General features: G+C 71.9%; 54 protein-coding genes (2 of these 54 running past the window's edge). 21 read left to right on the plus strand and 33 right to left on the minus strand.

The genetic code is table 11. From position 1 onward, the window contains the following. Positions 1-567, minus strand: the 5' portion of a protein-coding gene (locus ACFY8O_RS03925; RefSeq protein ID WP_145803780.1) for a SigE family RNA polymerase sigma factor. The gene continues 180 nt to the left of window position 1, outside the view; only the first 567 of its 747 coding nucleotides appear in the window; the start codon lies at positions 565-567; its stop codon lies off the left edge, out of view. 182 nt (positions 568-749) lie between these two features. Here ACFY8O_RS03925 and afsQ1 point away from each other — a divergent pair, with 182 nt between their 5' ends. From afsQ1 to ACFY8O_RS03950, 5 genes are all read left to right on the plus strand, one after another. Next, entirely contained in the window at positions 750-1,427 is a 678-nt protein-coding gene (gene afsQ1 / locus ACFY8O_RS03930; protein ID WP_015578482.1) for a two-component system response regulator AfsQ1, read from the plus strand. Beyond that, positions 1,424-2,956 (plus strand): ATP-binding protein, encoded by a 1,533-nt coding sequence (locus ACFY8O_RS03935; RefSeq protein WP_145803781.1) that lies wholly within the window; start codon positions 1,424-1,426, stop codon positions 2,954-2,956. The genes afsQ1 and ACFY8O_RS03935 overlap by 4 nt, the downstream gene beginning before the upstream one ends. Then, complete coding sequence (locus ACFY8O_RS03940) at positions 2,956-3,606, plus strand: hypothetical protein (protein ID WP_387899564.1); 651 nt, start codon at positions 2,956-2,958, stop codon at positions 3,604-3,606. The genes ACFY8O_RS03935 and ACFY8O_RS03940 overlap by 1 nt, the downstream gene beginning before the upstream one ends. 92 nt (positions 3,607-3,698) lie before the next feature. Then, on the plus strand, positions 3,699-4,274 hold the full coding sequence (locus tag ACFY8O_RS03945) for a VanZ family protein (RefSeq protein ID WP_387898541.1): 576 nt from the start codon (positions 3,699-3,701) through the stop codon (positions 4,272-4,274). Positions 4,275-4,366: 92 nt separating this feature from the next. Next, entirely contained in the window at positions 4,367-4,570 is a 204-nt protein-coding gene (locus ACFY8O_RS03950; RefSeq protein ID WP_145803784.1) for a PspC domain-containing protein, read from the plus strand. Between the two features lie 78 nt (positions 4,571-4,648). Here the strand turns inward: ACFY8O_RS03950 and ACFY8O_RS03955 are convergent, their stop codons facing one another. Continuing rightward, a complete protein-coding gene (locus ACFY8O_RS03955; protein ID WP_145803786.1) occupies positions 4,649-4,945 on the minus strand; it encodes a hypothetical protein in 297 nt (98 codons plus the stop codon). 134 nt (positions 4,946-5,079) lie between these two features. Beyond that, positions 5,080-6,234: an adenosine deaminase gene (locus tag ACFY8O_RS03960; RefSeq protein WP_387898545.1), complete on the minus strand. Its 1,155-nt coding sequence runs from the start codon at positions 6,232-6,234 to the stop codon at positions 5,080-5,082. Positions 6,235-6,337: 103 nt separating this feature from the next. On the opposite strand from ACFY8O_RS03960, the gene ACFY8O_RS03965 reads away from it, so the two are divergent. Next, positions 6,338-7,090 (plus strand): alpha/beta hydrolase, encoded by a 753-nt coding sequence (locus tag ACFY8O_RS03965; protein ID WP_387898548.1) that lies wholly within the window; start codon positions 6,338-6,340, stop codon positions 7,088-7,090. 91 nt (positions 7,091-7,181) lie between these two features. On the opposite strand, the gene ACFY8O_RS03970 is transcribed toward ACFY8O_RS03965, so the two are convergent. Further along, complete coding sequence (locus tag ACFY8O_RS03970) at positions 7,182-8,135, minus strand: LysR family transcriptional regulator (RefSeq protein ID WP_145803790.1); 954 nt, start codon at positions 8,133-8,135, stop codon at positions 7,182-7,184. Positions 8,136-8,197: 62 nt separating this feature from the next. On the opposite strand from ACFY8O_RS03970, the gene ACFY8O_RS03975 reads away from it, so the two are divergent. The 4 genes from ACFY8O_RS03975 (at position 8,198) to ACFY8O_RS03990 (ending at position 11,693) form a co-directional block, all read left to right on the plus strand. Next, entirely contained in the window at positions 8,198-9,505 is a 1,308-nt protein-coding gene (locus ACFY8O_RS03975) for an MFS transporter (protein WP_387898551.1), read from the plus strand. An 88-nt stretch (positions 9,506-9,593) separates the two neighbouring features. Next, positions 9,594-10,310: a L,D-transpeptidase gene (locus ACFY8O_RS03980; RefSeq protein WP_387898554.1), complete on the plus strand. Its 717-nt coding sequence runs from the start codon at positions 9,594-9,596 to the stop codon at positions 10,308-10,310. 70 nt (positions 10,311-10,380) lie between these two features. After that, the gene (locus ACFY8O_RS03985; protein WP_387898557.1) at positions 10,381-11,394 is read left to right on the plus strand and encodes a sigma-70 family RNA polymerase sigma factor; all 1,014 of its coding nucleotides are present in this window, start codon (positions 10,381-10,383) and stop codon (positions 11,392-11,394) included. Next, positions 11,391-11,693 carry a hypothetical protein gene (locus tag ACFY8O_RS03990; protein WP_387898559.1) on the plus strand — a complete coding sequence of 101 codons (303 nt, stop codon included), beginning with the start codon at positions 11,391-11,393 and terminating at the stop codon, positions 11,691-11,693. The genes ACFY8O_RS03985 and ACFY8O_RS03990 overlap by 4 nt, the downstream gene beginning before the upstream one ends. Before the next feature lie 7 nt (positions 11,694-11,700). Here the strand turns inward: ACFY8O_RS03990 and ACFY8O_RS03995 are convergent, their stop codons facing one another. The 10 genes from ACFY8O_RS03995 to ACFY8O_RS04040 all read right to left on the minus strand — a co-directional run bounded on the left by ACFY8O_RS03995 (position 11,701) and on the right by ACFY8O_RS04040 (position 23,339). Next, complete coding sequence (locus ACFY8O_RS03995; RefSeq protein WP_387898561.1) at positions 11,701-12,045, minus strand: STAS domain-containing protein; 345 nt, start codon at positions 12,043-12,045, stop codon at positions 11,701-11,703. 21 nt (positions 12,046-12,066) lie between these two features. After that, positions 12,067-12,657, minus strand: coding sequence for a Uma2 family endonuclease (locus tag ACFY8O_RS04000; protein ID WP_145803802.1), 591 nt, complete (start codon positions 12,655-12,657; stop codon positions 12,067-12,069). A gap of 98 nt (positions 12,658-12,755) precedes the next feature. Then, positions 12,756-14,033: a thymidine phosphorylase gene (locus ACFY8O_RS04005; RefSeq protein WP_145803804.1), complete on the minus strand. Its 1,278-nt coding sequence runs from the start codon at positions 14,031-14,033 to the stop codon at positions 12,756-12,758. 122 nt (positions 14,034-14,155) lie between these two features. Beyond that, positions 14,156-14,554 carry a cytidine deaminase gene (locus ACFY8O_RS04010; protein WP_145803806.1) on the minus strand — a complete coding sequence of 133 codons (399 nt, stop codon included), beginning with the start codon at positions 14,552-14,554 and terminating at the stop codon, positions 14,156-14,158. Then, positions 14,551-15,816, minus strand: coding sequence for an ABC transporter permease (locus ACFY8O_RS04015; RefSeq protein ID WP_145803808.1), 1,266 nt, complete (start codon positions 15,814-15,816; stop codon positions 14,551-14,553). Before ACFY8O_RS04015 ends, ACFY8O_RS04010 begins: the two co-directional genes overlap by 4 nt. Continuing rightward, positions 15,813-16,931, minus strand: coding sequence for an ABC transporter permease (locus ACFY8O_RS04020; protein ID WP_145803810.1), 1,119 nt, complete (start codon positions 16,929-16,931; stop codon positions 15,813-15,815). The genes ACFY8O_RS04015 and ACFY8O_RS04020 overlap by 4 nt, the downstream gene beginning before the upstream one ends. After that, positions 16,931-18,514 carry an ABC transporter ATP-binding protein gene (locus tag ACFY8O_RS04025; RefSeq protein WP_387899566.1) on the minus strand — a complete coding sequence of 528 codons (1,584 nt, stop codon included), beginning with the start codon at positions 18,512-18,514 and terminating at the stop codon, positions 16,931-16,933. The genes ACFY8O_RS04020 and ACFY8O_RS04025 overlap by 1 nt, the downstream gene beginning before the upstream one ends. A gap of 240 nt (positions 18,515-18,754) precedes the next feature. After that, entirely contained in the window at positions 18,755-19,807 is a 1,053-nt protein-coding gene (locus ACFY8O_RS04030; RefSeq protein ID WP_145803812.1) for a BMP family lipoprotein, read from the minus strand. A 311-nt stretch (positions 19,808-20,118) separates the two neighbouring features. After that, positions 20,119-21,333, minus strand: coding sequence for an amidohydrolase (locus ACFY8O_RS04035; protein ID WP_387898569.1), 1,215 nt, complete (start codon positions 21,331-21,333; stop codon positions 20,119-20,121). 389 nt (positions 21,334-21,722) lie between these two features. Continuing rightward, complete coding sequence (locus ACFY8O_RS04040) at positions 21,723-23,339, minus strand: ADP-ribosyltransferase domain-containing protein (protein ID WP_387898572.1); 1,617 nt, start codon at positions 23,337-23,339, stop codon at positions 21,723-21,725. 264 nt (positions 23,340-23,603) lie between these two features. On the opposite strand from ACFY8O_RS04040, the gene ACFY8O_RS04045 reads away from it, so the two are divergent. Further along, complete coding sequence (locus tag ACFY8O_RS04045; protein WP_387898575.1) at positions 23,604-24,284, plus strand: macro domain-containing protein; 681 nt, start codon at positions 23,604-23,606, stop codon at positions 24,282-24,284. Between the two features lie 37 nt (positions 24,285-24,321). Here the strand turns inward: ACFY8O_RS04045 and ACFY8O_RS04050 are convergent, their stop codons facing one another. Continuing rightward, positions 24,322-24,945 carry a hypothetical protein gene (locus ACFY8O_RS04050; RefSeq protein ID WP_387898578.1) on the minus strand — a complete coding sequence of 208 codons (624 nt, stop codon included), beginning with the start codon at positions 24,943-24,945 and terminating at the stop codon, positions 24,322-24,324. A 278-nt stretch (positions 24,946-25,223) separates the two neighbouring features. Here ACFY8O_RS04050 and ACFY8O_RS04055 point away from each other — a divergent pair, with 278 nt between their 5' ends. Then, positions 25,224-26,156 carry a LysR family transcriptional regulator gene (locus ACFY8O_RS04055; RefSeq protein ID WP_387898581.1) on the plus strand — a complete coding sequence of 311 codons (933 nt, stop codon included), beginning with the start codon at positions 25,224-25,226 and terminating at the stop codon, positions 26,154-26,156. Positions 26,157-26,256: 100 nt separating this feature from the next. On the opposite strand, the gene ACFY8O_RS04060 is transcribed toward ACFY8O_RS04055, so the two are convergent. From ACFY8O_RS04060 to ACFY8O_RS04075, 4 genes are read right to left on the minus strand one after another with little or no spacing between them, the layout of a single operon-like run. Continuing rightward, positions 26,257-27,297, minus strand: coding sequence for a hypothetical protein (locus tag ACFY8O_RS04060; RefSeq protein ID WP_387898584.1), 1,041 nt, complete (start codon positions 27,295-27,297; stop codon positions 26,257-26,259). Between the two features lie 11 nt (positions 27,298-27,308). Next, entirely contained in the window at positions 27,309-28,244 is a 936-nt protein-coding gene (locus ACFY8O_RS04065; protein WP_145803824.1) for an N-acetylneuraminate synthase family protein, read from the minus strand. 12 nt (positions 28,245-28,256) lie between these two features. Further along, complete coding sequence (locus tag ACFY8O_RS04070) at positions 28,257-29,486, minus strand: cytidylyltransferase domain-containing protein (protein ID WP_145803826.1); 1,230 nt, start codon at positions 29,484-29,486, stop codon at positions 28,257-28,259. 20 nt (positions 29,487-29,506) lie between these two features. Continuing rightward, the gene (locus ACFY8O_RS04075) at positions 29,507-30,892 is read right to left on the minus strand and encodes a DUF6716 putative glycosyltransferase (RefSeq protein ID WP_387898589.1); all 1,386 of its coding nucleotides are present in this window, start codon (positions 30,890-30,892) and stop codon (positions 29,507-29,509) included. Positions 30,893-31,100: 208 nt separating this feature from the next. On the opposite strand from ACFY8O_RS04075, the gene ACFY8O_RS04080 reads away from it, so the two are divergent. After that, on the plus strand, positions 31,101-32,084 hold the full coding sequence (locus ACFY8O_RS04080) for a glycosyltransferase family 2 protein (protein WP_387899569.1): 984 nt from the start codon (positions 31,101-31,103) through the stop codon (positions 32,082-32,084). After that, a complete protein-coding gene (locus tag ACFY8O_RS04085) occupies positions 32,081-33,421 on the plus strand; it encodes a polysialyltransferase family glycosyltransferase (RefSeq protein ID WP_387898591.1) in 1,341 nt (446 codons plus the stop codon). Before ACFY8O_RS04080 ends, ACFY8O_RS04085 begins: the two co-directional genes overlap by 4 nt. A gap of 82 nt (positions 33,422-33,503) precedes the next feature. Here the strand turns inward: ACFY8O_RS04085 and ACFY8O_RS04090 are convergent, their stop codons facing one another. From ACFY8O_RS04090 to ACFY8O_RS04115, 6 genes are all read right to left on the minus strand, one after another. Continuing rightward, on the minus strand, positions 33,504-34,604 hold the full coding sequence (locus tag ACFY8O_RS04090) for an acyltransferase (RefSeq protein ID WP_145803834.1): 1,101 nt from the start codon (positions 34,602-34,604) through the stop codon (positions 33,504-33,506). A gap of 50 nt (positions 34,605-34,654) precedes the next feature. Then, positions 34,655-37,078 carry a polysaccharide pyruvyl transferase family protein gene (locus tag ACFY8O_RS04095; RefSeq protein ID WP_387898595.1) on the minus strand — a complete coding sequence of 808 codons (2,424 nt, stop codon included), beginning with the start codon at positions 37,076-37,078 and terminating at the stop codon, positions 34,655-34,657. Further along, the gene (locus tag ACFY8O_RS04100) at positions 37,075-38,361 is read right to left on the minus strand and encodes a hypothetical protein (RefSeq protein ID WP_387898598.1); all 1,287 of its coding nucleotides are present in this window, start codon (positions 38,359-38,361) and stop codon (positions 37,075-37,077) included. Before ACFY8O_RS04100 ends, ACFY8O_RS04095 begins: the two co-directional genes overlap by 4 nt. 56 nt (positions 38,362-38,417) lie before the next feature. Continuing rightward, complete coding sequence (locus tag ACFY8O_RS04105) at positions 38,418-39,767, minus strand: polysialyltransferase family glycosyltransferase (protein ID WP_387898601.1); 1,350 nt, start codon at positions 39,765-39,767, stop codon at positions 38,418-38,420. A 3-nt stretch (positions 39,768-39,770) separates the two neighbouring features. Continuing rightward, on the minus strand, positions 39,771-40,736 hold the full coding sequence (locus ACFY8O_RS04110) for a glycosyltransferase family 2 protein (RefSeq protein WP_387898603.1): 966 nt from the start codon (positions 40,734-40,736) through the stop codon (positions 39,771-39,773). A gap of 274 nt (positions 40,737-41,010) precedes the next feature. After that, positions 41,011-41,655, minus strand: coding sequence for a TetR/AcrR family transcriptional regulator C-terminal domain-containing protein (locus ACFY8O_RS04115; protein WP_387898605.1), 645 nt, complete (start codon positions 41,653-41,655; stop codon positions 41,011-41,013). Between the two features lie 38 nt (positions 41,656-41,693). Between ACFY8O_RS04115 and ACFY8O_RS04120 the strand changes: the two genes are divergently transcribed. After that, positions 41,694-43,118 carry an FAD-dependent monooxygenase gene (locus tag ACFY8O_RS04120; protein ID WP_387898608.1) on the plus strand — a complete coding sequence of 475 codons (1,425 nt, stop codon included), beginning with the start codon at positions 41,694-41,696 and terminating at the stop codon, positions 43,116-43,118. Between the two features lie 18 nt (positions 43,119-43,136). Beyond that, entirely contained in the window at positions 43,137-43,595 is a 459-nt protein-coding gene (locus ACFY8O_RS04125; RefSeq protein ID WP_387898611.1) for a MarR family winged helix-turn-helix transcriptional regulator, read from the plus strand. Between the two features lie 31 nt (positions 43,596-43,626). Here ACFY8O_RS04125 and leuE read toward each other — a convergent pair whose 3' ends face one another. Next, positions 43,627-44,286 carry a leucine efflux protein LeuE gene (gene leuE / locus ACFY8O_RS04130; RefSeq protein WP_387898613.1) on the minus strand — a complete coding sequence of 220 codons (660 nt, stop codon included), beginning with the start codon at positions 44,284-44,286 and terminating at the stop codon, positions 43,627-43,629. A gap of 91 nt (positions 44,287-44,377) precedes the next feature. Then, a complete protein-coding gene (locus tag ACFY8O_RS04135; RefSeq protein WP_387898615.1) occupies positions 44,378-45,958 on the minus strand; it encodes an acyl-CoA mutase large subunit family protein in 1,581 nt (526 codons plus the stop codon). Between the two features lie 280 nt (positions 45,959-46,238). On the opposite strand from ACFY8O_RS04135, the gene ACFY8O_RS04140 reads away from it, so the two are divergent. Next, positions 46,239-47,114, plus strand: coding sequence for a L,D-transpeptidase family protein (locus ACFY8O_RS04140; protein WP_387898618.1), 876 nt, complete (start codon positions 46,239-46,241; stop codon positions 47,112-47,114). A gap of 173 nt (positions 47,115-47,287) precedes the next feature. Here ACFY8O_RS04140 and ACFY8O_RS04145 read toward each other — a convergent pair whose 3' ends face one another. The 6 genes from ACFY8O_RS04145 to ACFY8O_RS04170 all read right to left on the minus strand — a co-directional run bounded on the left by ACFY8O_RS04145 (position 47,288) and on the right by ACFY8O_RS04170 (position 53,349). Continuing rightward, positions 47,288-48,373: a hypothetical protein gene (locus ACFY8O_RS04145; protein WP_387898621.1), complete on the minus strand. Its 1,086-nt coding sequence runs from the start codon at positions 48,371-48,373 to the stop codon at positions 47,288-47,290. After that, positions 48,373-49,056, minus strand: a complete 684-nt coding sequence (locus ACFY8O_RS04150) for an RNA polymerase sigma factor (protein WP_387898624.1) — start codon at positions 49,054-49,056, stop codon at positions 48,373-48,375. Before ACFY8O_RS04150 ends, ACFY8O_RS04145 begins: the two co-directional genes overlap by 1 nt. Positions 49,057-49,480: 424 nt before the next feature. Then, the gene (locus ACFY8O_RS04155) at positions 49,481-50,077 is read right to left on the minus strand and encodes a hypothetical protein (protein WP_387898627.1); all 597 of its coding nucleotides are present in this window, start codon (positions 50,075-50,077) and stop codon (positions 49,481-49,483) included. Positions 50,078-50,194: 117 nt separating this feature from the next. After that, positions 50,195-50,701, minus strand: a complete 507-nt coding sequence (locus ACFY8O_RS04160) for a hypothetical protein (protein WP_387898630.1) — start codon at positions 50,699-50,701, stop codon at positions 50,195-50,197. A gap of 73 nt (positions 50,702-50,774) precedes the next feature. Then, positions 50,775-51,647, minus strand: coding sequence for a DUF4328 domain-containing protein (locus ACFY8O_RS04165; RefSeq protein ID WP_387898633.1), 873 nt, complete (start codon positions 51,645-51,647; stop codon positions 50,775-50,777). Between the two features lie 115 nt (positions 51,648-51,762). Beyond that, entirely contained in the window at positions 51,763-53,349 is a 1,587-nt protein-coding gene (locus tag ACFY8O_RS04170) for a family 20 glycosylhydrolase (RefSeq protein ID WP_387898635.1), read from the minus strand. A 385-nt stretch (positions 53,350-53,734) separates the two neighbouring features. Between ACFY8O_RS04170 and ACFY8O_RS04175 the strand changes: the two genes are divergently transcribed. The 4 genes from ACFY8O_RS04175 to sdhA form a co-directional block, all read left to right on the plus strand. Continuing rightward, positions 53,735-54,283 carry a 2-oxo-4-hydroxy-4-carboxy-5-ureidoimidazoline decarboxylase gene (locus ACFY8O_RS04175; protein WP_145804817.1) on the plus strand — a complete coding sequence of 183 codons (549 nt, stop codon included), beginning with the start codon at positions 53,735-53,737 and terminating at the stop codon, positions 54,281-54,283. Positions 54,284-54,450: 167 nt separating this feature from the next. Then, complete coding sequence (sdhC, locus tag ACFY8O_RS04180) at positions 54,451-54,831, plus strand: succinate dehydrogenase, cytochrome b556 subunit (protein ID WP_014154475.1); 381 nt, start codon at positions 54,451-54,453, stop codon at positions 54,829-54,831. Between the two features lie 5 nt (positions 54,832-54,836). Continuing rightward, positions 54,837-55,319 carry a succinate dehydrogenase hydrophobic membrane anchor subunit gene (locus tag ACFY8O_RS04185; protein ID WP_145803868.1) on the plus strand — a complete coding sequence of 161 codons (483 nt, stop codon included), beginning with the start codon at positions 54,837-54,839 and terminating at the stop codon, positions 55,317-55,319. 30 nt (positions 55,320-55,349) lie between these two features. Next, positions 55,350-56,497: the 5' portion of a succinate dehydrogenase flavoprotein subunit gene (gene sdhA / locus ACFY8O_RS04190; RefSeq protein WP_145803869.1), read on the plus strand. Its footprint extends 607 nt past the window's final position; 1,148 of the gene's 1,755 nt are visible here — the first part of the coding sequence; it begins with the start codon at positions 55,350-55,352; its stop codon lies beyond the right edge, outside the window.

Raw genomic sequence — 56,497 nt, forward strand, 5'->3', positions numbered from 1 at the left:
GCGCTGGAGTTCCGGCAGCCGCGCGAGCGCCTGCCAGAGCACCGCCCGCAGCTCCGTGCCCCGCATCGCGTCCGTGTCGCCCACCGTCTCCGGCAGCTCCTCGGTCGGGTATTCGTTCAGCTTGCGCCTGCGCCATGCGCTGATGTGCAGGTTGGTCATGGTCCGGCGGAGATATCCGCCGACCGCGGCCTTGTCACTGATCCTGTCCCACGCCCGGTACGTCGAGAAGAGGGCGCTCTGCAGCAGGTCCTCGGCCTCGAACCGGTCGCCGGTCAGGTGGTAGGCGGTCGCGTACAGGGAGGCACGGCGCTCCTGGACATAGGCGGTGAACGCCGCTTCGGCGTCCTCCGTCCGTGCCGGGACCGTCCGCTCCCCCGAGCCCTCCCCGTACGCGTTCCCCCCGTTTTCCCCCGTGTTCGCGTCAACCATCGTCAGGTACGACGCGTGCTGACGCCCGGCGCCACGAACGCACCCCCGTACTCCGGCGCCGGACTTCTCCGGGCTCCGTCCGATGTCGTGAAGGCGCGAGACTACTGCGCTTGAGGTGGTGCTGTGCAGTGCGTTCATCTGGCGCCCCCCATCGGTGGAGTCCGTTCGTTCCGTGTGCCAATGAGCTTGCCGGGGCAGTTTCATGGCGCTGTCCCCCGACTGTCACAGGGCTGTCACAGGGCATGTCGGCCCGTACCGCCGGTGGATCAGGTGGGGGGGATTGTCGAAACGTGACACCACCATGGGCCAGAATGACCCCCGTGCCTTTCCTGTTGCTGATCGAGGACGATGACGCCATCCGCACGGCCCTCGAACTCTCGCTGTCACGCCAGGGCCACCGTGTGGCCACCGCGGCGACGGGAGAGGACGGCCTGGAGCTGCTCCGGGAGCAGCGGCCGGACCTGGTCGTACTGGACGTGATGCTGCCCGGGATCGACGGTTTCGAGGTGTGCCGGCGTATCCGGCGTACCGACCAGCTGCCGATCATTCTGCTGACCGCGCGCAGCGACGACATCGACGTCGTGGTGGGACTGGAGTCCGGCGCGGACGACTACGTGGTGAAGCCCGTGCAGGGCCGCGTGCTCGACGCGCGCATCCGTGCGGTGCTGCGCCGGGGTGAGAGGGAGTCCACCGACTCCGCGACCTTCGGGAGCGTCGTCATCGACCGCTCCGCGATGACCGTCACCAAGAACGGGGAGGATCTGCAGCTCACACCCACCGAGCTGCGCCTCCTGCTCGAACTGAGCCGCAGGCCCGGACAGGCCCTGTCCCGGCAGCAGTTGCTGCGGCTCGTGTGGGAGCACGACTACCTCGGTGACTCGCGGCTGGTGGACGCCTGCGTGCAGCGGCTGCGGGCGAAGGTGGAGGACGTGCCGTCCTCCCCGACCCTGATCCGTACCGTGCGGGGTGTCGGCTACCGGCTGGATTCGCCTCAGTGACCGTGTCCGCGAAGCGTTCCGTACTCGCGGGTCTTCGCTGGACCAGTCTGCGGCTGCGGCTGCTGATCGTGTTCGCGCTGGTGGCGCTGACGGCCGCGGTGTCCGCGTCGGGCATCGCGTACTGGCTGAACCGTGAGGCGGTCCTGACGCGTACGCAGGACGCGGCGCTCGGCGACTTCCGCCGCCAGATGCAGAACCGGGCGGCCTCGCTGCCGCTCCAGCCCACTGCGGTGGAACTGCGGGACACCGCCGAGCAGATGGCGAGCAGCGGTCCCGGCTATCACGTGCTGCTGGTCGGCACCTCCGACGGCAGGCCGGTGACCGGGTCCTCCGACATCGACTACTTCACCAAGGTCGATGTGCCCGCGTCGTTGCAGGAACAGGTCGACAAGAAGCAGCCGCTGACGTCGAGCAACACCCATGAGTACCACCTGTTCTGGCAGCGGACGACGATCGGCGGCACGCCCTACCTGGTGGCCGGGACGAAGATCATCGGTGGCGGCCCCTCCGGTTACATGCTGAAGTCGCTCGACCAGGAGCGCGAGGACCTCAGCTCGCTGGCCTGGTCGCTGGGGATCGCCACCGCGCTGGCCCTCGTCGGCTCGGCGCTGCTCGCCCAGGCGGCGGCGACGACCGTGCTGCGGCCGGTGCAGCGGCTCGGCGACGCGGCCCGCAAGCTCGGTGAGGGGAAGCTGGACACGCGCCTCGTGGTCTCGGGCACCGACGAGCTGGCCGAGCTCTCCCACACGTTCAACAAGGCCGCGAGCTCCCTGGAGAAGAAGGTCGCGGACATGAGCGCGCGGGAGGAGTCGAGCCGCAGGTTCGTCGCCGACATGTCGCACGAGCTGCGGACCCCGCTGACGGCGATCACCGCGGTCGCCGAGGTGCTGGAGGACGAGGCCGACAGTCTGGACCCGATGATCGCGCCCGCGGTGCACCTGGTGGTGAGCGAGACGCGGCGGCTGAACGACCTGGTCGAGAACCTCATGGAGGTCACCCGCTTCGACGCGGGTACGGCACGACTGGTCCTGGACACCGTGGACGTCGCCGACCAGGTCACCGCCTGCATCGACGCCCGCGCCTGGCTGGACGCGGTGGACCTCGACGCGGAGCGCGGCATCATGGTGCGGCTCGACCCGCGGCGGCTCGACGTCATCCTGGCGAACCTGATCGGCAACGCCCTCAAGCACGGGGGCTCGCCGGTGCGGGTGTCCGTGCGGACCGACGAGGACGAGCTGGTCATCGAGGTGCGTGACCACGGTCCGGGCATCCCCGAGGAGGTCCTGCCGCACGTCTTCGACCGGTTCTACAAGGCGAGTGCCTCCCGGCCGCGTTCCGAGGGCAGCGGCCTCGGCCTGTCCATCGCGGTGGAGAACGCGCACATCCACGGCGGTGACATCACGGCCTCGAACCTGCCGGACGGCGAAGGCGCCGTGTTCGTGCTGCGGCTTCCCCGCGACGCGGACAGCCTGACCGGCACCCCGGGCCACGAGGGCCCGGACCCGGACGAGAAGGGCGACGCGAAGTGATGCGCAGTGAGCGGGCGCACGGCGCGCCGAGCAGGGGCCCGGCGCGCCGCGGCCACCGCCGGGCGGCCGTCGTGCTGGCGGCCGTCGTGGCGGGGGCGGCGCTGGCCGGCGGCTGCGGGATCAGGAGCACATCCGTGCCGGTCGACGCGGGGGCCGCGCCGTCCCGGATGCCGTGCAGGACGGCGTCGGCGGGGACGACCGCGCCACCGCCGGAGAGCGTCTCCGTCCGGATCTATCTGGTCTGCGCCTCGCAGCTGGTGACCGTGAACCGCACCGTCGGGCTGGACCCGTCCCGTTCCGGCCGCGTCGTGGTCGCGCAGGCGCTGCTGGGCGAGCTCCAGCAGGAGCCGTCCGCCGGGGAACGGCGCGCCGGTTTCTCGACCGTCGTTCCGGCGGGCCTGCGGGTGTCGGGCCCCCGGCAGGGGGACCCCGAGGACACGCTGCGCCTCGGCGAGCAGCCGGAGGACCTGCCGGCGGAGGCGCTGGCGCAGGTGGTGTGCTCGTACGCGGAGAGTGACGCCCTCGGTGCGGGTGGAGCGGTGCTGCTCGGCGGACCGGGCGACTACGCGCCGCGGGGCTATCTGTGCACGACGGAGACGAAGAACCGGCCGGGTGACGTGCCCACGCTGGGTGCGGTCGAGCTGTCCTGACGCCCGTGGCCCGCCGCTCCCGGGCCCGTGCCGCCCGTCACACGGCCTTCGGGGAACCGGACGGAACCGATCCTGCCGGTCGTGGCGTCTTGGTGGACGTGCGCCACAGTTCGGACGGCCCGGCCGTCATCCGCTTCCGCGCGGCGGGGCTCGCCCTCCTCCTCGCGCATCTGCTGTTCGTCGGCTGGCTGACCCTGCGCCCGCTGGACGTGCCCTGGACGACTGCGGCAAACCTCCGGCCGTTCGCCGGGATCAGGGCGGATCTGGCCCTGGCTCCGGCCGAGGCCGCCCGCCGTATCGGCGAGGGGCTCCTGCTGCTGGCTCCGCTGGGCATACTGCTGCCGATGGCGGGCGGCCGGCTGAGGGTCTCCCCGTGGGCATCGCTGGCCCGTACGGTCGCGGCGGGCGCGCTGATCTCCATGGCCATCGAGCTCGCGCAGACGGGCGTACCGGGCCAGGTCGTCGACGTCGACTCGCTGCTGCTGAACACCGCCGGGGTCGCGCTGGCGCATCTGCTGGTGGTCCCGCTGTCCAGGGCCCGGCTGCGCCGGGGCAACCGGGCCGGGGCCGGTGACCTGTCCCGCATCGGGAACGGGCTCCGTACGTTCCGGAGCGAAGCCCCTCAGGGGTCGCCCCCGACGATTACCAGGGTCGGCGTCGCCCCGTAGAGCGATGCTTTGTCCCCCTTCGCGGAGCGACTATGGAGGTACCGGGAGCGCGACGGAACCGCTCCCCGAAACGGTTCGCGAAGGAGCCCACCATGGCCGCACTTGTCCGCCCCGTCGAGGGACGCATGATCGGTGGAGTGTGCGCGGCGCTGGCACGGCGCTTCGGCACCTCGGCAACGACGATGCGTGTCATCTTCCTGGTGTCGTGCCTGCTGCCCGGCCCGCAGTTCCTGCTCTACCTGGCGCTGTGGGTCCTGCTGCCCTCGGAGAAGTCCCCGGCCGCGACGGCCTGGTGACCGCGGCACCCCCCGGGAACAGCTGTGGGGCGCACACCCTCGCCGGGTGTGCGCCCCACAGGCGTGTGCGGGTGTGATTCAGCCGCCGATCGGCAGGACACCGGTCAGCCCGCCGGCGGGGAGGCCGCCGAGCAGGTTCGTGCCGGGGGCCGAGAGGTCGCTGCTGCCGCGCTGCTGCTGGTCGAGCAGGTTGCCGGCGGCCTGCTGCACGGCGGGCAGCGCGTCCGTCACGGAGTCGAGGGCGACACCGGCGGGCAGTGCGGCAGCCGCGGCGTCGACGGGCACGGCGACGGCGGAGGCGCTGCCCGCGCCGGCGGCGGCGAAAGCGGCACCGAGAGCGGCGACACCGAGGGTCCTGACAGCAGACTGCTTCATGTGACATTCATCCTTGGGGAAGGGGATGTGAGCGGCTCTGCAACGTAGTCAGCGAAGCACTCCCGCCGCAAACATGCCGGAACACGGAAAACGGCCGGGATTCGAGATTCCCGGCCGCTCCCGTGCGCAATTCCTCAGCCCGCCGCGAAGGAAGAACCGCTGGTCGCGGCGGTCTGACGGAAGAGCCACTCGGATTTCAGTTCCGCATATCCGGGCTTCACGACGTCATTGATCATCGCCAGACGTTCATCGAAAGGAATGAATGCTGATTTCATCGCATTGACGGTGAACCACTGCATGTCGTCGAGTGTGTATCCGAATGTCTCGGTCAGCCGCTCGAATTCCCGGCTCATGCTCGTACCGCTCATCAGCCGGTTGTCCGTGTTCACGGTGACCCGGAAGTGCAGCTTTCGCAGGAGCCCGATGGGGTGCTCGGCGTACGAGGCCGCGGCGCCCGTCTGGAGGTTGGACGTCGGGCAGAGCTCCAGCGGGATGCGCTTGTCGCGCACGTAGGAGGCGAGGCGGCCGAGGGTCACGCTGCCGTCGTCGGCGATCTCGATGTCGTCGATGATGCGCACACCGTGGCCGAGCCGGTCCGCGCCGCACCACTGGAGGGCCTGCCAGATCGACGGGAGGCCGAAGGCCTCGCCCGCGTGGATGGTGAAGTGGTTGTTCTCGCGCTTGAGGTACTCGAACGCGTCGAGGTGCCGGGTGGGCGGGAAGCCCGCCTCGGCGCCCGCGATGTCGAAGCCCACCACACCCAGGTCGCGGTAGCGGTTGGCGAGTTCGGCGATCTCCAGGGCGCGGGCGGCGTGCCGCATCGCGGTGAGCAGGGCGCCGACCCGGATGCGGTGGCCGTTGGCCCGCGCCCGGTGCTCGCCCTCGCGGAAACCGTCGTTGACCGCCTCCACCACCTCTTCGAGGGACAGGCCGGCGGTGAGGTGCTGCTCGGGCGCGTACCGCACCTCGGCGTAGACGACGCCGTCCTCGGCGAGGTCCTCGGCGCACTCGGCGGCCACCCGGAACAGCGCGTCGCGGGTCTGCATGACGGCGCAGGTGTGCGCGAAGGTCTCCAGGTAGCGCTCCAGGGAGCCGGAGTCGGCCGCCTCGCGGAACCAGACGCCCAGCTTGTCGGGTTCGGTCTCGGGCAGGGCCTCGTAACCCTGCGCGAGGGCCAGCTCGACGATGGTGCCGGGGCGCAGGCCGCCGTCGAGATGGTCGTGGAGCAGCACCTTGGGTGCGCGGCGGATCTGGTCGGGACCGGGGACATCCGGGCTCTGGCTCGTCATCTGGGCACTGTAGCGCCTACGCGCGTAGAACACCGAGCGCCGATGCGTAACAGTGACCGCGAAGCCAGATGGAATACACCTGCCCTTCTGACACTGTTCTGTCATGGCACAGCGCGTACTTCCCCTGCCTGCCGCCAGGCTGGGACGGGCCGTCCTCACGGCCGGAGCAGCAACCGAGGTCAGCGGCGTGGTCCTGCTGCTCCCCGACGGCGAGACCGACTCCCGGCGCCGTCCTTCCACCCTTTCGTACGCGGCGCAGCTGCCGTTCGCCCGGACCCTGGCCCGCACGGGCCGGGCCGACGGGCTCGCGGTGCACGTGGTGCGCTACCGCACCCGGGGCTGGAACGACGGCGCCGATCCGGCGGCCGACGCCCTGTGGGCCGCCGACGAGGTCGTCCGCCGCTACGGCGACATCCCCGTCTGCCTCGCCGGGCACGGCATGGGCGGCAGGGCGGCCCTGCGCGGCGCGGGACACCCCGCCGTCAACTCCGTGCTGGCGATGGCCCCCTGGCTGCCGGAGGGTGCGGAACCCGAGCCGGTGAAGCAGCTGGCCGGACGCCGGGTGCTGATCGTGCACGGCACGAACGACGCGCGCACCGATCCGGAGCTCTCCTACCGGCTGGCGGAGCGGGCGAAGAAGTCCAACCGCGACACCTGCCGCTTCGAGGTGCACTCGGACGGGCACGCCCTGCGTCAGCACCGCGCCGAAGTCGTCGCGCTGGCAGCGGACTTCATAGGGGGCTCACTGTTCGCGCGGTCGTACGCCCGCCCGGTCGCGGACGCGTTCGCCGCTCCCCCGCCGCTGGGGCTGCGGATGCCGCTGGCGGCGGGCTTCGGGCGCTCGCTGCGGCACTGAGGGGCGCCCGCGGAACCCGCACCAAGGGGCCGCGGGAGGCACCGGGGCGCCCGTCCCGGCGCTGGGACGGGCGTCGGGACGGACGCCGGGATCAGTCCGGCAGCAGGCTCCCCCGGCGGGAAAGCAGGAAGCGCTTGAAGGCGGCCACCGGCGGCGTGTCGGGGTGGCCGTCCAGCCAGGCCACCCCGATCTCCCGGGCCGCGCGCGGAGCCGTGACCGTCAGCTCGACCACACCGGGCCGGGCGACGGCGGGCGGCGGCAGCAGGGCCACCCCGAGCCCGGCGGCGACCAGGCCGCGCAGGGTCTCCGCCTCCTCGCCCTCGAAGGCCACGCGCGGGGTGAACCCGGCCTCGGCACACAGGTCGTCGGTGATCCGCCGCAGCCCGTAACCGGGTTCGAGGGTGACGAAGGTTTCGTCGGCGGCCTCGGCCAGGCGGACGCGCCGACGGCCGGCGAGGCGGTGGTCGTCGGGGACGACCAGGCGCAGCCGCTGCTCGTCCAGCCGCCGGGCGACGAGGTCGGGGGCGTCGGGCACGGGCGAGGTGAGGCAGAGGTCGAGGTCGCCGGCCCGCAGGCGCTCGAGCATGGCCTCGCCGTAGTTCTGCACGAGCTGGAAGCGGACGCGGGGGTGGTCCACCCGGAAGGCGCGGATCAGGGCGGGCACGGTCTCGGAGCCCATGGTGTGCAGGAAGCCGAAGGCCACCTTGCCCGCCGTGGGGTCGGCGTCCGCCCGCACCGAGTCGGCGGCCTTCTCCACCTCCGCCAGGGCGCGTTCGGCGGAGCCGAGGAAGGTGCGGCCCGCGGGGGTGAGCGAGACGGTGCGGCCCCGGCGGGCGAACAGGGCGACCCCCAGGTCCTGTTCCAGCCTCACCATGGCCCGCGACAGCGTCGACTGGGGGACGCCGAGCTCCTGCGCGGCGCGGGTGACGTGCTCGTGGCGGGCCACCGCCTCGAAGTACGCGAGGCGGGGGGCGAGCACGGCCCGGATGTCTTCTTCGTAACTGCTCGGTGACAGCCGGGGCTGTGAGCTGTATTGATGCACCATGGGAACGATTATCGGCGTTTCATGCATTGGACGCATGAAACCGTGCGGTCTACGTTCGACCCATGCCTCCTGCCAGTACCGGGGCGTCCACCATCGTGCTGGACGCCGCCGTTCCGTCATCCGCCGCCGTCGCCACCCCGCCCCTCCGGGACCGCCTCACCCCCGGTGGTCCCGGCTACCGCCGGATGAGTTTCGCCCTCTTCGCCGCGGGGATCGCGACCTTCGCCCTCCTCTACTCCACCCAGGCCCTGCTGCCCGCCGTCTCCGCCTCCTTCGGCGCCACGGCCGGGCAGGCGAGCTGGACGGTTTCCGCGGCCACCGGTGCGCTGGCGCTGTGCGTCCTGCCGCTGAGCGCCCTCTCGGAGCGCTTCGGCCGGCGCCAGATGATGACGGCCTCCCTGGCGGTCGCCGTGGTGATCGGGCTGCTCGTCCCCTTCGCCCCGTCGCTCGGCTGGCTGATCGCGCTGCGCGCCGTCCAGGGCGCGGCCCTGGCCGGACTGCCCGCCTCGGCGATGGCGTACCTGGCGGAGGAGGTGCGGCCCAAGGCACTGGTGGCCGCCATCGGCCTGTTCGTGGCGGGCAACAGCATCGGGGGCATGAGCGGTCGCATCCTGGCGGGCTGGATCGCCCAGCTGTGGGGCTGGCGTGTGGCACTGGGCGCGATCGGGCTGCTCGCGGTGACCTGCGCGGTGGTCTTCCGCCTCATGATCCCCAAGGCCCGGTTCTTCACCCCTGCCACGCTCAACCCGAAGGCCCTCGCGAGGACCGTCACCGGTCACCTCTCCGACCCGCTGCTGCGCCGGCTGTACGCGATCGGCGCACTGTTCATGACGGTCTTCGGCGCGGTCTACACCGTCATCGGCTACCGGCTCGTCGAGGAGCCCTTCAGCCTCCCGCAGGGCGTCGTCGGCTCGATCTTCCTGGTCTACCTCGTCGGCACGCTCTCCTCCGCCGCCGCGGGCCGGCTGGTCGGGCGGCTGGGGCGCCGGGGCGCGCTGTACCTCGCCGTCTCCACGACCGCCGCGGGTCTGCTGCTCTCCCTGGCCGAACAGCTGGCCGCCGTCCTGGCCGGGCTCGTCCTGATCACGGCCGGTTTCTTCGCGGGCCACGCGGTCGCCTCGTCCTCGGTGAGCCGTACGGCGACGTCGGGGCGCGCCCAGGCGTCGGCGCTGTACCAGTCCGCCTACTACCTGGGCTCCAGCGCGGGCGGCACGCTCGGCGCCGTCGCCTTCCACACCGGAGGCTGGGCCGGCACGGTCGCGCTGGGCGTCCTCGCGGTCCTCGGCGTCCTGTCGATCACCCTGTTCGGCAGCCGGGCGGCCAGGACCGAGCGGCTCCGGGCCGCCTCCCCGGCACCGGTGCACAACTGAGACCTTCCCGGCACAACCACGGCTCCCCGACGCACGTCCAACAAGCGGAGACACACCGCTGGGCGAACGCGAAGGGGAGCAGGCGTACATGAGAATCATGGGGAAGATGTCCGGCATACAGGTGCGGCGCGGTGCCGTCCTGTCGGTCGCCGGACTGGTGGCCGCACCGGCCCTGGTCCTGGGCACCGGGACGGCCGCCCAGGCGGCGTCCTGCACGGCGGCCAAGGGGCCGTACCAGAAGCAGGTGGAGAAGTGGCTGGGCCGGACGGCCGACGGCAAGCAGTCGGTGGCCGACTGCAAGGCCATCCGCTCCTTCCAGGTGGCGAAGGGCATCACCCCCGCCATCGGGTACGCCGGACCGGTCACGTGGCGCACGATGAAGACGATCACCGCCCAGAAGGCGGCCGGCAAGACCCCCAACGCCGGGAAGAACTGCCCCACCAACAAGGGCCGCATCGCGTGCGTGGACCTGACCCGGCAGCTGAGCTGGATCCAGGACGGCTCCAAGCTGAAGTTCGGCCCGGTCCCGGTACGCACGGGGCGCAACGGTGCCGAGACGCGGACGGGCTCCAAGAAGATCTACTGGCGCAACATCGACCACTGGTCGACGCTCTACGACGTGTCCATGCCGTACGCCCAGTTCTTCGACGGCGGGCAGGCGTTCCACTCCGTCACCAAGTCCATGTACAACAACCCGGGCTCGGCAGGCTGCGTCAACATGCGCCCCGCGGACGCGAAGTCATACTGGAACCTGTTGAAGAACGGCGACGACGTCTTCGTCTACGGACGCAAGCCCGGCACCTGAGCAGCGGTTTCCACGCTTCCCACCCCGGTTGTCAGTGCCCTGCGGTAGCTTCCACAGTGCTGAGTGAGCGGTGTCACAGCGCAACAGGGGTGAAGCGATGAGTGATCTGACAGCGGCGGCGGATGTCGACACCCGCCTCGAGGGACACCGGGTCGAGCTGACCGGTTACTGCTACCGGATGCTCGGCTCGGCCTTCGAGGCGGAGGACGCGGTCCAGGAGACGCTGGTGCGTGCCTGGCGCAACTTCGAGAAGTTCGAGGGCCGTTCCTCGCTGCGCTCCTGGCTGTACAGGATCGCCACGAACGTCTGCCTCGACATGCTGAACGCGGGCAACAAGCGGGCCAGACCCGTGGATCTGACCGGTCCGACCCCGCTCGCCCAGGCGGCGCTGAACCCCCTCCCGGAGAACACCTGGCTGGAGCCGATGCCCGACGGCCGGATCCTGCCGTCGGTGGCGGACCCGGCGGAGGCCGCGGTGGCGCGTGAGTCGGTGCGCCTGGCGTTCGTGGCCGCCCTCCAGCACCTGCCGCCCAAGCAGCGTGTGGTGCTGATCCTGCGCGAGGTTCTGGCGTGGAAGGCGAGCGAGGTCGCCGAGCTGCTGGACACGTCGGTGGCCTCGGTCAACAGTGCTCTGCAGCGGGCCAGGGCCACCCTGGCGGACACGGACAGCACCGCCCCGGACACCGCGAATCCCCTGGACGAGGAGCAGCGCAAGCTGCTGGACCGCTACGTGGCGGCCTTCGAGGGGTACGACATGGCGGCGCTGACGGCGTTGCTCCACGAGGACGCGGTGATGACCATGCCGCCGTTCGACCTCTGGCTCCAGGGACACGACGACATCGCGGGCTTCATGCTCACCATCGGTGCGAGCTGCGCGGGCTCCCGGCTGGTGGCGACGGAGGCCAACGGAACCCCGGCCTTCGCCCACTACAAGCCGAATCCGGACGGGCCGGGCTTCGTCCCGTGGGCGCTACAGGTCATCGACATCTCGGACGGTTCCATCACGGGGATGCACTGCTTCCTGGACACCCAGCGCTGGTTCCCGCTGTTCGGGCTCCCGGACCACCTGGAGGCCGACGCGTGAGACCGGCGCGTCCCCTGGTGATCACCTGGGCCCTCCTGGTGGCGTGCGGCTGGGGGGTCACGCTGTGGCTGGGCGAACCGTCCGCCACGGCGGGCCCGGGACCCGCCTCCGCCGTCCCGGCCGACAACCCCGAACCGGGCCCGCAGCCGGAGGGCTCGTGCCCGACGGCGGCACCCTCGCCCTCGGGCTCGCCGAGCGCCGTCGCGTCGCTCGCGAAGGTCCCGGAGGGTTACCAGGCCCCACCCGACAGGCAGTACATCTGCACCACGGTCGTACGCGATCACGCCACGGCCCGCTGAGCGCGGATCACTCCGTGACCGGCCGGACGTTGCGCACCACATCGGTCAGACCCACCAGGTCGAGCAGGGCCCCGAGTTCGTCCGGGACGTTACGCAGCCGCAGCTCGACGCCTCCGGCCCTGCGGGCGACGAGCCCCAGCCGGGCGATCGCCTCGACCAGGGTCAGGTCCGGGTGCACGACACCGCCCACGTCGCAGTCCACGACAGCCACAGCCGGGGCGCCGCTCAGCAGCGCCTCCAGCTCGGCACAGAGGCCCGGCACATCGGCGCGGGTGACGCGGCCGGTGAGGACGAGGGCGTTCGGGGTCAGGGCATCCACACCAGGGAGACCGGCGGGAGGCCCGAAACTCATCGGCTCGCGCGCACGTGCGCCTCAGCTCACCGGGAAGATCCCCGTGTCCAGGTCCAGCCCGAACGGCTTCGGCAGCGTCAGAGTCTCGCCGTACTCGACCGCTTCCAGAACCCGGTAGGTGCCGTCGCTCGGCTCTCCGTACAGGGTCGCGGTCGGGCGCCCGGTGTGCCACGGGTCGAGCAGCAGGAACAGCTCGATGCCGGCCTTCGCGTACCCGTGCGCCTTGCCGATGCGGTCGTGATTGGCGTTGGCCGGTGAGGTGATCTCCACGACGAGCCGGACCTCCTCAGCCGGTACGCGATTGCCGGGCCCGGACGCGATCGCCCGGGGAAGGACGACGAGATCGGGGATGTACAGCCCGGCCCGTCCGGGCACGGAGACGCCGAGCGTCCGGTAGATCTCCCAGTCCTCCGGGATGACGGTGTAGAGCCTGCGCTGAAGCAGCGCCGCTGTGGTGTTGTGGTCCTTGGACGGCGGTGGCGACACGGTGACGATCCCCTCGATGATCTCCACCTTGCAGCCCTCGGGTGCGTCCGTCTCCTCCCAGATCCGGACGAGGTCGTCCCAGTCCTGGCCGTGGCCCGGCCCGGGATCGACGGGGAGTGCGCTCATGGCGGTCTCCTCTTATCGGTGCGTCACCGATAACAGCATGCCGAACGGGACCGGTGGTGGTCCACCGGCCCCGTTCACCCAAAAGGGAAAGCCGCAGGTCAGGCGATACGTTCCCGTACGACCGGCGTGGCGGTGAAGGGGGTGCCTGCGGGGGCGATGTCGTACGAGCCGGGCAGCGCTTTCAGGGCGTACTCGAACTTCTCGGGGGTGTCCGTGTGCAGGGTCAGCAGCGGCTGGCCCTCGGTCACCGTGTCGCCCGGCTTGGCGTGCAGTTCGATGCCCGCGCCGGCCTGCACCGGGTCCTCCTTGCGGGCGCGGCCCGCACCGAGGCGCCAGGCGGCGACGCCGACGTCGTACGCGTCGAGGCGCGTCAGCACGCCCGAGGACGGGGCGCTGATGACGTGCTGCTCGCGGGCGACGGGGAGTTCGGCGTCCGGGTCGCCGCCCTGGGCGGAGATCATCCGGCGCCACACGTCCATCGCGGAGCCGTCGGCCAGGGCCTTCTCCGGGTCGGCGTCCTTGAGTCCGGCTGCGTCGAGCATCTCGCGGGCGAGGGCGAGGGTCAGGTCGATGACGTCCTTCGGGCCGCCCCCGGCGAGGACCTCGACGGACTCGCGCACCTCCAGGGCGTTGCCCGCGGTGAGGCCGAGCGGGGTCGCCATGTCGGTGAGCAGCGCCACGGTCCGTACGCCGCTGTCGGTGCCCAGCGCGACCATGGTGGAGGCCAGTTCGCGGGCGTCCTCGATGGTCTTCATGAAGGCGCCGGAGCCGACCTTGACGTCCAGGACGAGCGCGCCGGTACCCTCGGCGATCTTCTTGGACATGATCGAGCTGGCGATGAGCGGGATGGCCTCGACGGTTCCCGTGACGTCGCGCAGCGCGTAGAGCTTCTTGTCGGCGGGTGCGAGGCCGTCGCCGGCCGCGCAGATCACGGCACCGGTGGTGTCCAGCACGTCGAGCATCTCGGCGTTGGAGAGGTGGGCCCGCCAGCCGGGGATGGACTCCAGCTTGTCGAGGGTGCCACCGGTGTGGCCGAGGCCCCGGCCGCTGAGCTGCGGCACGGCGGCGCCACAGGCGGCGACCAGCGGGGCGAGCGGCAGGGTGATCTTGTCGCCGACGCCACCGGTGGAGTGCTTGTCGGTGGTGGGACGCGAGAGCGCGCCGAAGTCCATCCGCTCTCCGGAGGCGATCATCGCGGCGGTCCAGCGGGCGATCTCGGTGCGGTTCATGCCGTTCAGCAGGATGGCCATGGCCAGCGCGGACATCTGCTCGTCGGCGACCTCGCCGCGGGTGTACGCGTCGATGACCCAGTCGATCTGCTCAGGGCTGAGCTCGCCTCGGTCCCGCTTGGTGCGGATGACGGAGATGGCGTCCATGGGAGGGGAGTCCTTCCGGCCGGAGGGGTGGGCGAGAGTCTGACTGACTCTACGCGCATAGAGAGTGAAGGGTCCGCCAGGCCGTCCGGGACGGGCCGGCGGACCCGTCCCGGAGGCTGTCGTCAGCCCAGGTGCTGCGGCCCGAAGGCCTGCGGCAGCATCTCGTCGAGCGTACGGAGACCGTCGGGGGTCTCCAGGATGAGGCCGGGCCCGCCGAACTCGTACAGCAGCTGCCTGCACCGCCCGCACGGCACGAGCACCGAACCGGTGCCGTCCACGCAGGTGAAGTGGGTCAGCCGGCCGCCGCCCGTGACAGCCAGCTGGGAGACGAGCCCGCACTCGGCGCACAGGCCGATGCCGTACGAGGCGTTCTCGACGTTGCATCCGGTGATGGTGCGACCGTCGTCGACGAGGGCGGCCACGCCGACCGGATAGCCCGAGTACGGGGCGTACGCCCGGGACATCGCGTCCCGGGCCGCCTCGCGCAGCGCTTCCCAGTCGACGGGCACGGGTGCCGTCACTTGCCCTCGCCCTTGCGGTACGGCACACCGTCCGCCTTCGGCATGCGCAGCCGTTGCGCGGACAGGGCGAGCACCAGCAGCGTCGTGACGTACGGAGCCGCGTCGACGAACTGGCTCGGGACCTGGTCGGTGAGGGCGTACCAGGTGAACAGCGCACCGGAGACGACCGCCGAGATCAGCGCGGGCAGGTACTTCTTCCGGTACAGCTGCCAGAAGACGACGATCACCAGGAGGATCGCCAGGAGCAGCAGCATCGCGTGGACGTTCTCGGCACCGCCGCGGAGCTTGAGGCTGTCGGTGAAGCCGAAGAGCCCCGCGCCCAGCGCCATGCCACCGGGCATCCAGTTGCCGAAGATCATCGCGGCGAGGCCGATGTATCCCCGGCCGCCGGTCTGGCCCTCCTGGTAGATGCTGGTGGCGACGATGGCCAGGAAGGCGCCGCCGAGTCCCGCCAGACCGCCCGAGATCGTCACGGCGATGTACTTGTACTTGTAGACGTTCACACCGAGGGTCTCGGCCGCCACGGGGCTCTCACCGCAGGAACGCAGCCGCAGGCCGAAGGCGGTGCGCCACAGCACCCACCAGGTGACGGGGATGAGCAGCAGGGCCACGACGGTCAGCAGCGAGAGTCCGGTGACCAGGCCGCCGATGATGCCGGCGAGGTCGGAGACGAAGAACCAGTGGTGCTGTTGCAGGTCCTGCATCCAGTCCGACAGCCCCGGGATGGTGATCTTGTCGATCTCCTCGAGCCGCGGTGACTGCTTGGAGGACCCGCCGGGCTCCTCGGCGAAGGTGAAGTTCGAGAGGTAGCGGGTGACACCCACGGCGAGGATGTTGATGGCCACACCGGAGACGATGTGGTTCACGCCGAAGGTGACGGTGATGACCGCGTGCAGCAGACCACCCAGCGCGCCGCCGAGGATGCCGAACAGGACGCCCACCCAGGGGCCCCACTGGAAACCGGCCCAGGCACCGAACCAGGTGCCGAGGATCATCATGCCTTCGAGACCGATGTTGACGACACCGGCCCGCTCGGCCCAGAGCCCGCCGAGGCCCGCGAGTCCGATCGGCACCGCGAGTTCGAGGGCGCCGCTCACCTGGCCCACGGAGGTCACGTCGTCCGCGCCGCTGATGAGGCGCACCAGCGAGACGAGGGCGAGCGCACCGGCGATGATCAGGAGGACGACGGGCAGGGACAGCTTGCGCCGTCCGCCGCCCTTCGGGGCGGCGACGCGTGCGGCGGAGACTTTGCTGGTACTCACAGGGCCGCCTCCTTCTCGGTGGTGAGGGCGTGGCCGGCGGCGAGTTCCTCGCCGACCTTCTGCTGCTGGCGACGGGTCCCGTAACGCCGGACGAGCTCGTAGCTGACGACGACCGAGATCACGATCAGGCCCTGCATGATCGTGGCGATCTCCTTCTCGAAGCCGAACTGGTCGAGCGGGGACGACGCCTTGTCCAGGAAGGCGATCAGCAGCGCGCTGAGGGCGATGCCCACCGGGTGGTTACGGCCGAGCAGCGCGATGGTGATGCCCGTGAAGCCGAGGCCCACCGGGAAGTCGAGGCTGTAGGTGTGCGTGTCGCCCAGCAGCGTCGGCATGCCGACGAGACCGGCGATCGCACCCGAGATCAGCATCGAGGTCAGGATCATCTTCTTCGCGTCCACACCGGACGCCTGGGCGGCGCTCTCGCTGGCGCCCGTGGCACGCAGGTCGAAGCCGAACCGGGTGCGGTTGAGGGCGAACCAGTAGACGAGGCCGCAGCCGGCGGCGACGAAGGTGAATCCGTAGATGTCACCGGCCTCGGGGCTCAGGGTGACACCGGGGAACCATCCGGCTTCCGGGATCTCACCGGTCGTCAGGTTGTTGGAGCCCGCCGCCTGGTCACCGAAGTTCTGCGGCAGGATCAGCCAGGCGATCAGCGAGGTCGAGATGGAGTTGAGCATGATCGTCGAGACGACCTCGCTCACTCCGCGCGTGGTCTTCAGGATGCCCGCGATGCCCGCCCAGAAGGCACCGACCAGCATCGCGACGACGACGATCAGCGCGATCTGGAGCGGCCCGGGCAGGCTGACACTGGCGCCGACCAGGGCGGCCATCATCGCGGCGAGGCGGTACTGGCCGTCGACGCCGATGTTGAAGAGGTTCATCCGGAAGCCGACCGCGACCGCGAGCGCGGCGAGGTAGTACGTGCCGGCCTGGTTGATGATCAGGACCTGGACATCGCTGTACGACACCTGCTCGAACAGCAGCCGGTACAGCTCGAACGGGTCCCGGTCGGAGATGAGCAGCACCACGGTGCTGAGCGCGAAGGCGACGACCAGGGCGAGTACGGGGCCTGCGAAGCCCAGGATCAGCCGGTCCTTGTCGAATTTCTTCATCAGGCCTCGTCCTCCGGTGCTGCTTCGAGGTGACCTGCGGCGGCTCCGGTCATGGCCGAGCCCAGTTCCTCGGGTGTGATGGTGGCGGGGTCGGCGTCCGCGACCAGCCGGCCGCGGTACATGACGCGCAGGGTGTCGGAGAGCCCGATGAGCTCGTCCAGGTCCGCCGAGATGAGCAGGACGGCGAGCCCTTCGCGGCGCGCCTCGCGGATCTGGTCCCAGATCTGCGCCTGCGCGCCGACGTCCACGCCACGGGTGGGGTGGGCGGCGATGAGGAGCTTCGGCTGATGGCTCATCTCACGGCCGACGATCAGCTTCTGCTGGTTGCCGCCGGAGAGGGAGGCCGCCGTGACCTCGATGCCCGGGGTGCGCACGTCGTACTCGCGCACGATCCGCTCGGTGTCGGCGCGTGCCGCCTTGGGGTCGAGCAGCCAGCCCTTGCTGTTGGGCTTCTCCGTGACGTGGCCGAGGATCCGGTTCTCCCAGAGCGGGGCGTCCAGCAGCACGCCGTGGCGGTGGCGGTCCTCGGGGATGTAGCCGAGTCCTCCCTCACGCCTCTTGCGCGTCGGGGTGCGCGTGATGTCGTCGGTGTCCAGCGTGACGACGCCGCTGTCCGGGCTCCGCATGCCCACGAGGGCCTCGATGAGCTCGGTCTGCCCGTTGCCCTCGACGCCCGCGATGCCGAGGACCTCGCCCTTGTGGATGGTGAAGCCGACGTCGGACAGGACGTCGCGGACGACGCCGTCCGGGTCCGTCACGCTGAGGGAGAGTCCCTCGACGCGCAGCATCGGCACGTCCGTCACCGTGGACTCGCGGGTCTCCGGGGAGGGGAGCTCGCTGCCGACCATCAGCTCCGCGAGCTGCTTGGTGGTGGTGTGCGCGGGATCGGCGGTGCCGACCGTCGTGCCCCGGCGGATCACGGTGATCTCGTCGGCGACGGAGAGCACCTCGCCGAGCTTGTGGGAGATGAAGATGACGGTGAGGCCCTCGGCCTTGAGCTCGCGGAGGTTCGCGAAGAGCGCGTCCACCTCCTGCGGGACGAGCACGGCGGTCGGCTCGTCGAGGATGAGGATGCGGGCGCCGCGGTAGAGGACCTTGAGGATCTCCACGCGCTGGCGGTCGGCGACCCCGAGGTCCTCGACGAGGGCGTCGGGCCGGACCCCCAGGCCGTACGCGTCGGAGATCTCCTTGATCTTCTTGCGCGCGGCCGAGCCGATGCCGTGCAGCTTCTCGCCGCCGAGGACGACGTTCTCCAGGACGGTGAAGTTGTCGGCGAGCATGAAGTGCTGATGGACCATGCCGATGCCGCGCGCGATGGCGTCACCGGGGTTGCCGAACGAGACCTGCTCGCCGTCCACGGCGATGGTGCCCTCGTCCGGCTTCTGCATGCCGTAGAGGATCTTCATCAGGGTGGACTTACCGGCGCCGTTCTCACCGACGAGGGCGTGGACCGTTCCCTTGCGTACGGCGATGCCGATGTCGTGGTTGGCCACGACGCCGGGGAAGCGCTTGGTGATGCCGTGCAGTTCTACGGCGGGGGGACTGCTGGACGCGTTGATGACGCACTCTCCTTGGCCGGACAGGAGCGGGGGCACAGGGGCAGAGGGGCGGGGTGAAGTTATCGCGCCTGAGGGCTGTCTACACGCGTAGCGCTGCCGAATCGTAAAGCGTAGAACCACGGCACGGCCCGGACACCGGGTCAGGAGCCTGTGCGAACAGGGCACTGCGACGGGCACAACTTCTTCGATGAGCACCCCACGGGCCCGGAGCGGCGGCGGTCCGCACTCCGGGCCCACGGGAAACCAGCCTGACGACCGGAGCCGTTACGGGGCGGTCTTGACGGTGATCTTGCCGTCGATGATCTCCTGCTTCGCCTTGTCCACGGCGGCGATGACGTCGGTCATCTTGGTGAAGGCCGGGTTGGACATGGCCAGGCCGACGCCGTCCTTGTCGAGGCCGTAGCGGATCTCACCGGACTCCGGCTTGCCGTCCTGGACCGACTTGATCAGGTTGAAGACCGAGTCCTCGACGTCCTTGGTGACCGAGGTGAGGATCGACTCCTTGTAGTCGGCGAGACCCGCCTGGTTGTACTGGTCGGAGTCGACGCCGATGTTCCACTTGCCGGCCTTGGAGACGGCCTCGATGGCACCGGAACCGGCCAGACCGGCCGCCGAGTAGATCACGTCGGCGCCCTTGTCGAGCTGGCCCTGGGCGGCGGCCTTGCCGAGGTCGGGCTTGGAGAAGCCGTCGAAGTTCGGCGGCTGCGTCAGGTACTGCGGGACGACCTTGACCGAGGAGTCGGTGTCCTTGACGCCCTGCTCGAAGCCGGCCTGGAACTTCTTGATCAGCGGGGTCTCGACGCCACCGATGAAGCCGACCGTCTTGGTCTTGGTGACCTTGGCGGCGGCGACACCCGCGAGGTAGGAGCCCTGCTCCTCGTTGAAGACGATGTTCGCGATGTTGTCGCCGGTCACCGAGGCGTCGTCGATGATGCCGAAGGTGATCTTCGGGAACTTCGGCGCGACCTTCTTGATGGCGGGCGCGTAGGCGAAGCCGACACCGATCACCGGGTTGTTCCCGGCGCGGGCGAGCGAGGTCAGCCGCTGGACCTTGTCCGCGTCCGACTCACCCTCGGAGGGCTCGGCCTCGGTGCCCTTGACACCGAGGTCCTTCTCGGCACGGGCGAGGCCGGCGTAGGCGGCGTCGTTGAACGACTGGTCGCCGCGGCCACCGATGTCGTAGGCGATGGCCGTCTTGTCGGCCTTGGAGTCGGACGACGTACCGCTGTCCGACGACGAGTCGCCACAGGCGCTGACGCTCAGCGCGAGTGCCGCGGACATGACGCCCACGGTGGCAATCCTGGTGATCCGGCGCAAGGGAAGGCTCCTTCAAACCTGACCGAAGCGCCTCTTCCGGCGCTGGTTTCGCCGCGATCGTAACGCGCGTAGATGTCAGATAAGGACCTGTACGGAAGCCGTTATCGGATCGTCGCGAACAGAAGGTGTCCAGAGCCCTTACGCGCCATTGACGGATCGGGCCGCGCCGCCGGCCGGCACCCCGGCCGGCGGCGCGGGAACCGGGCGGTCCGGGGGCGGTCCGGAGGTGGGCCCGGGGCCGCCGCCGGACACCGCTCCGGGCGGACGGACGGCGGTTCCCGGGCCTCTGCCGCGCGCGGGAACGGCACTGGTCAGGCGTCCAGCAGGGCGGCGGCGGTGAACAGCTCCACGCCGACCGTGATGGCTTCCTCGTCGACGTCGAAGTTGCCCCGGTGCAGGTCGAGGCCCCGCGTGTCCCCGAGCGGGCGTACACCCAGCCTGGCCATGGCTCCGGGGATCTTCTCCAGGTACCAGGAGAAGTCCTCGCCGCCGAGACTCTGCTCGGTGTCCTCGATCGCATACGATCCGCGGCGGACGGTCATCGCCGCGTCGAGCAGGCCGATCGTCTCGGCCTCGTTCACCACGGGCGGCACGCCCCGCACGTAGTCGATCACGGTCTTGGCCCGGTACATTCCGGCCACTTCGTCGATCGCCGCGTGCACCAGGTCGGGTGCCTGGCGCCAGCTCTCCAGATCGAGGCAGCGGACCGTCCCGGACAGCTCGGCGTGCTGCGGGATGACGTTGGGCGCGTGGCCCGTCTGGAGCCGCCCCCAGGTGACCGCGAGCCCGGCCCGGGCGTCCACACGCCGGGCGAGCAGCGCGGGCACGTCGGTGGCGACGCGGGCCGCCGCGGTGACCAGGTCGGTGGTGAGGTGGGGGCGGGCGGTGTGTCCGCCGGGCCCGTCGAGGGAGATCTCCACCCGGTCGCAGGCCGAGGTGATGGGGCCGATCCGGAGACCGATCTTCCCGACGTCGACCTTGGGGTCGCAGTGCACCCCGATGATCCGCCCGACACCTTCCAGCACGCCGGCCGCGACCGCGTCGGCGGCCCCGCCGGGCAGCACTTCCTCGGCGGGCTGGAACAGCAGCCGCACGGGACGGGGCAGCAGACCCTGACGGTCGAGCTCGCTGAGCACGAGGCCGGCACCCAGGACACACACGGTGTGGACGTCGTGGCCGCAGGCGTGCGCCCGGTCTGGCACGGTGGACCGGTAGCTGACCCCGGCCTTGGTGTCCGGGATCGGCAGTGCGTCGATGTCCCCGCGCAACGCCAGCATGGGCGTCACACCGTCCCACTCCCCCACGTCACAGATGAGCCCCGTGCCGCCGGGCAGTACCTCGGGCTCCAGCCCCGCCTTCTCCAGCCGTGCCTTGATGGCGGCGGTGGTGCGGAACTCCTGGTTGCCGAGCTCGGGGTGCATGTGCAGATCACGGCGGAAGGCGATGAGCTCGGCACGCAGTTCGTCGGTCAGGGTGCCGGGCATGGCAGCCTCGGCGTGGGGCGCGCGGGACTTCAACAGGTTCACCCAGTCAAGGGTAGGCCCCCACCACCCACAACTGGCCACAGATCAACAAAAGTTCAGCCGCTTAGAGGAACAAAAAGCCGCGCCGGGACGTGTGGCGCTCGGCCAGGGTGGGTAAACTCGCCCGTTTTCCCCCACTCCCCTCCAGCTTCCTCACGTGTCCCCCTTCGCCTCGCCGCCGTCCTGCCGTCATCCGGGCCTCGTTCCGGCCCGGCTCCGCCCTGGCCCCGCCCCGCCGGCAGTCTGAGCGCCTCGGCCCTCGCGCGGGTCCCGGCCCCGGGGTCCCGAGGCACGGGCGCCGGGCCGCGACCGGTGCGCGTACAGCCGAACGGGTGAACCGGCAGTCCCGGAGCCCGGGACCCGGGTGCCGGGACGCGAGCCCCGGGGCCGGGTCAGGAGACGAGGGTCTGTTCCGCCAGTTCCCTCAGCTTCACCGTGCACAGCCCGCCCCGCTCGGTCCTGACGTCGGTGACCTGGAGCTGGGTGCCCGGGGCGAGGATGTACTCCTCCTCGCCGGTGAAGGCCGAGTAGTCGCGGATGCCCACCGCCCGCGCGGGGGTCACCTCGAACATCGTCCGCCTGCCGCGACTGCCGAGGAAGGCGCGGGCCACGGACCGTTCGGACGTGCACGAGGACACGCCCCACCAGGTCACCGTGCGGCCGAGCGGGTACTGCGCGCGCAGATCGAGCGACACCCCTCGCCAGAGCGGCTGCGTGTGGACGGGGAGCTCCGACACCGCCGAGAACAGCAGCCGCAGGTACGGGAGATAAGGGACGGCCTTCGCCCGGTCCGGGGAGCGCAGCACGGCGTTGATCTCGCGGTAGAACGCGGACTCGCAGGTGTAGAGGTGGAGCGCGGCGATCGCGTCGGCGGACAGCTCGCCCGGGGCCTCGTCCGCACGTCTCTTGCCGAACTCGCGCGACCGCTCGGCGTGCCGGCCGATGCCGGCCAGCAGGGAGACGACGGGGCTGACGGCGTCCTGGAAGTCCAGCAGCGGGGTGTCGAACACTCCGGTGAGGGGCGGCAGGACGAGGCCCTCGTCCTTGACCCCCGCCAGCCGGTCCAGATAGAGCTGGTGCAGCTCCATGGTCGAGGCGATGAACGCGCCCATGCGCGCCGAGACGTCCTCGCCGGCGCCCTCGGCCCCCTCGTCCGCCGTGTTCCACCCCTTGCTGGGCAGCCAGTCGACCTCGTCCGCGCCCATCGCCGCGAGCGCGGCGTTGACCGTGCCGAAGTGCTCGCCGTCGCAGAAGATGTCGCCCTGCGCCGCCGGGTTGGGGTGGTCGATGTGCCGGACCTCCACCCCCGGGTACTTCTTCTGGAGACGGGTCACGACGGTCTTGAGGCTGCGCGCGTGGGCGCCCCACCACGCGAAGACGACGTAGCGGTCCTCCTCGCCTGCGCTCTGCTTGGCCCTGAGGATCTCCTCGACGATCCGCTCGACGGCGGGACGCCAGAACTTGGTGTGCCGGTCCGTCGCCATCACCCCGTCGCTGCTGGCTGTCAGTGCCGCGTTCAGCAGGAGGACCCCCTGCGTCAGCATGGCCTGGAACCATTCCGGCGGCTGGACGGTGTCCTGTTCCTTCAGGAGCGCCCGCACATCGGCGATCGGGGTCTTCTTCGGTATGCCGTACTTCCACATCGCCGCGGCCTTGATGATGCAGCGGATGCTGACGACTCTGCCGAACTGGCTGTCCTTCCAGTCGTGGAAGGTGTTGTCGAACATGGCGATGCCCGTCGCGCTCTCCGGGCGCGGATAGGGGTTCTGGCCGAAGACGACGACCTTCCACTTGTGCGGCGGGTTGGGCTTGAGCGCCTGGAAGGTCAGCTCCCGCACGGGGACGACCCCCGGGCCGCGGTCCGGGCCGATGAAATCGGCCGCTTCAGGGTGCGCTTCGACGACCGGCTTCAGCAGCGGGAGCCACGGCTCGCCGCCGCCCGCGAAGAGCTCGGTGAGCGCGAGCGGGTCGTCGGGGCCGGGCTGGGCAGGGGTGCTGGCATCGCTCATGGTGGAGGCGCTCCGCGGTGTCGATCCGTGCTGGGGCAGGCGTGTCGGCGAGCCCGGCGGCATACGCATCGGCCCCGCAGACGACGAGTTATATCCCCGGCCACTGACAACCGTCCGCCGGTGCCCGCCGGCCGCGGCGCGCGGCCCGCCAGAGCTGCCGCGGGCCGCCTGAGCGGGCATCAACTTCCCACGTCGGAGGCGTTGTCAGTGGGGGCCTATAGCGTTCGGACCAGTGGAGAGGCCACCTGCCGATCGGAGTGAATGATGACCGCGAGCCGGGTGCAGTCGCCCCCTGTCCGGGTGGTCCTGACCGACCTCAACCCTGACGTGGTGGAGGCGTGGCGGGCGGCCTTCGCCGACGAGCCCGGGATCGAGATCCGCCAGGGCTCGATCCTCGCCGAGAAGGTCGACGCCTGGGTCAACCCGACCAACGCGCGGGGGCGGATGGACGGAGGTGTCGACGCGGCCGTCAAGCGGCACCTGGGCGCGGGCGTCCAGCTGCGGGTGCAGCGGGCGATCCGCGACGGCTTCGCGGGGAACCTGCCCGTGGGCAGCGCCGTGTGCGTCCCCTCCGGAGCGGTCGTGCCGAAGTTCCTCATACCGACGCCGACGATGCAGGGGTCCTCGCAGAACGTGAGCGCGACCCTGAACGTGGCGCTGGCCTGCGCCGCCGCCTTCCAGGCGGTCCACCAGCAGAACAGGAGGGAGCCCGGCAGCATCGCGTCGGTGGCGCTGGTCGGCATGGGCGCCCGCACCGGCCGGGTTCCGGCGCGGGTCTGCGCGAACCTGATGTGGACGGGCTACACCCTGTACAACGACCATCGCTTCGAGGACTACGACGAGCTCCGCAGCACGATCGTCGCGCAGCTCGACGACCTGGAGTCCGCGCCCGCGGCGCAGCGGGTCCGCATCGACCCGGCGAGGCGCGGCACGGGCCGCCGCTGACCGGCCCGGCCGGAGCTTCCCTCCGCGACCGGGAGGCTCAACGGGGCGCTTTCCACGGGTCCGTCGGCGGGCGCAGGCCGAAGGTGCCCCGGAGTCGCGCTTGGACCGCCTTCAGCTCCTTGACGCCTTTGTCGAACGTCCGCCACCCCTCGTACGCCTGCTCGGTCTCCTGGCGTGACCACAGGAGGCTCACGTCCGGTGACGAGTCCAGGACGGCCTGCGCGCCGTCCTCCAGGTGCCCGAGGGCGGTCCACCACTCGGTCTGGGTCCTGGTGTCGGGAATGGTGCCGGGCCACCGTGCCGCTTCGGTCGCGTCGAAAAGGGGACCGAAGTCCACGGTGACGTATCCCAGTTCGTCGGGGGTGCGGTCGGCCTGGACCGTCACGATCTCGCCGATCAGGTCGACCATCGCCGACTCGCCCCCGAACTCGTACCAGGTGGTGACGACCTCGGCGATCTGCGCGGCCGTACTGGGCGATGCGGCCACGCTCGGCTCCGCGACCGGCGCGGCAGTGGTGGGCGCGGCCGTGGCCGTGGCGGCGGAGGGTCCTGCCGCATCGGTGCTCCGGTCCGTCCCGGAGCCGCCTCCCGAACAGCCCGCGAGCAGCACGGCGGTGACGACCAGGAGCGGAAGGACCCCCACCCGTCCGGACCGGTTCATCGCGGTCCCCGGGTGCCCGGCCGGGCGGACGTGCCGGCTGCGGAGCGCCCTGTGCGGCCCGCTTGGGCGGCCCGCGCGGGCCGCCCGGCCGAACGGCTCCGTGGACCCCTTCCCCACCCCGACTCGGCTTCCTGACAGCACACTTCCCCCTCGTCCGGCACGGTGATCCGCTCTCCGGATCACCTCTCCGACGCTAGGGTGGGGCCACGCATTCCACCAGCGACTGGATCGCATGGCAGCCATGCCTCGTGGGAATGTGGCGAGCGAAGGGACCGGCGGTGTTCGAGACCGACGCGCTGCGGCTGCTGGTGACGGTGGCCAGGACTGGTTCGTTCACCAAGGCTGCGCTCCACCTCAACTACACCCAGTCGGCGGTCTCCCGGCGCATCGCGACGCTGGAGCAGGAGGCGGGCGGGCCGCTCTTCGAGCGGCTTCCGCGAGGCGTCCGGCTGAACCCGGCGGGCCATGCCCTGCACCGCCACGCCATGGAGGTGCTGGACCGCCTGTCACGGGCCGAGCAGGAGCTGTCCGCGCTGCATGCGGGCGACGGCGGGCTGCTGCACCTGGGTGCCTTCCCCACCGCCAACATCTCGCTGGTGCCGACCGCTCTGCGGGCGTTCCGGCAGGCCAGAGGGGGTGTCGAGGTCATGGCGGTCGAGGGCGCCAGCGGCGTCCTGACGGCCGGACTCGCGGACGGGGCGCTGGACGTGGCCGTCGTCAGCGACTACCCGTCCGGACTGCCCTCGGGCGACGGGGTCACGACGACCCCGCTGTGCGAGGACGACCTGCTCGTCGCCCTCTCCCGGGAGCACCGCCTGGCGGGCTCGGCCGTGATCGACCTGGCCGAACTGAGCGACGAGGCATGGCTCCAGAGCGCGTACGGGGACCGGCCCACGATGCTCGCCGACGCCTGTGCCCGGGCCGGGTTCACCCCCAGGAAGGTCATCCGGATAGCGGAGTGGACGGGAAAGTTCGGTTACGCCGCCGCCGGTCTCGGGGTCGCGCTGGTTCCGTCGCTGGCCGCCCGGGCGGTACCGGACGGGATCGTCCTGCGCCGGCTCACCGACCCCGCCCTGCGCCGGACCGTGCACGTCGCCCTGCCCGCCGCACCCCTGCCGTCGGCACTGGTCCTGCGTGATCTTCTCCGGGAGAGCTGCCGGCCGGAGCCGGTACGGGAGCGGGACGCGTCCGGGTGGGCGGACCGCTCCTGAACAGGGCCCGCCCCCGGGGCCCTGCCCGCGCCTGCGTCACCACGGCGGCAGTCGGCGACGCAGCCTCCCTCCTCCCTCGCCGAGGGGGCCGGACACGGTCTCACGCCTCCGTCACCGCGGTGGCCCGCCACGGGGCCAGCCGCTGCACGTCGCGCGCCGTCTCCGTGACCCCGCTCAGGAAGCCCTGTGCGCGCGGTGACGCCGTGTCGCGCAGCCACTCGGGCGCTATGTCGCACACCGCGACCTTCACCCCCGTGCCCGCCAGAGCCAGCGGAAGGGTGTGGACCACGGTGGAGGGAAAGCTCAGCACCGTGTGACCGACGGGGCCCCTGCGGGCGATGAGTTCGAGCGGCAGGTCAGGGCGGACGATCTCCAGGCCGGTGGCGGCCTCCAGGGCGTGGAGCTTGTCGGCCGACTCCCTGCGATGGGCGAAGTAGCGCGTCGCACCGTGGGTGCGCGCCAGGGAGGTGACGGCCTCCTCGTAGGGGACCGGGTCGACCACGCCCGTCTCGACCAGGGAGGTGCCGACCAGGTCGGCGCCCTTGGTGATGAGTGGCGGGCCGAAGCGTTCCCGGGTCCAGGCGAACGTGTTCGCCGTGACCTCGATGTCGGAGGGTGCCTCCACCGGCATCGCGGTGAAGACCTCCACCGAGCGGGTCGCCGAGGGGGTGAAGCTGCGGCGGGCCGCGGAGGTGACGGGGGCCAGGAGCAGCTCGCGCGGCCCTCCGTTCCCCCGGCGGTGCCACCGCACGAGGCGTTCCCCGCGCGCCAGCTGGGCGACGAACTCCATGGTGGCCGTTCCGTCGTCGACCACCGTGATACGGCGGGTGCGGACCAGGGTGAGGAGCAGTTGCACGTACCGGGAGAAGGGGTCGCCGATGACGATGCGGTCGGCCCTGCGGATCAGGCCGGTGAGGGCCCGCAGGGCCTTCAGGGGCGCGCCGGTCTCCCCGCGCGCCTCCTGCCAGCGGACGGTGATGCCCTCGTCGCGGGCCAGCTCCGCCATCCTGCGCAGCTGTCCGCGCGACATCGGGTCGACCGGGGGGAGGACGACGACGGTGGTGTCGTCTCCTCCCCGGATGTGGGTCCACTCCAGGACGTTCAGGAGCTGGACCGGGCTCTCGACGAAGGCGAGGTTCACCGGTCGGCCCGTCAGACCGCGACCGGCTCGGCGGCCGGCGCGTTCTCGCTCTCGGCGATGACGCCCGCGACCCGGCGGAGCTTCTTCATCGGGCCGAGCTCCGACTCGTACACCTTCTTGACGCCGTCACCGAGCGAGGCCTCGATGGTGCGGATGTCACGGACCAGGCGGGTGAGGCCCTGCGGCTCGACGGAGGCGGCCTGGTCGGAGCCCCACATGGCGCGGTCGAGGGTGATGTGACGCTCGACGAAGGCCGCGCCGAGCGCGACGGCGGCGAGGGTCGTCTGGAGGCCGGTCTCGTGGCCGCTGTAGCCGATCGGGACGTTCGGGTACTCCTGCTGGAGGGTGTTGATGACCCGCAGGTTGAGCTCCTCGGCCTTGGCCGGGTACGTCGAGGTGGCGTGGCAGAGCAGGATGTTGTCGCTGCCGAGGACCTCGACCGCGTGGCGGATCTGCTTCGGGGTGGACATGCCGGTGGAGAGGATGACCGTGCGGCCGGTGGCGCGGAGCGCGCGCAGCAGCTCGTCGTCGGTCAGGGAGGCGGAGGCGACCTTGTGGGCCGGGACGTCGAACTTCTCCAGGAAGGCGACGGCCTCGGTGTCCCACGGGGAGGCGAACCAGTCGATGCCGCGCTTGGCGCAGTGCTCGGCGATCGCGGTGTACTCCTCCTCGCCGAACTCGACGCGGTGGCGGTAGTCGATGTACGTCATCCGGCCCCAGGGGGTGTCGCGCTCGATGTCCCACTGGTCGCGCGGGGTGCAGATCTCCGGGGTGCGCTTCTGGAACTTCACGGCGTCGCAGCCGGCTTCGGCGGCCACGTCGATCAGCGCGAGGGCGTTGCCCAGGTCGCCGTTGTGGTTGATGCCGATCTCGCCGGTGACGTAGACGGGCCGGCCGGGGCCGGCGGTGCGGGTGCCGAAGGTGCGCAGGCGGGAGGTGCTGCTCATGGTGGTGCTTCCTTACGTGGTGGGGGTGTCGGGGGTGAGGGTGGGTCCCAGCAGCCAGGCCGCGATCTCGCGGATGGCGCCGAAGCCACCGGGGGTGTCGGTCACGGCGCGCGCGGCGGCGCGCACCGAGTCGTGGGCACTGGCCACGGCGACGGGCCAGCCCGCCAGGGCGAAGCAGCCCAGGTCGTTGACGTCGTTGCCGACGTAGAGCACGCGGTCGGGAGCGATGGACTGCTCCTCGCACCACTGCTTGAGCGCCAGGTCCTTGCGGTCGATGCCGTGCAGGACCGGGACCTGGAGTTTGCGGGCGCGGGCGGCGACGACCGGGTTCTGTTCCGTGGAGAGGATCAGGAGCGGTACGCCGGCCCGGCGCAGGGCGGCGATGCCGAGTCCGTCGCCCCGGTGGACGGCGACGGTCTCGCGGCCGTCCGAGTCGACGTGGACGCGGTCGTCGGTCTGCGTGCCGTCGAAGTCGAGGACCACGGCGTCGATGTCCGCGCGGGTGGGCAGCGGGGAGGGGTCCAGGAGCGGCGCGAGGATCCGGGCGCGGGCCAGCTCGTGCGGGTCGTCGATCTCCAGGACCCGGGCGGGGTCGGTGGGGACGAGCGCGGTGTGCCCGAAGAAGCGGTGGCGGTGGGTGCGGAAGCCGGCCACGTCCATGGCGTACGCGGCCCCGGTCTCCAGGTAGTCCTGGGGGCGGTCCTGACGGCGGGGGCGTACGGACTTGTCGTGGTTGACGCCGTAGGTGCCGTCCTCGACGGCGCTGCCGTCCCGCCACACGAATCCGTGGAAGGGGGCGACGGTGACGGCCGTGTCGGCGCCCTCGCGGGCCACCGCGGCGGCGACGCCGTCGATGTCCTCCCGGGCGACGAAGGGGCTGGTGCACTGGACCAGGAGGACCACGTCGGCGGAGCGGCCGTGTCCCATCGCCTCGTACGCGTCCAGGGCGTGCAGCACCGCCGCCTCGCTGGTCGCGGTGTCACCGGCGATGGCCGCGGGGCGCTGCACGCAGTGCAGCCGCGCGGACTCCCCCAGTGCCTCGCCCGTGGCGCGGGCCGCCTCGGCGATCGCCGCGTCGTCGGTGGTGACGACGACGTCCGTCACCTCGGGCGAGGCGAGGCAGGCACGGACCGCGCGGCCGACGAGCGGCACGCCACCGACCTGGGCGAGGTTCTTGGCGGGGACGCCCTTGGATCCGCCGCGGGCGGGGATCACGGCGAGCACGGTGGGGGGCGGGGTCATGGTCGCTCCTGAATCGGTGGTCACAGCTCGCCCATCCGCCGGATCACGGGGGCGACCCGCTGGACGCCGTGGCGGTAGGCGCCGCGCGCCGCGTTGCGCACGGTTTCGCGCACCGCGCCCCGGACCCGTCCCGTCTCCTTGGGTGTGACGGCACCCGGGAGGGGCAGGCCGTCCGGGCCCAGGTGGTAGCGGGCGAGGATGCCGGGGAGGTAGCCGGGGGCGGTGGCAGGCGTGTAGTAGGGGGCCGGCCGGGGAAGCGGTCCGGCGGCGAGCAGCTCGCCGACCCGTGCGCGAGCCGTGTCGTAGGCCGCCCCGTAGGTACCGTCGGCGGCGACGCCCTGGCCCGCGAGCCACTCCTCGTCGGGCTCGGGACGCAGGCCGCCGTCGAGGTGGTCCCAGGAGGTGATCAGCCCGGAGCCGACGAAGTGGTGGTTGCCGAGGGCCTCACGGACACCGAGGTCAGAGAGGATCGCGGTCGGGATGCGCCGGTGCAGGGATTCCAGGGCGGCGGTCGAGGACACGGTGACCAGCAGGTCGGTGCGGTCCAGGACCTCCCCCATGTGCCCGTAGACCAGGCGGAAGTTCGGGGGCAGCCCGCCGGGCAGGCGCTCGGCGAGGCGCTGGTAGGGCAGTTCCTCGATGTGCGTGGTGTGCTCACCGGGTTTGGAGCGCAGCTTCAGCAGTACCTCGCGTCCCGGGTGCAGCCTGGCGTGCTCGACGAGCCTGCGCAGCAGGTACGTGCGGTCGGCGCGGGAGGCCGGCACGGACGGCTGGGCGGCGAACACCACGGTGTCGCGCCCCTCCTGTGCCCGGTGGGGCTCCCCGCCGAGGAAGGGCAGGGCGGCCTCGGTGACGGACGACGCGTCGGCGCCGACCCCTTCGTACACCGCGCGGAAACGCGAGGCGTCGTGGCGGGAGTTGGCCAGGACGACGTCCGCGCCGTGGCGCAGCAGGAGGCCGTCGGCGAGCTTCTCGTAGACGACACCGACGTACCCCGTGACGACGACGGGCCTGCGGGGCAGGCCGAGCGCCGCCAGTCCGTGCAGCATCGCCTGGACGGCGCCTCCGACGAGGGCCAGCACCACGACGTCGTACGCCTCGTCCCGCACGGTGTGCAGGAACTCGGCCGTCGTCACCTCGCGCACCCGGCCCGTGTCGACACCGACCTCACCCACCTCGGCGAGCTGCCTCGGCGTGGGGGTGGCCCGGCCGCGCAGCAGCAGCCCGCTGATCTCGACGGGGCGGTCCGCCGTGCCGGTCTCCGGGCCGCCGGCGAGGCGGCGCGCGGTGAGCGCGCCCCATTTCCACCGGGTGTCGGAGTCGGCCAGCACGGCTATACGCAGGGCCGTGCTGTCGGCTGCTGGGGTGACGGCCGAAGTGGCCTGGTCATCGGTACGAGGGGGCACGTCGTAAAAGCTAGGAAGCCATTCCGATCCGCGGCCCAACGCGGTGGCAACAGATGGTTAACAGCCGGTCGACGATTGGCGATCCGGTTTCTCCGCAGGGTGAATTGCCTCCACATACGGGCGGGTTCACGCTTCCGCCGTGCGTCGTTCACTTTCCGTACGCTCGGGGGACAAGGCACATGCCGAAGCCGCCCCTAACGTGACGCGGGTGGTCAAGCTCTCCGTCATCGTGCCGTTCTTCAACGTCCAGGCCTACGCGTCCGACACCGTCAGAAGCCTGCGGGCCAATACCCGTGAGGACTTCGAGTTCATCCTCGTCGACGACTGTTCGACCGACGGCACGCCGGACATCCTGCGGAGGGCGGAGGAGGACGTGCCGGGGGTGGTCGTCCGCGGTCACAAGGCCAACGCCGGTCTGGCCACGGCCCGCAACACCGGCCTGGACGCCGCCCGCGGTGAGTACATCGCCTTCCTGGACGGCGACGACTGGGTCGCGCCCGGCCACTACGCACGCCTTCTGGCGCAGACGGAGGCCCTGGGCTGCGAGTTCGTGCGCACGGACCACGTCCAGGTCACGGGCACGGCCCGTACGGTGCGCCGCGTCCCGCACGGCCCGCGCGGGGTGGTGGGCGACCCCCGGGACGCGATCCTGCCGGCCGCCCGGACGACGTCCGTGGACTACGCGTTCGCCTGGGCCGGGCTCTACCACCGCGATCTGCTGGACCGGGGACTGCTGCGTTTCACGGACGGTCTGCGCACCGCCGAGGACCGGCCCTGGATCTGGCGTCTGCACCGTCAGGCGCATTCCTTCGCCGTGCTCGGGAATCTGAGCCATTTCTACCGGCGGGGAGTCGCCTCCTCCCTCACCCAGATCGGCGACGAACGCCAGCTGGATTTCATTCGCGCCTACGACCAGGTGCTTTCCGAAACCGCGGCGGACCGCGACGCGGACGTACTGCTGCCGAAAGCGGTACGGACGTACTGCGCCGTGATCGCCCACCATGTCGGCGCCGTGGGGAAATTCGAGCCACCCGTGGCCCGCACCCTGAAATCGCTCGCTTCGGCGGCGCTCAAAAGCATGCCCCGGCCCCTTCTGGACGACGTTCTGGACACCATGGACACCGAGCGCGCGACCGTGCTGCGCCGGCTGCGCCGCCGCCCCGCCGGCATCAAGGAGACGACTGCCGCGTGACCGTCCAGATCTTCGCCGCCTCCAGCACGCACGGAACGGCCGTGCTCGCCGCGGCCGTCGACGCCGGCTGCTTCGAGGACGCGGCCCGCCGCATCCTGCTGCTCTGCGACACCGCTCCCGTCCCGGAGGCAACGCCCCCCGCCGCCTCGGTGCCCGGGGCCGGGGTGCTGCGTTCCCGCTTCGACGAGGTGCTCTCGTGGAACGACGCCGTCTTCCCGCTGCACCCGGCGGCCTGGACGCCTCGCCCCGACGACGTGCCCCTGTGGGAGCGTCATCTGCGCCGTGCCTGGGACCTCGGGGACGGGGAGGTCGAGCTGGTGCTGGAGTCCCCGCACGACTCCCCCGCCCAGGCGCTCGCCCAGGTCTTCACCGGTGGCCCGGTCACGGTGTACGTGCCGGGCCTGACCGGATACGGGCCGACCGGCGGGAAGATCAGCCCGCTGATCGGCACCCGCGTCCGGCAGGTGCTCCACCCGGACCTGGTCCCCGGCCTGGAGCCGATGCTGCTGGCGGAGTACGACGTGCCCGTCCGCACGCTCCCGCGTGCCGCCCTCCTGAAGGTCTACAGCGAACTGGCCGACGCCACCGACGGGTTCGCCTCCCCCGAGGGCGCGGCTCTGCTGCTCATGCCCGAGCCGGGAGCGCTTCCCGTCGCCGCGGAGACGGAGCTCGGCCTGCGGATGGTGCGCGGCGCCGTGGCCCTCGGCCACACGCGACTCGTCCTCCAGCCGCACCCGCGGGCGTCCGCGGTCCCCTCCGGGGCCCTGCGGGAGGAGGCCGCCCGGCTCGGCGCCGGACTCACCGTGCCCGCCGTCGGGACGGGCGGGGCCCCGGTCCCCGCCGAGGTCCTCTTCGAGCGGCTGCGGCCCGCGCTCGTCGTCGGCTGCTCCTCGGCCGCGCTGCTCACCGCCTCGGTGTTCTACGGTCTGCCCGTGGCCAGGACCGGAACCGGCACCCTCCTGGAGCGGCTCGCGCCGTACGAGAACCCCGCCAGGATTCCGGCGACGATCATCGACGCACTGCTGCCCGACCTGGCCGACACCGCCGCCGTGAGGGAGCAGTCGCCCCTGACGCCGGAGACCGTGGCCGGGGCCCTCGACGGCCTGCTGGAGGCCGTCGCCTTCGCCATGCGCCCCCGGGTCCGCCCGGACCTGCGCCCGGCCGCCGAGCGCTACCTCTCCACCCGGCTCGACGCCGGGACCTGGCGCTACTTCAAGCGCCGTCGCCTGGGCTCACTCGCCCTCCCCGGCGCCGTCCCCCGCCGCCTGGCCTTCGTCCGCCGCAACGCGACGCTGCGCCGGATGGCTCGCCGGGCCCGCGCCCTCGCGCGCCGCTGACGGCACCCCGGCCCCCCGCGCCAGCAGGAAGCGGCGCGGGGGCGGAGTCCTCACGGGCGCCACGCGGGCAGGTCCGCGGGGCTCAGCCCAGCAGGCGCGTCAGGCCCAGGCGCGTCCACAGGAGCGCGGCGCCGAAGGAGAGGGCCGTGGTGGCGGCGGTGATCGCCAGGACCAGCAGCGCCGCTGACGGCAGACCGAGGCCGGCGTCGACCAGGAGGTCGGTGAGCACACCCAGGACCAGCACGTGGATCATGTACGCCCCGAACGAGGCCCCCGCCAGCCGGGTCAGCGCCGGTCGCAGCCGCTCGGGGACCCGCACCCGGTGCAGCGGGAACAGCACCCCCGCGCTGAACAGGGCCACCAGGACACTGGCGTACGGGATGGCGTAGTGCACCCCGTGCTGGTACGCGACGATCGCGGCCAGGGCCCCGCACGCCGGGAGCAGCCACCACACTCCGCGCCTGCCGAAGGTCCCCGCGGGCAGCGCGAGCAGCAGGGCGCCCAGGACCGCGTAGATCAGCTGGTACGGGCCGAAGCCCCAGCCGAAGCGCGGCAGGTCCAGGCCGGTGACCTCGGACAGGTCGCCGAACAGGGAGGGCGCGGCGCCCAGTGCGAGGAGGGCCGCACCGAGACCCCAGGGGCGCTTGCCCGCCTTCACCAGTGCGGCGAAGGCGAGCAGCATGACGACCGGGACGTAGGCGTACAGGTACCAGAGGTGGTAGGCCGGGCGGACCGACGCGAACAGCGAGTCGAGCGCCAGCTCGCCCACGGGGTCCTCGTTGGTCCCGCGCACTCTTCCCCAGGCCAGGTAGAGCGCCGTCCACACACCGAGCGGCACCACGATGCGCACGATCCGCTGCCACAGCTGCCTGCCGTCACGGACCGGGGCACCGACGAGGACGACCCATCCCGCGATCGCGAAGAACAGCGGTACGGCGAAGCGGCCCGCCGAGTCCGCCACCAGACCGGCCCAGTAGGTGCCGGGGCCGCCGGACGCCTCCCGGCCCGCCGTGTTCACGAACGCGGAACCCGTGTGGCAGAGGATCACGCCGATCGAGCAGAGCAGCCGGACCAGATCGACGTCGTGGCGGTGTTCGCGGCGCGGGCGGGCTTCGGGGCCGGGGCGCGGGGAGAGGCCGGGGACGGGCGCGTCCGCAGGGGAGACAGAGGAAGACATGGTCATCGAAGGCTATGAACGCCCGGGTGCGGGGTGAACTCCGGTCAGGTGAACAGTCACTTCGCCCGGGTGTCGGGCAGGTGAAGGCCCCGTGCCGGCGCGGCGTTCCGGGGGCCGGGGACGTGCGGGGCGGCCTCCTCGGCGAAGGGGTCGGGCAGCCCGAACAGGTGCTGGAGCTCCGCGAGGTTGGCGCGGGTGACCGACCAGAGGCGCTCCTGCCTGCCGTGCACGTCGGCCACGGCCGCCCGATGGTGGTCCAGCACGTCCGCCGCACGCTCGGCCAGGCGGGCGCCCAGCGACCGGTCGTGGACGGACAGACCCCACTCGGGCCGCTCCAGGTCGGAGAGGAAGTAGGCGAGCTTGGGGTGCGAGACCAGGCTGATGATGGGCGTTCCGCAGCCGAAGGGGATCATTCCGGCGTGCCCGCGCATGCCGATGACCAGACGGGTACGCCGGTAGAGCCGGCGGATCCGGTCGTTGGAGAACAGGTAAAGCGGCTCCACCGGGAGCGCGATCCCGTGCTCCCTGCGCAGGTCGTGGACGAACTTCTCGTCGGCCGGCATGTGGGCCGCGTAACGGACCTCCGCACGCTCGCCGATGGCGCGTACGGCGGCGGCGGTCTCGGCCAGGAAGTGGCCGTAGTCGTGGCCGAAGCGCAGACCGGCGCGGTCGTAGGCGCAGTTGACCAGCACGGTCTCGTCCCGGTCGTCCGCGCCGGCCGGGCCGTCGAGACCGGGGTCGAGGTGACGGGCCACGGTCGTGGGGCAGGGCTGGTAGCGCACCCGGTCGCGCAGGTCCTTTGGCAGGAGCTCCCTGACCCGCTCCACGGAGCCCTGGTTGCGCAGCCCGAAGAAGGCCGACTTCTCGACCAGGGCGCGCAGGCTCGCCGCGAAGCGCTCCCGGCGGTAGCGCTGGCCGTCGAAGACGTTGTACCCGACCGCGAAGACGGCGAGCGGTGCGGTGATCCGGGCCAGGACGTCGTCGGGGATGTTCCACTGCCAGCCGCTGTTGCCGTTGGGCGCGGTGTCCGGGAGGAAGAGCCCGCCCCCGCCGACGACGATGCCGCGCCGGGCGTTCAGCTCCTCAAGTCCGGGCTCGTCGACCAGCCGGTGCACGGAGCGCTCGTGCCAGCGGGCGGGCCCGGTGTCGGGGCCGAAGCACATGCGCACCGCTTCGGGCAGCACCTTGTCGCCCGCGTTCTCCTGCCCGTCCGCGAACAGGGCGACATGGGCGAGCTGTTCACCCGGGCCGTCGTGGGCACCGGCCGAGGCGGGCACGGTGCCGGAGCGGGTGCGGACGTACCAGGCGTGGCAGTTGGCGTCGGCCGGGTCGGCGTCCAGGCCCTCCAGGGCGTAGTCCCGCGCGTCCTCGGTCCGGCCGAGCAGCCAGGCGAGCCGGGCGAGCTGACCGTAGGCGCGGGCGGCGAAGTCCGGGGACACGGTGGCCAGGAGGAGATGCGTCTCGGCCTCCTCGTAGCGGGACAGGGCCATCAGGCTCGTGCCCAGCGTCTCGTGGCAGCGCGGCAGGTCGGGCCGGTCCGCCACGGCGGGGGCCAGCAGGGCGACGGCCTCGTCGTAGCGCCCCTGCTGCCGGTGCACCTCGGCGACCTGCCGTACGAGGTCCACCGGCGCACGCCCCCCGTCGGGGAACGGCAGGGCGATGTGCAGCAGGAGGTCGGGGTGTTTGGCGCCCGGCAGGGCGCAGTAGGCGGCGCGGAATGCCTCGTCGTCCAGCTCGTACCGCTCACGCGCCGCGCGCGCCGGGGCGGCGGAGACGGAGGGGGCGGGCGCGGCTCCCTCGCGCTCACCGGCGCCGGTGCCGCAGTCCTCGCCTTCGACCTCACCGAAACGCAGGACGACGGTGCTGCCGGGCACCGGGGTGTCGTCGTGCGGGTGCCCGGCCGGGACGTCGTAACGGGAGGCGAGGGGCACGAGGAGCCCGTCGTCCGTGAGGGCGCGGTGGACCGCCGCCCGGTCGCCCCGCGCCGAGGCGGCGAGGACGGGGGCCGTCACGTCCCTGAGCTGGATCACGGCGAGCCCGCCGTCCGGGACGGCGGCGACGCCCGTGCGCAGGGCCAGCAGCGGTGCGAGCGGGCCGAGCACGACCGTGCCGGTGGTGAGCGCGACGACGGTGTCGTAGCCGGTCACATGGAAGACGTCGAGAGGGCCTTCGCCGGGACGCGGGACGAGACGCGGGTGGAGCCGGCGGGCGGCGTCGAACGCGGAGTCGGGCAGCCCGGGGTGCAGGACGAGGAAGTCCTCGCAGACGGCCGGGTCGCTGAGGGCGAGGCTGCGCAGCAGCACCAGGAGGCCAGGCATCCGGGCCTCGTCGGCGTACGCGGCGAAGGCGATCCGCCGCTTGCCGGTGACGGCGCGCCGGTCGTCGGCGGTCTCGGGGGCGGCCGGTGCGTCCGGGGCGGGGGACTGTCCGGGGCCGGCGGGCACGGTCCGTCTGTCCGCGGTGGGGTCGGGGGCGTTCATCTCAGCACGGTCCTCATCTCGGTCTCGTCCTCGTGTCGCGCGTGGGCCGCGACCCATGCGCGCTCGCGCGGCAGCAGCCGGCCCGGCAGTCCGAAGCCGATGAGGTCCAGCCGGTCCGCCGCGTCCAGGAAGTCGAGCAGCCGGAGCAGCGTGAACGCGGTGCTGGTCCGTGGCCCCCAGTCCTCCTCGCCGAGCAGCGCCGGATCGTCCAGGGGGTGCCTCAGCGAGGCGTCCCCGATGTGGTCCTGGGCACCGGGCACCAGCCGTGTGCGCAGGGCGCGGCGCCAGGGGGCGAGGGTGTCGCCGAAGACGATCCGCGTCCGGGTCCGCCGGTTCCAGGCGGGACCAGTCCACGGGGTGCCGCCGCGCAGCGTGACGGCGTGCAGGTCGGTGCGCGGGGCGTCCGCCGGGATGCCGTCGCACCGCACCACCAGGTCGTACCCGTCGATCAGCTCGGCGAGCCCGCCGCCCGGGACCCGCTCCTCCTCGGCGATCGCGGGCGCGTCCGCGACCAGGCACACGGAGCGTCCCTCGACGAGGCGGCGCAGCGCGGGCACCCCGAGCGGCTCCACGCCGCCGAGCAGGGGGTCCGCGGTCCTGTCCCGGTCCAGCAGTCTGCGGTAGGCGGCGTACAGCGTGTTGAGGCGGCGGACGGCCGGGTCGGCCATCCCTCCGCCCTCGGCGGTCCGCCGCCGCACGACCTCGGCGAAGGCGGTACGCGCCTCGCCGGCGGGGGCGTCGCGCAGGGCGCGCAGACGGGCGCCGTCCTCGGCGGGGAGCAGCCCGGCGGCCTCGTCCAGGCAGGCGCGGAGTTCCTCGAGGGTGGCGATCCGGCGCACGATGTCCCCGGCGGACGAGGGGTTCTGCTGGAGCGTCAGATGGCGTTCGTACGCCTCGACGGCCTCACCCCTCCGGCCGAGGGCGTCCAGGGCGCGCCCGCGCAGCCGCCACGCGCCCTTGGACCGGGGCCGCAGCCCGGTCGCCTCGGCGGCGATGTCCAGCGCGAGACGGTTCTCGGTGTCGCCGCCCGCGTCCAGGGCACGCTGACCGGTCCTCAGCAGCGCGTCGAACAGACTGTCCGCGTCCGTGCAGGACGCCGCCGTGAGATCACCGATGGCGGCGACCAGCCGGGTCCGGCGCGCGTCGCTCACGGGACCGCTCGCGGCCAGGCCCGCGAGGTAGTCGCCGCACAGACGCAGGGCGAGGGGCGCGGCCTGCGCCGCGGCGTCCTGTCCCGATCTGGCCCGTACTGCCTTGAGCAGCCCCGTGAAGGTCTGGCCCATGCTCGTTCCGCCGTTCTGTGATCAGTGGCCGGCCGGGGCGCGCCCCGGTTCCGGGGTCAGAGGCCCAGGCTGGTGCGGGTGCGTCGTACGGTGCGGCGCAGCCGGATCGCCGCTCCCCGCGGGCCGCCGCCGGGAAGCGTGAGCTTCTGCAGGCGGCGGCGCTTGAAGTAGTGCTGGGTGCCGGCGTCGAGGTGCTCCCTCAGCCAGGCCTCGGCCTCGGCGCGCAGCGGGGGGTGGAGGCCGGCCTGCATGCAGTAGCCGACCGTCCGGATCAGCGGTGCGAGCGTCTCCGGCGCCGTGGACGGCAGGGCGGGCACGGGCTCGCCGCCCTGCTCGTCCAGGTCGGGCACGAGGTGGTCGACGATGGTCAGCGGGATGCGGTTGCTGTTCTCGTACGGGGTGATGCGGTCGAGGACGAGACCGGTGCCGACCCGGGCGACGGGGATGCCGTAGTACACCGCGGCGGTGAACATGGCCGTCGAGAAGCAGCCGACGACGAGGGTGGGCGCGCAGCGCTCGTAGAGGGTCTCGGCGAGCAGCGGGCTGTTCAGCGTGGTGAGCCGTACGCCCAGCTCGGCGGCCGTGTCGTCCAGGGCCCGGGAGTAGCTCGCCGGTGCGGTGGGGTGGGGCTTGAAGAGCACGGAGGTGTGGCCGGCCCGCGCCGCTCCGCGCAGCATGCGGATGTGCAGGTCCTCCTCCTCCTCGGGGGTGAGGATGTTCAGGGCCGCGAGGTACTGCCCGAGGAGTACGGCGGTGGGCGCCTCGGTGTCGAGCGCCGCGAGCTGCCGGTCACCGTCCGCCGCTGCGGCGATCTCGCCGAGCACCGTGCGGAAGGCGTCGTCGGGCACGAGTTCGGGCTCGACTCCGGACTCGGCCAGGAGGAGCGGTCGCAGTCCCGGGACGAGGTCGAGGTGGAGGACCCGCCGGATGCGGCAGGCGATGGAGCGCGGCACCTTGTTGCGGGTCGGGCCGTAGGTCATCAGGCCGTCCGCGTAGACGTGCACGGCGCTCTCGGCGAAGATCGCGGCGAGCGCGCGGGCGGGGTTGACCTGGATGGACTCGACGGCGAGGTCGACGGGGCCGGTGGGGTCGATGCCCCAGGCGAGGCGGAAGGCGCGCTGCCAGAGCTCGGTCTCCTCGGCGCGCGGGCCCCAGCCGCTCGGATGGTGCGGGCTGATGGCCTCGTTCCAGTCGACGACGGAGTCGAAGCGGGCCGCGATGCCGCCGTAACCGCGCATCTCCTCCAGCCGGAGGGCGGTCTCGGGGATCGCGGCGTTGTGGGAGACGAGGAGGACACGGTGGCTGTCCTGCCCGGGTCCGAACTGCCCGGCGTCGAGGGCCGCGGCGAGCGTGGCCGCCCCGTAGAGGGTCGAGACCTGGAAGATCTGGGTGCGTCGCGTGGGCATGGGTCAGGCGGCCTTCTGCTTGTCACGCAGGCGGTTGAGCAGGGTGCTGCGCTTGGCGTCCATCATCGTCAGGGTGTGGTCGAGCACCTGCTGCGGCATGCGGTGCAGCGCGGCGGCCGACTCGTGGCGCAGGCGCCGGAAGGTGGCGGGCTCGTACACGTCCGCCTTCTCGTTGTGGAAGGCGATCATCGCGCAGTAGGTGCGGACGGCCTTGGGGAGCAGGAGCTCGGCGTCCCGGTCCTCGTGGATCTCTTCGAGCAGCGCGTCGTAGGCGGGGAAGAAGTCCAGCTGGCGCGAGTCCTTGATCTGGGTCAGTGAGGTGGTGACCCCGCGCCGGTAGAAGATCCCGTACAGGTTGAGCGCCGCGCAGGTGCGGGCCCGCAGGTGCAGCTGCCAGATCCACAGCCGGTCCTCGGCGGTGCGCAGCCGGGTGGTGAAGCGGTGGCCGCCGTCGTCGAAGAGCCGCCGGTGGTAGACGCCCGCCCAGACGAAGGGGTAGTCGACCATCGTCTCCCATTCGGGCGAGGCGATGCCCTCCCGGGGGTCCAGCACGGTCTCACGCAGCGGCGCGGGCGCGCGCTTGACGACCCGGCTCGTCCCGGTGGCCTGCACGTGGTCGGTGCGGGCGAAGTCGCAGTCCAGCTCGGCGGCCGCGTGCAGCAGCCGGCCCAGATGGCCGGGGGCGTACCAGTCGTCACCGTCGAGGAAGGTGACGAAGTCACCCCGGGCGGCGTCGATGCCGCTGTTGCGTGCCGCCGCGATACCCAGGTTCTCGCCGTGCCGGATGACCTCGGCGTTCGGGAGTCTGTCGGCCCAGCGGTCGACGACGGCCGGTGTCTCGTCCGTGGAGCAGTCGTCCACCAGCAGGAACTCGATGTCGGGGCCGGTGTTGCGGGCGAGGCTGCCCAGCGTCGTGTCGGCGAAGGCACCGACATTGTGGAACGGGACGACAACGGACAGTTTCGGCACGCGGGCCCTCACCTTCGATCATGGTCCGCACACGCTAGTGAGAGGGAGGGAGGAGCGGGTGTCGCCCGGCCCGACGAACGGTGAACTCTGGGCGTCCCCGGGGTGACGCGGCCCGGGGGAGCCCGTCGGCACGACGGCGGGCCCCCGGCACCGGCCGGCAGGCGGCCTGCGATCCCGGGGCCGGCCGCCGGCCGCCCGGCTCTCCCGGCACCGGCCGCCCGGCGGCCGAGCCCCGTCGGCACGGTGGCGCACATCCGCACCCCGGCGGCGAGGGTCACTTCACCCCGTACCGCGCCTCGATCCCCGCGACGACGATCCACAGACCGTCCTCGAAGCGTTCGTCGTAGTCGGTGAAGATCTCGGTGCCGGCCGCCGCGGCGAGCGGATAGCACTCCATGCGGGCCGCGCGTTCAGCGATGTCGTACCCCTCCCGCTGCTCGTCCGGCATGGGCTTCACGCCCTGCTCCTCGGCGACGAAGCCCATCGTGTACGCGTTCACCGTCATGCCCGCGCGCACCGCCTGCCGGAGGTCGAACCCGGCGTCGACCATCGTGCGGAGGTGGCGTTCCAGGCCCTCGGCGTGGTCGGTGCCGGTGAACCGGGCGCCGCCGTAGACCTTGGCCCCGTCGCGGTAGCGCAGGAGCGCGCCGCGCAGTGCGCTCTGGTACGCCACCATCTGCTGCTGCCAGGTACGGGGGGCGGGACCGGCCAGGTCGCCCTCCAGCATCCGGCGGTACATCACCGTGGCCATCTCGTCGAGCAGCGCCTGCTTGTCCTTGAAGTGCCAGTAGAGCGCCGGCGCCTTGACGTCCAGCTCCCTCGCGATGGCGCGCAGGGTCAGCCCGTCGAGGCCCACCTCGTTCAGCAGCCTCAGCGCCGTGTCGGCGACCCGCGCCCTGTCGATCTTCGTCGTACCCACCTTGACAATTTAACAGCGTTAAGCACAGACTCCCACCCATGGAACTTAACAGCGTTAAGGAAACCGGTGTCCTCGTCGTCGGCGCGGGTCCCAGCGGCCTCGCCCTGGCCTGCGATCTCGCCCGCCGCGGAGTGCGCTCCCTCGTGGTGGAGCGCGCCCCGTCGCTCTTCCCCGGCTCACGGGGCAAGGGCGTCCAGCCCCGCACCCGGGAGGTCTTCGACGACCTCGGCGTGGGGGAAGCGGTACGGGCGCACGGGGGAGCTGCGCCGGTGGGGATGACCTGGAAGGGCGGCGAGCGCCAGGGCGCGTACGACATGTTCCGCCGGGCCGCGCCCACCGAGGCGGAGCCGTACGGGGAGCCCTGGATGGTCCCGCAGTGGCGGACGCAGGAGATCCTGCTCGCACGGCTGCGCGAGCTGGGCGGTGACGTGCTCTTCTCGGCGGCCCTGACGGGGCTGTCCCAGGACGAGGGCGGGGTCACGGCGCGGCTCACCACCGGCGAGGTCCGGGCCTCGTACCTGGTCGCGGCGGACGGCGGGCGGTCCACGGTCCGGCGCGCGCTCGGCATCGCGATGGAGGGCGAGACCGTCGACCCCTCCCCCACCCTGGTGGCCGACGTACGGATCGCGGAGGGGGCCCTCGACCGCCTCAACTGGCACATCTTCCTGGGCGACGCGGGACTGCTCACCCTGTGCCCGCTGCCCGGCACCCCGGACTTCCAGCTGGTCGCCCAGTTCCGGGAGGGAGTGCCCGACACCTCGTCCGAGGGCGTGCGGGCCCTCGTCGCCGCCCGCACCCATCTGGGCGCGGACGACGTCACCGAGGTCCGCTGGTCCTCCGACTTCAGGCCGCGCGCGGCCCTCGCGGACCGGTTTGGCGTGGGCCGCGTCCTCCTCACCGGCGACGCCGCACACGTCCACTCCCCGGCCGGCGGCCAGGGGCTGAACACCAGCGTCCAGGACGCGTACAACCTGGGCTGGAAGCTCGGTCAGGTGCTGCTCCACGGTGCGCCCGAAGCCCTCCTGGACACCTACGAGCAGGAACGCCGCCCGGTGGCCGCCGAGATGCTGGGCCTGTCGACCCGCATCCACCGGGGCGAGCAGGAACGCGGAGCCGCCGCCCAGCAACTGGGGCTCGGCTACCGCGAAGGACCCCTGGCATCGGGCCGGGCAGGGCGCCTGGAGGCGGGTGACCGGGCGCCGGACGGGCGCACCGACGAGGGCGGACGGCTCTTCGACGTCTTCCGGGGACCGCACTTCACCCTGCTCGCGGTCGGCACGGACGCCCCGCTGCCCGCACGCGAGGACGAGACCCTGCGGACCTGCCGCGTCGAGGGGAACGAGGCCTACGGCACGGGCCTGTTCCTGGTCCGGCCCGACGGCTACGTCGGCTGGGCGGGCGAGGACACCTCCGGCCTCGCCGCGTACGCCGGACGCGTGGGCCTTGACCTCGACTTCGCTTGAGGTCCTACCGTCCGGTCCATGGAGTACTCACATGACGACGAAGGACTGGCACGGCAGCCCATCGGCTACTGGAGCTGGGCCGCCCACGAAGCGACCGTGACGCACATACGGGCGGCACTGGCCGAACACGGCCTGACCCAGCCGCCCTGGTGGGTGCTGAACCAGCTCACCGAGGCGGACGAGCACGGCCGTCCGCGCGCCGAGGTGGTCGCGGTGCTCCGCGGCTATCTCCGCGACGGCGCTTCCCTGGAGCCCGCGATCGACGCCCTCGTCGGCCAGGGCCTGGTCACCGAGGACGCGAGCACCCGGCTCCGGCTGACACCCGAGGGGCACGCACTGCGCGCCGAGGCGTTCGCACGGGTCGCCAGGGCGCGGGCCACGATGCACGACGGCATCCCGGACGAGGAGTTCGTCGCCGCGCTCAAGGTCCTCCAGCGCATGATCCACAACGTGGGCGGCACCGCCTGGCACCACTGAGGCCCGGCACCACCGGACCCCGGCGCCCCGCTCAGACGCTGCTGAACGACAGCTTGGCCGCGAACCCGAGGAACAGCACGCCGGCCGCCGAAGTGGCCCCCGCCGACAGCCGCTTACGGCGGCGGAACGCCGCGGCCAGGCGGGTGCCGCCGAATATGAGCGTCGAGAGGTAGAGGAAGCTGCCCAGCTGGAGCAGCGTGCCGAGCAGCAGGAAGGACAGCGCCGGATAGGCGTATCCCGGATCGACGAACTGCACGAAGAAGGAGATCAGGAAGAGGATGGCCTTCGGGTTGAAGAGGCTGACGACGAGGGCCCGCCGGTAGGGGTGCTCCGCCCCTGCCACGGGCGCACGGCCCTCGTCCGTCAGCTCGGCCACCCGCCGGTGCCGCTCGCGCCACATCGAGGCGGCGGCCCGCAGCATCCCGATCGCCATCCACGTCAGATAGCCCGCACCCGCGTACTTGACGACGGCGAACAGCAGCGGCGTCGTCTGGAGCAGCGACGCCGCGCCCAGCGCGGACAGGGTCATCAGGATCGTGTCGCCGGTCCACACGCCGGCGGCGGCCACGTAACCGGTGCGCACCCCGCGCCTGGCGGCGACGGACAGCACGTACAGCGAATTCGGGCCCGGCAGCAGAATGATCAGTACGAGGCCGGCGAGGTAGGTCGGAAGATCGGTGACACCCAGCATGGACGGAGTGTCGCACGCGGGTACGACACTCCGTCCGGGCGGTCCGGAATGCGGAGGATCACCCCTCGCTGCTCGGGACGCGTCCGCCGGCCTAGAACGCGTCCGTCGGGACGTACGCGCCCCAGACCTCGCGCAGCGCGTTGCAGACCTCGCCTACCGTGGCCCGTGCCCTGAGCGCGTCCTTCATCGGGTAGAGCACGTTCTCCGTTCCCTCGGCCGCCTTCCTGAGCTCCGCCAGTGCCGCGTCCACCGCCCCCTGGTCGCGCTCGGCCCGGAGCTTCGCGAGCCGGTCCGCCTGCTGGGCCTCGATCGCGGGGTCCACGCGGAGCGGCTCGTAGGGCTCCTCCTCGTCCAGGCGGAAGCGGTTCACGCCGACGACCACGCGCTCGCCGCTGTCCGTCTCCTGGGCGATGCGATAGGCGCTGCGCTCGATCTCGGCCTTCTGGAAGCCGCGTTCGATGGCGTCGACCGCGCCGCCCATGTCCTCGACCTTGAGCATCAGCTCCAGGGCGGCGGCCTCGACGTCGTCGGTCATCTTCTCGACGACGTACGACCCGGCGAACGGGTCCACCGTCGCGGTCACGTCGGTCTCGTACGCCAGGACCTGCTGGGTGCGCAGGGCGAGGCGGGCCGACTTGTCCGTCGGCAGGGCGATCGCCTCGTCGAAGGAGTTGGTGTGCAGCGACTGCGTGCCGCCGAGCACAGCGCCGAGTCCTTGGACGGCCACCCTGACCAGGTTGACCTCGGGCTGCTGGGCGGTCAGCTGCACCCCCGCGGTCTGGGTGTGGAAGCGCAGCATCAGCGACTTGGGGTTCTTCGCGCCGAACTCCTCCCGCATCACCTTCGCCCAGATCCTGCGCGCGGCACGGAACTTGGCGACCTCCTCCAGGATCGTCGTACGGGCGACGAAGAAGAAGGAGAGCCTTGGCGCGAAGTCGTCCACGTCCATGCCCGCGGCGACTGCGGTGCGCACGTACTCGATGCCGTCCGCGAGCGTGAACGCGATCTCCTGCGCGGGCGTGGCACCGGCCTCGGCCATGTGGTAGCCCGAGATCGAGATGGTGTTCCACTTCGGGATCTCGGCCTTGCAGTACTTGAAGATGTCGGCGATCAGCCGCAGGGAGGGCTTCGGCGGGAAGATGTAGGTGCCCCGGGCGATGTACTCCTTGAGCACGTCGTTCTGGATCGTGCCGGTGAGCCGGTCGGCGGGCACGCCCTGCTCCTCCGCGACGAGTTGGTAGAGGAGCAGCAGGAGCGAGGCGGGGGCGTTGATCGTCATCGAGGTGGAGACCTGGTCCAGCGGGATACCGCCGAACAGCACGCGCATGTCGTCGATCGAGTCGATCGCCACACCGACCTTGCCGACCTCACCGGAGGCGATCGGGGCGTCCGAGTCGTGTCCCATCTGGGTGGGCAGGTCGAACGCGACGGACAGGCCCGTCGTGCCGTTGGCGATCAACTGCTGGTAACGGGCGTTGGACTCGGTGGCGGTGCCGAATCCGGCGTACTGCCGCATCGTCCACGGCCGGCCGGTGTACATCGTGGGGTAGACGCCGCGCGTGAAGGGGAATTCGCCCGGGTTGCCCAGCTTCTCCTCGGGCCGCCAGCCGTCCAGTGCCTCCGGCCCGTACACCGGCTCGATGGGCAGTCCCGACTCGGACTCACGCGTCATGTGCTGTGCCTCCCGCTCAAGCTACTTATCGGTAACCAGTCTCGCGACGGACTCTAGCGGCGTCGCCGCGGCCTGCGAGGGGCCTTCCCTGGGACCTTGCTCACAGCCCGCGCCCACACATCCGGGCCCAGGACCCCATCATGCTCAGGATTCGGCGACCGGGCAGGGCGGGAATCCGTCAGAGGAGATGTCCGGGTGAAAGCTCCGGGCGGAACCCCGGACGGGACGTCCGGGCCGCCCGGTGGTGGCGACCGTGTGAGCCGAGGGCCAGGGGGCCGGGATGAGACACGTACGGACGAACAGCCCGGGTCGCGGGCCGCGCGTGTCGAGGGCGCTGGCCGTCGGAGCGCTCGCGCTGGCCGGCCTGACCACGGGGTGTGAGCCCGGCGCCGTGGGGTCGGGGGAGCCCGCCGCCCCGGCGCCGGCGGCCACGCGTCCGGCGGACGACTCCCGACCGTCCGGCGCCCCGGCGAGCCCTTCGGCCACGCCGTCCCGGACGCCGGGCGCACGGCCCTCGCGGCGGCCCGGGACCCTGATGTCCCGCGGGGACCGCAGCCGGCGGGTTCGGGAACTCCAGGCGCGGCTGCGCCAGATCGGCCACTTCGACCGCAGCCCCACCGGGTACTACGGCACGGTCACCGTCGCCTCCGTGCAGTCGTTCCAGGGCAAGCGGGGCCTGCCCCGCACGGGCAGGACGGACACGGTGACCTGGCAGCGGCTGCTCGCCATGACACGGAAGCCGACGGCGCGAGAGCTCGATCCGCCGGTCTCCGCCCCCACGGCACGGCCCGACGCCCGCTGCATGACGGGCAGGGTCCTGTGCATCAGCAAGAACAGCCGCACACTGTCCTGGATGATCGACGGCCGGGTCGTCTCGTCGATGGACGTACGGTTCGGTTCGCAGTACACCCCCACGCGCGAGGGCACCTTCTCGGTGTACTGGAAGTCCCGCCACCATGTCTCGACGCTCTACGACTCCCCCATGCCGTACGCCATGTTCTTCAGCGGCGGCCAGGCGGTGCACTACTCCTCGGACTTCGCGGCCCGGGGCTACAGCGGGGCTTCGCACGGCTGTGTGAACGTGCGGGACGAAGGAAAGATCGCCTCCCTGTTCGCACAGGTGAGGGACGGCGACAAGGTCGTCATCTACCGGTAGCCGACGGGATGAGGGGCGCGGGCGGGACCGGGGGAACGTGTCCCGCCCGCGCCGGAGTGCGCTGAGCCGAAGGTACGGGGGGAACCCCGGCTCATTGCGCGGCCGATGACCAGTCGGCAATCTCTACTGCGCCGGACCGCCGAAGAACGTTACAGCGCCCACGTCCGCGCAGGTCAGCGCGGTACGGAAGAGAGCAGGAACGCCGGGCCGCGGGACGGTGCGGCGTCCGGGCGCGTGCCGTCCGGGGACCGCGTGGCCTCCAAGGGGCGCGTACCGTCCGGGGACTGCGTGCGGAAGAGGACCGGGGGAAACGATCCGTTGCCTTCGGAGCCGTCCCCTTTCCCTCCGTCGCCCTTGCCGTCGTCCTCGTCGGCGCCACCGCCCCCGCCGCCCTGCTCGCCCCGGCCCTCCCCGTCCAGGAGCCGGTCGCAGAAGCGGTCCAGATTGCGTTCTCCGTCGGCCAGTTCGAGAAGGCGGCGCTCGTCCTCCTCACTCAGGTTGTCGTTCCGATAACCCCGGCAGGCCCTCACGGACCGCGCGTACACCTCCGCCGCCGACTCCCCGGGCGTCCGCCCGTCCGTGCCGTCCTGGGTGCCGTCCCCGCTGTCGCCGGTGTCGCGGTCGCGGCCGGTCGCGCCGGCACCGTCCTGCCCGTCGGCGTCCGCCGTCCCCCCGGCCGCGCCGCCGGGCGTCTCCGACGGCACCGGAGGGGTGGGCACTCCGGGGACGCGGGAAGGCGGCGCGGAAGGTCCCCCGCCGCCGGGCGACTCGGCGCCCAGCTCCTCCGGGGTCGCCGCTGCCGAGACCGAGGCGGCCGGCGCGGCGGGGCCGTGACCGCCGAACGGCGTGGGGAGCATGCCCGTCCCGCCGGCGACCGCCACCCCGCCGAGCGCACACCCGGCGAGCGAGACGGCGAGACCGAGGCGCACCGGCCGGGTCCAGCGAGGGCGCCGCACCGGCACCTGGGGCGCGTTCCCGATGCGTACGGTGTGCGGCGCCTCCTGCCGTCCCACAGGTCCCGCGGCGCTCACCGATCCGCTACGCTCCCCGCCACGGGACGCCTCACGGAAGGCCGCCAGCACGGCTGCCTCACCGGGGAGTTCGGCGCCAGAGGCTTCCGGCGCCCGCAGGGCGCGCAGAGCCTCCTCGAGCCGACGGGCCTCGGCTCTCGCATCCTCGCCGACGGGCTCGACGGCATCGCCGCGGAGCAACATCTCCGCCGCGTTCACGTCAAGCCACTGATGCTGCTCGTCGGCCATCACATGTCCTTCTGCGTCCACGGACGCGAATGCGTCACACCGGCGGGCGCCGCCGAGCCCTGACGGCCGGGCCTCTGCGCGGGTACGGCGCCGAGTTCCTTGGCCACCAGCGGAAGCTCGTCGTCCGGGCCGGCGTCCGCGCCGAGCAGCTCCGCGAGCCGCTTCAGTCCGCGATGGGCAGCCGTACGCACGGCGCCGGGCCGCTTGCCCAGGGTCCGGGCCGCGCTCTTGGCGTCGAGCCCGACCACCACGCGGAGCACGACGGCCTCGGCCTGGTCCTGGGGCAGCTGCGCGATGAGCGACATGGCCCGTCCGGTGGCCATCGACTCCAGCGCCTCGCCCGCCGTGTCGGACTCCGCCGCTTCGCCGGCCAGCTCGCTCTCGTCCCCGCCGATCGCCGGCCGCCTGCCCCTCATGCGTATGTGGTCGAGCGAACGGTTGCGCGCTATCCGCGCCGCCCAGCCCCGGAAGCGGTCGGCGTCCCCGCTGAACCGGTCGAGGTCCCGCGCTATCTGGAGCCAGGACTCGGAGGCCACGTCCTCGGCGTCCGGTTCACCGACCAGCGTCCGTATGTATCCCAGCAACCGCGGATGCACAGCGCGGTACACAGTCCGGAAGGCGTCCTCGTCCCCGTCCTGTGCCGCGAGCACCGCGGCGGTCAGCTCCGCGTCGTCCCCCAGCACTCCCTCAACCCGCCCTGCTGATCTCAATCGCAGCTGGTCACCGCTGCTGCGCCACCCTGCGCGAATCAGCACGCTACGTGGTCGGACGGTTCCCCGTCCATGACTTGTACAACCCGCAACTGTCTCCTGACCCAGTGAGGTGTGACAGAAAACGCACCTGTGGCGCTGAGATGAGTACGGGGTCGCCCTGCGGCCCTGTGGAAGACGGCCGGGGCCTCTCCTGTGGGGGGTGGCGGCCCCGGCCGTCCTTCCGTCCTCCCCGGCTCCGGCCGGGCAGGCCGCGAGTCCTCGGAGGCTCGCTCCGCGCGGATCGCGCCCGGCGCGGACCCCTCGCGGCCGGCGACGCGGGACGGCCGGGAGGATGGCGGCCCCGGCAGTGGCCCTCCCCCGCTCCTCCTCACCACCGGCTCCTCATCACGTCACCTCAGGGCGCGCCGGGCCGGGTCCGGCCACGGGCACGGCGGGACATCACCGCGCGCAGCACCCTGCGGCCCTCGACCGACAGGTCCATGACCCTGCGCAGGCCCGTCGCACCGCCGGCCGTCTCCGTCCCCTCGGAGAGGGTCTCCAGGATCTCGGCCTGACGGCGGAGCTCACCGACGAGGAGCGGGCCGCCGTACACCGGGCCGCCCTCGCGGCAGCGGTTCAGCGCGTCCGGGTCCGTCGCCGACGGGAAGTCGAACCGCCCGTGCACGTCCAGCGCGAGGAGCGAACAGGCGTCCGCCCACGCGCGCAGCGGTGCCGCCTCGAAGTTCCGGGGCGCGTCATGGAGCAGGGCGACCACCCGGGTCGTCGTGTCGCCGGCCCCCGGCGCACCGGAACCGGCCGGTCCCAGCCCCGCGAGCACCGCGTCGAGCCGGGTGGCCCACTCGGCGCCGGTCTCGCAGCCCGCCCAGAGCGGGCGCAGCGGTTCCGGGTCACTCCCGTCCTCCGGTGGCGGAAGACAGCGGTCCAGGCAGGCGAGCCCACTCGCCGCCAGACCTCGCTCGTCGGCGTCCGCGATCAGCTCCAGCAGACTCATCGACACCTCCCCCATCCGTGCCTCGGTCCCACGGGAGCGCATCGCTTCCCGCTACCGCTTACAGCGCCCGATGGCCGAAAAGCGTCACTCTGCCGACACGGAGGATCACTGCGGGAGTCAGCCGGGCAGCCTTTCGATGCCCAGGCGGTCCAGAAATATGAAGAAAAGTTCCTCCCCGGATCTCTCCGGCCAGTCGACGCGGAGCAGTTCGAGCAGAGGCCCTTCGAGGACGCCATGGCCGGATTCCGCCGCCCACTGCACGGCGCGCTGGGCCGCGTCCTCGGGCAGCAGGAAGAAGTCCTCGATCGTCATGCCGTCGCGGTCCATGCGCGCGGCCATCGGCGCCCGGCCCAGACAGGCGTACCAGGAGCCGCTGTACGGCGCCGCCGCCTCCACCGCCACGCAGACGCCGTCCATGACGAACCCGAGGAGCACCGGCGCACGCGCGGCATCGGCCAGCGCGGTCATGCTGCCCGGCGAGGGTTCGGTGGGGTGGGCCCATACCTGCCAGCCGTCCGCGCGGTACTCCCTGAGCGTCAGCCGCTCGCGCGCGTCCCGCAGCGCGGGGTGGCCGATGAGCGGCTCACCGCTGCGGCCCACCAGATAGCAGCCCCAGAAACCCACGTCTCGCTCCCCCCGCGGCCCGGGGTGCCATTCTGCCCACCGGAGACCGCGGGAAAGCGCGAAATCGGGTCAACTACGGCGCGGCAGGACCCGTCGGCGCCTTCACCGGGCCGGCGGCGCCCGATGAGCCGGGTGAACCCTCCTGGGGCAAGGCCTGCGAGGCCGGCCCGAGCGCCATGCGCTCCCGCTGCATGCGGGTCAGCTTGTGGACGAACACGATCGCGAGCGCCGCCGCGACGCCGTCGACGACGTCGGCCACCGCGGTCGTGGTGACCGCGTCGACGATCTCCCGCCCCGTCATGGCCTGCTCGTACACCCGCCCGGCGTACCGGGTGAGGAGGAGGGAGAAGACCCAGAACCCCCACCAGAGGTGGAGCGGCGCCTTGGAGACCGGGGGCCCGGCGCCCTCCGGGCCCGTCCCGGCGCTCGCGGACCATATCCCGCCGGCGATCCGGCGCGGCAGCCAGAAGTTCGCCAGCGGCACGAACCAGCCGCCTATCGCCCAGCCGGGTCTCATGGGCTGCCGGCTCGCGTCGAACACCTCGGCGTTCCGCCGGACGCGGTGGAACCAGATGATGAACAGGACAGCGGTGGCGAGCATCGCGAGCATCTGCAGGCTGCCGGCCTCTGCGTAGAGGAGGTCGGCCCCGCGCGCCTCCGCGTCGTCGAGGTCGCTCCCGTCACCGGTGAGCGCGTCGCCGAGCAACCCGCGGTAGTACAGCCCGACCGCCACGGCCAGCAGGTCCGTGGCGATGACCGCGGACAGGGACACGATCACGGCCTTCGCGAGCCCTCCGGGCGAGCGCAGCCGGTGCCACCCTTCTCCGGGCGGTGTCGAGGCCGCGGGCATCAGCCCGCCGGGGGCGCGCCGGCTGAGCATGGCGCAGCCGCGGCAGCGCCCGTCGGCGGTGACGACAGGTCTTGTGCCGCAGGTGAGACAGAGCATGACGAGGCCCCCGGGGTTCGGGTCCTCCCGCGCGCAGGGCGCGGAGGGACGACGGCGCCGCGCGCCCCTTCCCGGGGCGCGCGGCGCTTCGAGCCCGAAGAGTCTCAGGCGTCGCTCATCGCGTGCTGTCGGCCAGCTCCTCGAACTGGGCCCAGGTCAGCTTCGGCTCCCGCGGGTCCCACAGCTTCTGCGAGACGGCGTTCAGCGGCATCCGGATCCCCTCGGCCACCTGCTCCTGGGTCTGCGCGTTCGGCAGGTCGCCCCAGACCGCGAACCGGCCGCCCAGGATCTGCTTCGAGTAGCGCTCCGCCACCGGCTCGGTGCCGCGCAGGACGAACGGGGTCCACTGCTCGTAGATCCGCTCACCCGTCGGATACGTGAAGTCGTTGGGCTCGCCGAGCACGTAGTAGAGGTACTCGTCGTTGAGGTTGATCACGTCACGCCCCTCCGCGAGGTACTCCTGGGGCGGCCGGGCGCCGATCTCCTTGCCCGTCCAGTACTCGACCTCGATGTCCTTGTGGGCGGTGACCGTACCGCCGCTGAAGAAGCCGTCGTTCCACGCCTTGGGGATCTTCTCCGCCTTCCGGATCACCGCGGCCCGGTCGTTCAGCCAGCCCTCGGTGAGGTCCTGGACCGTGGCGCCCTCGCCGTACTTCTCCCGCGCGGCCGTGGCCAGCTGCGGGTAGGAGGCGGCCGGATCACTCACGGTCAGGGCCTGGTACTCGTCCGCGCCGACGTGGAACCAGTCGCCGGGGAAGAGTTCCGCGTACTCGTTCAGTAGGTCGTCGACGATCTTCGCCGAAGCGGACTTGGAGATGTCGATGGCGCCCTGCCGCGCGACGCCCTGGGTGTTGCGCAGCTGGAGGTCGGGGTGGGCGCGCAGGACGGCGCCCAGGTGTCCCGGGGAGTCGATCTCGCCGACGACGGTGATGTGGAGGCTCTGGGCCAGCTTCACGATCCGGCGTACCTCGGCCTTGCTGAGGTGCTGCTCGGAGACCACCTCGGGGTGCGTGTCGGACTCGATGCGGAAGGCCTGGTCGTCGGAGAAGTGCAGTCCGAGCTGGTTCAGCTTGAGGTCGGCCATCTCGCGCAGCCGGCTCTCGATCCAGTCCACGGAGTAGTGCTTGCGCGCGATGTCGAGGTTGAGGCCGCGCTGCGGGCGGTCGGGGGTGTCACGGACGACGCCCTCGGGCATGGAGCCGTCGGCGTTCAGGGACTGCTTGAGCGTGCGGGTCCCGTAGAAGACCCCGGCCTGACCGGTCCCGCTGATGGTGACCCGGTCCCCGGCGGTCCTGAGGGTGTAGGACTCCGGGCCGCCCTTGCCGGAGGGGGCGAGCGCCAGCTGGACGTCACCCACTCCGGGGTCCTTCTCGCCCCCGTAGCTGATCTTCAGCTCCCGGGCGAGCAGCTTCGCCTCGTCGGTGAGTCCGGGGTCGGCCGCCACCACGGTGCTGTCCTTGGCCGGTTTCCAGCCGGGGCCGCGGGCGGGGGTGTGCTCGCGCACCGCGGGTATCGTCCGCGGCGTCGTGGAGAGCGGATAGCTCCGGCTGGGCGACGGTGAGGCGGAGGCGCGGGCCGCGGACGCCGGCCCGTTCTGCGTCCCGGAGCCGGAGCCCTCGGGCCAGACGACGACGGTGAGGGTGACGGCTGCGGCCGCCGCGACGGCCGCGCCGGCCACCAGGGGTCCACGTGAAGGCGACATCGGTCAGAAACCTCCGGATCGGGGGAAAAACAGATCAAAGAAGATGAGAAAGTCAGGCATTTCCCCCACTGGAGCGTCCATCAAGCGTTCCGAAACTCTCCCGTGCGGGTGAATTTCGCGCCTCCTTCAGTCACTCGTCACGCGGCCTCGCTAGCGTTGACGGCAACACGAACCGATCTTCACCTCCACCCCCCACGCAACCTCGTCGCTCTCGGAACCCTCTCCAGGGTCACAGATGTCACTCATTCGAGGAGTCCCGCTGTCCAGGTCCAGCGAGTCCCACGCAGGCCTGCCGGAACCACAGCGGCAGACCGGGCGGACGGCCGTACCCGTACAGAGCCGGGGCACCGCCCCGGCCGCCGGGGAGGCCTCGGCGGAGGCCTCCATTCCGGAACCAGTGTCCGTGAGTACGCGCGGGAGTGCCCACTCGAGCGGCCTCGCCCGCTTCAACGCCTGGCCCCGGGAGCTGGCCGAAGCCGCCCTGCTGGAGTGCTGCGGCAGTCACCGCTGGGCGCTGCGGCTGGCCGCGCACCGGCCGTACCCGGACATGGACACCCTGCTCGCCGCCTCCGACGAGGCGGGCTACGACCTCGCGCCCGCGGACATCTCCGAGGCGCTCGCCGCGGAGAGCGCCCCCTGTCTGCACCACGAGGCGCCCCGCGCCGCCCATCTGGCGCTGCGCGCCGCGCACGCCGCGTACGAGAGCCGCTTCGGCCATGTCTTCGTGATCTGCCTCGACGGCCTGCGGCCCTCCCTCCACGTCGACCAGGTGCTGGCCGCCATCCGCACCCGGCTGGCACACGAACCGGACGAGGAGCGCTCCCTGACCGCGGAGGAGATGCGGCGACTCGCCCGGGGCCGCATCATCGAGCTGGTGACGGAGGCGGGCCGGACACCCGACCCGTTCCCCCCGGTGGCATATGACCCTCAGTAGCCCGTCCGTGCCTGTTTGATTGCCACTTTGATCACACCGCCAGGCCCCGCCGCCATGGAACCGACAAAGCGTCGCTACGATGGCCGGGGCCGGTGGACCGTACCCGGCCGGGTCAGACCGACAGTCAAGCCGGCCGACCCCAATCCCCGCTCCCGGAGGGTTCTTCCGTGCCGGCTGGAACGCTGTACCGCGGCCGGGAAGGCATGTGGTCCTGGGTGGCTCATCGAGTCACCGGTGTCCTCATTTTCTTCTTCCTGTTCGTACACGTCCTGGACACCGCTCTCGTGCGTGTCTCCCCCGAGGCGTACGACGACGTCGTGGCCACATACAAGACCCCGCTCGTCGCGCTGCTCGAGTACGGCCTGGTGGCCGCCATCCTCTTCCACGCGCTGAACGGTCTCCGCATCGTCGCCGTGGACTTCTGGGCCAAGGGCCCGCGCTACCAGAAGCAGATGCTCTGGACCGTCCTCGGTATCTGGATCGTGCTGATGGTCGGGGCCCTGTACCCCGTCCTCGGCCACGCCGTACGTGAAGTCTTCGGGAGCTGAGGCCAATGTCCACCGAGACTTCTTCGTCGTCGGCCATCGGTGACGTCGAGGCCGTGAGCCTCTACGACGCCGACAACCCGGCCCCGGTCATCGAGCCCCCGCGCAAGCGCACGGGCAAGACCCCCAAGGGCTCGCGCACCAACTTCGAGATGTACGCCTGGCTCTTCATGCGCCTGTCGGGCATCGTGCTGGTCGTTCTCGTCATCGGCCACCTGCTGATCCAGCTGGTGCTGGACGGCGGCGTCTCCAAGATCGGCTTCGCCTTCGTCGCGGGCCGCTGGGCCTCGCCGTTCTGGCAGGTCTGGGACCTGGCGATGCTGTGGCTCGCCATGCTCCACGGCGCCAACGGCCTCCGTACGGTCATCAACGACTACGCCGAGCGGGACAACACCCGTTTCTGGCTGAAGATGCTCCTGTACACCGCAACGGTGTTCACCGTCCTGCTGGGCACGCTGGTGATCTTCACCTTCGACCCGAACATCCGCTAGGCGCCGGGACAGAGGGACCAGAGGAAAACCATGCAGATCCACAAGTACGACACCGTCATCGTCGGCGCCGGCGGCGCCGGCATGCGCGCGGCCATCGAGTCGACGAAGCGCAGCCGCACCGCCGTGCTGACGAAGCTCTACCCCACCCGCTCCCACACGGGCGCGGCGCAGGGCGGCATGGCCGCCGCGCTCGCCAACGTGGAGGAGGACAACTGGGAGTGGCACACCTTCGACACGATCAAGGGCGGCGACTACCTGGTCGACCAGGACGCCGCGGAGATCCTCGCGAAGGAGGCCATCGACGCCGTCCTCGACCTGGAGAAGATGGGCCTGCCGTTCGGCCGTACGCCCGAGGGCAAGATCGACCAGCGCCGCTTCGGCGGTCACTCCCGCAACCACGGTGAGGCCCCCGTCCGTCGCGCCTGCTACTCGGGCGACCGCACCGGCCACATGATCCTCCAGACGCTGTACCAGAACTGCGTCAAGGAAGGCGTGGAGTTCTTCAACGAGTTCTACGTCCTGGACCAGCTGGTCGTCGAGGAGAACGGCGTCAAGAAGTCCGCCGGCGTCGTCGCCTACGAGCTGGCCACCGGCGAGATCCACGTCTTCCAGGCGAAGTCGGTCATCTACGCCTCGGGCGGCACCGGCAAGTTCTTCAAGGTGACGTCGAACGCGCACACCCTGACCGGTGACGGCCAGGCCGCCTGCTACCGCCGGGGCCTGCCGCTGGAGGACATGGAGTTCTTCCAGTTCCACCCGACGGGCATCTGGCGCATGGGCATCCTGCTGACGGAGGGCGCCCGTGGTGAGGGCGGCATCCTCCGCAACAAGGACGGCGAGCGCTTCATGGAGAAGTACGCGCCGGTCATGAAGGACCTCGCGTCCCGTGACGTCGTGTCCCGCTCCATCTACACGGAGATCCGTGAGGGCCGCGGCTGCGGTCCCGAGGGCGACCACGTCTACCTCGACCTCACGCACCTCCCGCCGGAGCAGCTGGACGCGAAGCTCCCGGACATCACCGAGTTCGCGCGTACGTACCTCGGCATCGAGCCCTACACGGACCCGATCCCGATCCAGCCGACCGCGCACTACGCCATGGGCGGCATCCCGACCAACGTCGAGGGCGAGGTGCTGGCCGACAACACCACCGTCGTCCCGGGCCTCTACGCCGCCGGCGA

It is taken from the genome of Streptomyces argenteolus (assembly GCF_042902585.1).
Lineage (GTDB): Bacteria > Actinomycetota > Actinomycetes > Streptomycetales > Streptomycetaceae > Streptomyces > Streptomyces argenteolus.

Coding starts and splice junctions, on each gene's coding strand:
- ACFY8O_RS03940 (WP_387899564.1), top strand. CDS start 2,956: ATGCGCAGTGAGCGGGCGCACGGCGCGCCGAGCAGGGGCCCGGCGCGC.
- ACFY8O_RS03950 (WP_145803784.1), top strand. CDS start 4,367: ATGGCCGCACTTGTCCGCCCCGTCGAGGGACGCATGATCGGTGGAGTG.
- ACFY8O_RS03955 (WP_145803786.1), bottom strand. CDS start 4,945: ATGAAGCAGTCTGCTGTCAGGACCCTCGGTGTCGCCGCTCTCGGTGCC.
- ACFY8O_RS03960 (WP_387898545.1), bottom strand. CDS start 6,234: ATGACGAGCCAGAGCCCGGATGTCCCCGGTCCCGACCAGATCCGCCGC.
- ACFY8O_RS03965 (WP_387898548.1), top strand. CDS start 6,338: ATGGCACAGCGCGTACTTCCCCTGCCTGCCGCCAGGCTGGGACGGGCC.
- ACFY8O_RS03970 (WP_145803790.1), bottom strand. CDS start 8,135: ATGGTGCATCAATACAGCTCACAGCCCCGGCTGTCACCGAGCAGTTAC.
- ACFY8O_RS03975 (WP_387898551.1), top strand. CDS start 8,198: ATGCCTCCTGCCAGTACCGGGGCGTCCACCATCGTGCTGGACGCCGCC.
- ACFY8O_RS03980 (WP_387898554.1), top strand. CDS start 9,594: ATGAGAATCATGGGGAAGATGTCCGGCATACAGGTGCGGCGCGGTGCC.
- ACFY8O_RS03995 (WP_387898561.1), bottom strand. CDS start 12,045: ATGAGTTTCGGGCCTCCCGCCGGTCTCCCTGGTGTGGATGCCCTGACC.
- ACFY8O_RS04000 (WP_145803802.1), bottom strand. CDS start 12,657: ATGAGCGCACTCCCCGTCGATCCCGGGCCGGGCCACGGCCAGGACTGG.
- ACFY8O_RS04005 (WP_145803804.1), bottom strand. CDS start 14,033: ATGGACGCCATCTCCGTCATCCGCACCAAGCGGGACCGAGGCGAGCTC.
- ACFY8O_RS04020 (WP_145803810.1), bottom strand. CDS start 16,931: ATGAAGAAATTCGACAAGGACCGGCTGATCCTGGGCTTCGCAGGCCCC.
- ACFY8O_RS04040 (WP_387898572.1), bottom strand. CDS start 23,339: ATGAGCGATGCCAGCACCCCTGCCCAGCCCGGCCCCGACGACCCGCTC.
- ACFY8O_RS04045 (WP_387898575.1), top strand. CDS start 23,604: ATGACCGCGAGCCGGGTGCAGTCGCCCCCTGTCCGGGTGGTCCTGACC.
- ACFY8O_RS04050 (WP_387898578.1), bottom strand. CDS start 24,945: ATGAACCGGTCCGGACGGGTGGGGGTCCTTCCGCTCCTGGTCGTCACC.
- ACFY8O_RS04065 (WP_145803824.1), bottom strand. CDS start 28,244: ATGAGCAGCACCTCCCGCCTGCGCACCTTCGGCACCCGCACCGCCGGC.
- ACFY8O_RS04070 (WP_145803826.1), bottom strand. CDS start 29,486: ATGACCCCGCCCCCCACCGTGCTCGCCGTGATCCCCGCCCGCGGCGGA.
- ACFY8O_RS04090 (WP_145803834.1), bottom strand. CDS start 34,604: ATGACCATGTCTTCCTCTGTCTCCCCTGCGGACGCGCCCGTCCCCGGC.
- ACFY8O_RS04095 (WP_387898595.1), bottom strand. CDS start 37,078: ATGAACGCCCCCGACCCCACCGCGGACAGACGGACCGTGCCCGCCGGC.
- ACFY8O_RS04100 (WP_387898598.1), bottom strand. CDS start 38,361: ATGGGCCAGACCTTCACGGGGCTGCTCAAGGCAGTACGGGCCAGATCG.
- ACFY8O_RS04105 (WP_387898601.1), bottom strand. CDS start 39,767: ATGCCCACGCGACGCACCCAGATCTTCCAGGTCTCGACCCTCTACGGG.
- ACFY8O_RS04120 (WP_387898608.1), top strand. CDS start 41,694: ATGGAACTTAACAGCGTTAAGGAAACCGGTGTCCTCGTCGTCGGCGCG.
- ACFY8O_RS04125 (WP_387898611.1), top strand. CDS start 43,137: ATGGAGTACTCACATGACGACGAAGGACTGGCACGGCAGCCCATCGGC.
- leuE (WP_387898613.1), bottom strand. CDS start 44,286: ATGCTGGGTGTCACCGATCTTCCGACCTACCTCGCCGGCCTCGTACTG.
- ACFY8O_RS04135 (WP_387898615.1), bottom strand. CDS start 45,958: ATGACGCGTGAGTCCGAGTCGGGACTGCCCATCGAGCCGGTGTACGGG.
- ACFY8O_RS04140 (WP_387898618.1), top strand. CDS start 46,239: ATGAGACACGTACGGACGAACAGCCCGGGTCGCGGGCCGCGCGTGTCG.
- ACFY8O_RS04145 (WP_387898621.1), bottom strand. CDS start 48,373: ATGGCCGACGAGCAGCATCAGTGGCTTGACGTGAACGCGGCGGAGATG.
- ACFY8O_RS04155 (WP_387898627.1), bottom strand. CDS start 50,077: ATGAGTCTGCTGGAGCTGATCGCGGACGCCGACGAGCGAGGTCTGGCG.
- ACFY8O_RS04165 (WP_387898633.1), bottom strand. CDS start 51,647: ATGCTCTGTCTCACCTGCGGCACAAGACCTGTCGTCACCGCCGACGGG.
- ACFY8O_RS04170 (WP_387898635.1), bottom strand. CDS start 53,349: ATGTCGCCTTCACGTGGACCCCTGGTGGCCGGCGCGGCCGTCGCGGCG.
- ACFY8O_RS04185 (WP_145803868.1), top strand. CDS start 54,837: ATGTCCACCGAGACTTCTTCGTCGTCGGCCATCGGTGACGTCGAGGCC.